Origin of the sequence: Halobacteriovorax sp. JY17 (genome assembly GCF_002753895.1) — a bacterium.
Classification (GTDB): Bacteria; Bdellovibrionota; Bacteriovoracia; order Bacteriovoracales; family Bacteriovoracaceae; genus Halobacteriovorax.
The window spans coordinates 865,070-922,740 of sequence record NZ_NJER01000001.1 but is presented as its reverse complement, the minus strand read 5'-3'; the positions used below and the strand labels follow the sequence as shown (position 1 = coordinate 922,740).

Genomic DNA, 57,671 nt, shown 5'->3' with positions numbered 1-57,671 from the left:
ATAAGTACATTTAAAGTCTTGAATAAGATTTGTTTCTGAATCAATAACTGGCTTGAGTGAGCATGTTAAATCAGGACACTCACACATTTCACCAACAACTTGTTGAGCGAGAAGTTTACTGTTTAAAACAGGGTACGCTTCTAAATCAACGTAGAAGGTAAGTTTGATGACTTGAGTATCAAAAATTTGAAAGGTTGGTTTAAACTCTATAAAAGATGGGCTAGAAACTGTTGCTGTCCAGTCAGTTCCATTTTGAACAATAGCATCATCGACGTTTACAGAAATAGTTCTTGAACCATCAGCGTAGTAAGGAAGAAAGAATTGCTGTGAAGCAGGGAAGTGATCCGAGGACTTTCCTAAATTCTGACCTTGAATATAGTACTTGTCACACTTAGCTAGAGTTGTACCAACCTGTACACAACTACCATCAATCTTATAGGTTACTTTTATTGTATCTAGCGGTTGGGCAGGTGTTACTGCAAAATTTACTTGTTGAGAATCTGTGAGAGTATCATTTCCTGATAAGTCTCCACTAGGTCCTATTGTTATTCCCGGTCTTACATAGACTCCATTCTTAAAGTAATCAAGTCCTGCATAAGTGATCTCATGAATAGAGTGATTTGGAAGTCCTGTTGTTCCGTAGTAATCAGTATTGAAGTTTCTATCATCTTCTCTTGTAAATATAGTTGGTGACTTTGAAGAAATATCTTCAATTGTTGTCGTACAGTAAGAAACTTCACCTTCCTGAGGAGTTGTACACTTGTAGAGCTCGTAGAGTAATTCCAATCTTTCTTGAGCAGTATTGGCCGGATCTGTAATAGGTGGAATATCAGGGTCTGGAGTAATAACAATAGGGCACATATAAAAATATTGTGGATAGCTATTGAAGGCTGCTGGATCTAAATTTACTGCAGCGAGGGCCGCTTGGTAATCTAGATCATTTATATCAACACTTGGGCGAATTGATTTATCGTTTACACATTGTCCTTCTACGCAACAGTCATATCCTTGAACAGTACAAGTCTGAGAACTTGTACAAATGATATTTGGATCACCCGGATTACTAGAAGTATTTGAGAAGGTAAGTCTAAGTGAAAAAGTATCTACATCTGAAACAATATTTCCTGCATCAGCAAGTAGACGTGTGGCGGAACTTTGAAAAAGTCCAGCAGAACACGTAGGACAAACTTGTTTTAAATCGTAGACAATAGTCTTAGCAGCATCAAGACTTGAGAGAGTTGTTTGAACTCCTGGAGTTTGACAGAAAGTTCTATTCTTACTCTCATCACCTGGAGTAATTAAGTAGTAATATTCTTGAGTGTTAGTCGAGAAATTGTAGAAGTACTGCGGTGTCGCAGTTGTAACGAGAAAAGTATTTGTATTATCTGTGTAGGAAAAGACAAGACATTTGCTCGAAGTTTTATTACCGCTTTTAATATAGAAATCTACTTGAGCTCCACGTAGATAAAATCTGTCGTTGAATGAAACAGGAATGGTAATACCTGTTTCTGATTGAGTAGAACCTTCTTGAAAGAAGTTTGCACTACTAGAAAAATCTGGGGTAGTTGGATCAGCAGTTTCACCGCCACTTGAAGTTGAACTTGCGCTTCCCTTTCTCTTATTTCCACTTCCAGAGTCGACGCAACTCGAGGCCATAGCGAGAATACTCACTAAAAAGATCACTTTAAAAATGTTCCAAATTCCGTTTTGTTTCATTTCATCAAATTCCTACAACTTACCCTTCGGAATAAATTAAGCTGATCTAAAGGAATCGAGCGAAAAATCCTTAATAATAGGTAAGTTTAGCCTCTATTTTAAAGCAAAAGAGTCGGATTCTTTAATCCCTCGTAAATTTTCGTGATAGCAATAGGTTAGGGCCCCTAAGGGCCAATAGATATGACAGAATATCTTGTCGAAATTAGTGTTCTCTAATGAGATCGAGTAATTTAAAGAGGCCGCTTCGACAAAATCTCTCTTTTAAAGCTTCGCGGTCACCCTTGTGATGAAGAATTTTTGAAGAATTTTGAGTTTTCGTTGCCCAGCCAATTCCCACTGTTCCGACTGGTTTCGTCGGGCTTCCACCGCCGGGACCAGCAATTCCAGTAAATGAAATGGCGATATCACAACCGGTCGCACTTAAAGTTCCAAGGGCCATTTCTTTAGCACACTCAACGCTTACGGCACCAAAACTTTCTAAAGTCTTTGGGTCAACCTTTAAGAGATTTGTCTTAACTGAATTTGCGTAACAAATAATTGAGCCGTAGAAAATTTTTGAAGCTCCTGAGACGTCCGTAATTTTTGAAGAAGTTAATCCTCCTGTACAAGATTCTGCAAAGCCGATAGTAAGGCTCTTTTCAGTGGCCTCACTTACAATGAGTTCAGGAAGTTCTAAATTTCCATACTGCCAGACATGACTTTTAAGTTCTGTCCTTTCAATAATTGCCTTTGCCTTTCTTATAATTTCATCTCTCTCACTTGGAGAGAAGTAGAGAACAATATCAATTCCAAGTAGGTGTGGAAGAGAGCTTATCTTTGCTATGGACGAGAGATCATCCCATAGTGTCGGGCAGAGTTCTCCAAAAATAGTTTCTTCTGGAACACCTCTTGTTCTAATAGAGAAGAATTCCATTTCTTTAAAATTATCTGAAGTATAAATAGTTTTAAGTTTTGGAAGAAAAGCATTTTCTACCATAGAGGAGAATTCTCTTGGAACTCCTGGAGCACTTAAAATAGTTTTTCCATTTTCGTGAAAGAATAGTCCTGGGGCGTAGCCATTTAAATTATCTAAGAGTTCAAACCCTTCTGGAAAGAAGTGGTAGGCGTTCTTTTCTGTATTCCACTCTCTATCAAATTTTGCGTAGAGCTGATGAATGAGAGCAATAGATTCTTCATTTGAAACAAGATCTTTTTTGAAGTAGCTCGCAATAATATTCTTGGTCACATCATCTTTCGTTGGCCCTAGCCCACCGCTAGTCATCACAATATCGACTTTTTTAAAGAGATCATCGAGAGAGGTCTTAATCGCTTCTTCGGAGTCATTAACAATTTTTATTTGAGTAAGCTTTAGCCCAACAGATGGGAGAAACTTTGAGAGCCAGTAACCGTTTAGGTCTCTCGTTCTTCCTGCCAAGAGCTCGTCGCCAATAATTAAGAGAGCGCAATTCATATAACTTCCTAAAAACGTTGATTTATACTATAAATTATACCCTCAGGCCGACAGTAAGAAAAGTTAATGATAAGAGAAGTTATGTCCAAAAGAATACAATTTGTCCTCGATTTCGAAGAGGACGTGGAAATTTATCTAAAAAAGCGCCATCCCAAGATGGTTGATTATAGAATACTCTCTAAGGCCCTAGATGCCAGAGGTTCTAATCGCGGCAAGAGACCGCGCTACAATTACAATATAGAAATTATCGCAGAAGGGGAGAAATTCTCTGGAAAATCAGAAGAGTTTACTAACCTCGGAGAGTTTAAGCATAAGCCAATCATCATTGGGGCTGGTCCTGGAGGATTATTTTGTGCTTTAAGATTGGCCGAGTATGGAATCCCATCAATTGTTATTGAAAGAGGGGAGCGCGCCCATAAGAGAATGAAGCATATCGCTCGCTTTTGGCGCTACGGTGAATTCAATACAGAGAATAATGTCTGCTACGGCGAAGGTGGTGCAGGCCTCTTTAGTGACGGAAAATTAATTACGAGAGTGAAGTCTCCTTATGTTCAATATGTGATGAATCGCTTAGTGGATTTTGGTGCCCCAAAGGAAACTGCCTATGTTTCAAATCCTCACTTAGGTTCAAATAAAATTCGAATGCTAATCAATAAGATTAGTGACTCTCTAGTAGAGTCAGGCTGCGAGATTTACTATAATACAAAAGTAGATGAGCTCATTTACGAAGGTGATAAAGTCACAGGTGTAAAGCTTAGCGATGGGAAGATTCTTCATTCTGATAAAGTTGTTCTGGCCACTGGTCACTCAGCAAAAGAGATGTATGAGCACCTTGAAGAACACGGTGTTTCTATGGCCCACAAAGACTTCTCTGTAGGAGTTCGAATTGAACATCCAAGAGAGCTTATAGATAAGATTCAGTACGGAGACTTTGCCGGAACTTACTTAGGGGCTGCCAGATATCGCCTTAGCTATGAAAATAAGTCCACGGATAAGGGAACTTATAGCTTCTGTATGTGTCCAGGGGGATACGTTCTCTCTTCTGGTACAGATGCCGACGGTATTGTTGTCAATGGAATGAGTAATTATGCTAGAAATTCTAGATGGTCTAATTCGGCCCTCGTCGTTTCAGTGAAAGGCGGCGTAGATTTTAAAACAGATAAGCCTTTGAGTGGATTAGACTTTCAAAGAGATATTGAAAAGAAGGCCTTTGAAGTTTCTAGTGAGCTAGCTTCTGGGAAAGAGCTTCCTTCTCAAACGCTTAGAGATTTTCTGGATGGAAATATTGGAAAGACTGCTCTTCCAAAGACTTCAACTCCTTCAGGAATTGTGGAAGCTCAGCTCAGTACTGTTCTTCCTGAATTTATTACAAATCATCTAAGAGACGCTCTCTTACAATTTGATCAGAGAATGAGTGGATTTGTTTCTAAGAATGCATTATTACTAGCGCCAGAGACTAGAACCTCAGCTCCTGTAACAATTCTTCGAGATAGAGAGACTTTGGAGTCAACTTCTCATAAAGGACTTTATCCTTGTGGTGAGGGGGCTGGTCATGCTGGAGGAATCACTTCAGCTGCTGTTGATGGTGTTCGAATCGCTATGAGCATGCTTGAGCTCGAAAAAGGTTTTTCTCCAAAATAAATGTGTGAAAAAAATTTAACTTCCTTGTCTTTCAATACTCTTAATTGATAGTTTCAGCTATTCATTTAGGGAGTTTATGTGAAGAGAATTGTCGAGTATTTCGTTGATAATAGTTTTATTGTTAACACTCTTAGTTTGGGAATGATTGTCATTGGACTCATTTCCTTATCTTCTATGCAAAGGGATCTTATTCCCCAGTGGAAAGACAAGAGAATTAGCATCACCGCAGCTCTTCCGGGAGCAACTCCTTATCAAGTGGAGCAATACTTAACAAGTCCTATAGAAGACGCTGTAAAGTCTCTTTCTGGGGTTGATAAGCTTGTTTCAACTTCTAGTCCAAGCTCAATGAGTATTAACCTAAGGCTGAAGGATTCAATCGAAGAGGATGAAATTGACGATCTCTATGAGAAAGTGAATTCAATTGTGATTAACTTAGAGAGAGATTTGCCAACTGAAACAGAAAATCTCTCAGTTGTTAATCATAAGGTTTCCTCTTTCTGGTTTACAACACTCTCTGTTCTAAATTTTAACGAATCAAGTAATATTCACCAAAAATGGTTGAGTGATACGCAGAAGTCTCTCGCTAAAATTAGGGGAGTTGTTGAAGTCTCTAATTGGACATCTAAGCCTCAAATTTATATTAAATTTGATCAAAAGAAGCTCTCTCGCTATCAAGTTCAAATTAATGATTTAATGGCAAACGTAGTGAGACGATTTGCTTTCTTACCTCTAGGGACAATAACAAAGAATGGTAACGAAGTTAGTGTTGAGATTAGTAATGATGTAGATGGAATAAGAGATATTGAAGATACGATTGTTAACGCCAATGCTAGTGGGAAGATTCTAAGAGTTAAGGATATCGCAACCGTTGAATATAAAATTGCAGAAAAAGAGACAATTAGTTTCACTAACGGTAAGTCTGCAGCAGTATTAGTTCTCTTTAAAGACGTTGATTCAGATATTATTACAATGAAGCAAGACTTAGAGAAAATGCTGATTAAATTGAATAAAGATTCCCCAAAGGAGTTAGAAGTTCTTTTAACGGGGGATGGTCCTTCATTTATTGAAAAGCAATTAAGAGTCTTAAACTCTAATGGAATTCTTGGGGGAATTCTTGTTGTTTTCATTCTCTTTATTTTCTTTGGCCTAAAGTCTTCACTAATGACTAGTTTTGGACTTCCTCTTTCATATCTCGCAACATTTACAGTATTAAAACTTCTAGGAATTAATATTGATTTGATCTCTGTGGTAGGGATGCTTTTAATTGTAGGAATTCTAGTTGATGACGCTATCATTGTTTCAGAACTCTATATGCAAAAACTTGAAGGAGGAGCAACACCAAGACAAGCGGCCATTGATTCATCTCTTGAGACGATGCTGCCAATCTTTGGAACAGTTCTAACTACAGTTATTGCTTTTGCTCCAATTCTTTTCACTAAGTCAGGGCTCTCCGATATTCTAATGGCCATTCCTTGGGTTGTTATAGCTGCTCTTACAATGAGTTTACTGGAGTGTTTTTTCATTCTTCCAAATCATTTGGCCCACTTTGTGAAAACTCCTATTAAAGAAAAGAAGTTCTCACTGTTTAATAAGATCTCAAGGCTCTACGGAGTAGCCCTTAGTGGTGCTCTGAAGTGGCGCTATATCGTTCTTGTTGTTCTAGTGGGATCTCTTATTGGAACCTTCCTTGTTACTAAGGAAAAAGTTCCTTTTAAATTCAATTTAAGAATTGGAAGTGAGAGAATTAAATTAGATGTTGTTCTAAAAAAGTCTAACTCATTAAAGCATACAGAAGAAATTTTAAAACCACTTCACGAATTCTTGGAGACAATTGATAAGAGTAAATACGCCTACGTCTCAACTAATATTGGTCGCAACTGGTATAACGGAGTTGAGCAGAGAGGCTACCGCTACGCAGGAATTGATCTTAGATTCTCTGAAGCGGATGAGAATGCCGTAGAAAATAGAGAAGAGATAATGAAGCTTCTTGAGAAGAACCTTGAAACTTTTAAAACAGATGAATTTGAAGTTCTAAGTCTTAAGAAAGCAAAAGATGGATACGACGATAAGAAAGAGAATACATTTAAACTTTCTACCTATATGGAAGGGAAGGTTAGAGATGAAGCCGTTATTGCAGAAGTAAAGAAGACTTTCAGTACAATAAAAGGCATTAAAGATGTCTATATTGATCCTGATTTAATCTCTACTACATGGATTTTTGAGCCTAATAAATCCGCCCTCTATGGATATGGTATTACTCCAATAGACCTAAGTTCTAAGGTTCAGGGGTTTATTAGGAAAACTCATATTAAAGAGTATCGTCATAACGGAGAAGTTGTAAATATCTACGGCTATATTCAAGATGGCAAGAGTCTCACTTTTGAGCAATTAAGTGAACTCTCAGTTAATATTGGTAATGGACAAATTGTTAAATTAAGAGACTTAGGACTTTGGAAGAAAGTTAAGTCTTTAAAGAAAATTCAGCACGAAGGAGCGAAGAGAGCTCTTAATTTTGATTTGACCTACGATGAGAAGGTCTTAAAGAAAGAAAAAATTAGTGAAATTGTTAAAGATAAATTTCCTGAAATTAAGAAGAGACTTGCGGGGATTAGTTTTGCTCTAGAAGATGCTGACCTTCAAGAATCTAAAAACTCTAAGGCCATGATGACGATGATGATCACTTGTGTTTTCTTAATTCTCTTTGTTCTCGCACTTATTTTAAAGTCATTCGTACAACCACTCATTATTGGTATGGCGATACCATTTGGTCTTATTGGAGTTGTTTGGGCATTTTACTTTCATTCACTTCCGATTGATATTATGGGAATGGTTGGAATTATGGGAATGGCCGGAGTTGTTGTTAATGATTCTCTGATTATGGTCACAACGATAAACAATAAGAAGAAATTGTGGTTTCTAACTCGAGACGATATTCACTCAGGAGCCGTTAGCCGTTTTAGGGCCATTATTCTCACTTCAATTACTACTCTTGGTGGAGTGTTTCCGATGGCCTATGGTTTAGGTGGAGACAGCGGATTTACAAAGTCGCTAGCGCTCTCTATGGGGTGGGGACTTCTCTTTGCAACAGGACTTACATTATTTGCACTACCTGCACTTCTTGAAATTCAAAGGGACTCTTGGAGAGTTCTTGCAAAGATTAAGTTCTTAAAAAATTACTTTGCTGAAGATAACTTTGAAGAAGTGCTTCTTAAGAATTCTTCTGCAGAAGTCATTCCTTCTTATCAAGTGGAAGAAAAATCTCTTAGTGAAAATTCACTTCAATAAAAGAGACCCAGTTTTCACTGGGTCTCTTTATTTAGGCAATTTACTTCAAGGGCATTGAAGAGGGGTTAGTATTAATTTGAATCACTGTCTTGAGGAGCTCTTTCGTCTTCCTTTGGTGCCTTGAAAGTTTGACCGCCTTTTACTTGAAAGACATACTCAATTTCTTCTGGGTAGTAGATTTCACCGTCTTTCATTTCGATAAAATCTTTCTTGATTACATCTTCTGCTTTAACAACACGTCTAGCAGAGTTTTCTAAATCACCAGCTCTTAGTATTTTTCCACGGAAAGTTTGAAATCCTGCAGCTTCTGTTGCTGGATTAACCTTCTTTACGGAGATTTTCTCAATTCTTGCATGAGAGATCTCTGTTGCAGCAAAGATAACTACCGTTGTGAATATTAAGGCTTTTAAAATTTCCATAGCGAACTCCTTAGGTTCCCAATCTTTGGGATTTCCTTGCGAACTTCCTTTTTCGCTATTTCTGATCAATTCCTTTGATCTGTTTAATTTATATATTACAAGTGTCATGCCAATTTAGAGACTGTGGGTGATCATCTAACTATCTGTTTTTATATACTCATCTTGGTATCATTATGAACTGGTGCCATTGGGACACTGCGCAATGGGTGGTAATGGCCCCTCTCTGTATTTTATTTAGTATTTAGACTATCCTAAGAAAATGAAGATATTTCTCTACTATGCGATTTCAATGGTGATGTCTTTTAACGGACTCGCCTCTCAGTTTAATTGTGGTATGGCCCTTGGCTATGCTCCTTTCCAGTATGTGGAAAAAGGTGAAAAACAAGGAATTGATGCGGAGATTGTCGCTGCTTTTAATGAAGTAGGTCCTCATAAAATTAATCTGATTGCGGATAAGTGGGATAATTTAGTTTCAGAGCTCTATCATATTAAAGGGATCGACTGCTTAGTTGGAATGGAGAAGTCGGCGAGTAGAGATAAGATTTTCAAATTTTCAACAAATATTTATAAGAGATCATCTTCCCTCGTTCTCTTAGAGAGTAACTTAAATAATACTTTGGAGTCTCTTGCTGGCAAAGTTGTTTGCGGAGATAAGGATTCAACTCTAGAATATGAACTAGTGAATCTTTCAAAAATTCCAATTCGTCTCATGTATATGGAAACTAAAGAGAAGTGTATGAAGGCCCTGGAGAGCGGAGTTGTTGAAGCGGCCATTATGCCTAAGAGAGTCGCAGCTCATCTTTCAAAGAAATTTAAATTAAAAACCAAAGTCATTCTTGAGGCAAAGAAACCTATAGATGTGGCAATTGCCTTTAAGAAGAAAGATCCAGTGCATTTGAAGGAGTTTAACGATCAATTAAGAAAGTTAATCCAGTCGACGAAATTTAAAGATATTTTTAAGAGTTATAATTAAAAAAAAGGCCCCGAATTCTCGGAGCCTTTTTTTTTTATTATTTAATAGCTTCTCTAATTTTAGAAGAGAGGTAATCCATTATCCAAACGATTGCTGCGATAATGATTACTAGAAGTCCTACTTCATTCCACTTGGCGAGACCTTGGTATTGCATAAGCATTGTACCAATACCACCACCACCAACTAGACCAATTACAGTCGCCATTCTAACGTTGATATCCCAACGGTAGATTGTAAACGAAAGATATGGAAGAACGATCTGTGGAACAACTCCAAACCAAATAACTTGGATTGGGTGAGCACCAGTTGCTGTCATTGCTTCAATTGGACCATTTGAAATATTCTCAATTTGTTCTGAGTATAGCTTTGAAAGCGATGATACAGAGTGAAGCCAAAGGGCCAACATACCAGCGAAAGGTCCAATACCAACCCAAACAGAGAAGATAATCGCCCAAACAAGTGGCTCGATTGATCTTGAAACGTTTAGAAAGAATCTTACTAAGCTGTAGATAACCATTGTAAGCTTAGAACCATTCATTAAGTTTCTTGCTGCAAAGAATGCTATGACAAATGCCATTGGAAGAGCAAGTATTGTCGCAATGAATGCCATGTAGATAGTTTCAATGGCCGCAAATAAAGCACCTTCAATAATAGCAAAATTTGGATTAAATAAAGCCGTGAAGATTCTTCTTGCTCCGTGAAGTCCACTTGAAGAAAGAAACTCTGTTATACTAACTTGAGAGATAAATATCCCTGAAATAAAAGTAATCACTAAGAGAACATAACCAAGTATTGTGTAAGGCTCGGAGAGAACTGTTCTCTCTGGTCTACTTTCATAAAGTCCTGAAACAGCTCTACCAATTGATACTCTTGTGAAGAAGAGACCTAGTGCTACTACTGCACCAATTCCTACTGCTAGAAGAGGTTGGCTCCATGTGAAAGTAGCATATCTTGCACCAATGAAAATTTTCTCATAGATAATCTTCCATGAAGCTAGAACCATGTATGACCAAAGAAAGAGATCAATGGCATAGGCCCTTGTTACTTTCTTTGCTTTCTTAAGGCCTGCGCCTTTATTTTCGCCTGGAATTGCATCTTGTATTAACGTTGTCATTTCTTACCCCTACTAATCAATTGTCACTTCTACAGCTTCTTCGCCGTAGATTGTTTTAAACCAATTCTCATCAATATCTAAAGGCTGACCTTCATATATTAACTTTCCACCTTTAAGTGCAATTACTCTTGAAGCATATTGTCTTACAAGTGATAAGAAGTGGAGGTTACAAATTACTGTTACACCTAGTTCTTCATTTACCTTTTTAAGGTATTGCATAACAGAGTGTGAAGTTGCAGGGTCAAGCGAAGCTACTGGCTCATCAGCAAGTAGAACTTTTGGGTTTTGCATCAATGCTCTAGCGATAGCAACACGTTGTTGTTGTCCACCAGAGAGGTTGTCGGCCCTTTGATTTTCTTTACCTTCTAAACCTACGATTTTGATAAAACGCTTAGCTTTTTCTCTATCTTCTTCTGAGAAGAAACCAAAAAGAGAATTAAATATTCCTGTTCTAGATAGAGACCCGGAAAGGACATTTGTCATAACAGTCTTTCTTGGAATTAAGTTGAAATGTTGAAAAATCATTCCAACATTTGATCTAAGAGTTCTTAGAGGTTGTCCCTTTATATGAGTGACATTATTACCTTCAAAAGAAATAGAACCATGGCTAGGCTCATGAAGTCTATTAATACATCTAAGGAGAGTTGATTTTCCTGAACCCGAAAGTCCAATCACAACAAGGAACTCACCTGGAGTTACGTCGAACGATACGCCTTTTAAAGCGTGAGTTCCATTTGGGTATTTCTTGTGTAAATCTTTAACATTAAGCATTTTATTGTCTTCCGTTAATTATTTAAGTTTAGATTCAATATCAATTCCAACAGACTTAATCATTGATCTAAGTCCATCGTAATCCGCATCAGTAGTATCAACTATACCTTCAACACTATAAATGTTTTTGAAGATTTTCTTTCCTGCATCTGTTGCAATAAATTTCTTAACAGCTGCTATAAAGTTCTTTGTAATTGTTGGATCAAGATCCTTTCTAAAAACAAATGGGTCATTTGGAATTTTTTCAGTGATAGTTACGATTTTTACTTTCTCTTCAACGTCTGGAAACTGAGTTCTAACTCTGTCTCTTGCATCTCTAATCTTTCCATCTTCAGAAGGAGCAGAGTAGTAAGTTGCACCAGCATCAACCTGCTTTTGGTAGACCATTGTGATTACGTTATCGTGCTTAATCCCAAAAGTTGTATTTGAAAGCTCGATATCATTGTCTTTAATAATTTTTAGAGGAAACATATATCCAGAAGTTGATGACGGGTCAGTAAAAGCAAACTTCTTACCTTGAAGATCTTTAACTGAGTTAATTCCACTATCAACGTGAGCAACAATTTGCCCTTGGTAGTAGTCGTGTCCGTAACGGAGAACTCTAAGTTTTGCAGTTGCTCCGTACTTTTGGTTTGCTAGGATGTAACCAAAAGAGTTCATCACACCGATGTCAGCTCTGCTTGATCCAAAAGCTTCTACAACAGCAATGTAATTTGTTGGGATACCTGTTTTGAAAACAAGACCAGTTTCTTTTTCTAGGAATTGAATAAATTCCTGAGAATTTGAGGCAATAGTGTCAGCGTCAACTGATGGAGTAAAGTAGAGCTTTACAGGGTTATTGGCAGAACCAAGTTTTTCTTCTTTCACGCAACCAATAAAAAGGGTCGCAAAGAGGGCAAGAAGAAGAGTTGCTTTCTTCATCGTAAACATGTGTTGTCTCCTAGATTGATAAATATAAAACAATTCAATAAGTTATAAATTTTTTCGTTAGGCCTATTTATCATGGAAAGTTTGATAATGTCAGTTAGGTTTTCCTAAAAAAGCTTAGAAATTTAAGAAACTGTAATATTTTCTGTAAATTTAACCTAATAAGACGCTGTGCGTTCAGAGACTTGTGAAAAACTTTGGAAGTTTCTTCCCTTTTTGTGTTTTCTTATCGTTTTACTTACTCGAAATTTCCACTGTTCCGTTACGGAGAATATAGAAATATTTTCAAGGAACTATCGATGTATAAATCAGCTTTGATTCTTTTGGCCATTTTTATGACGGGAGTGAGCTCTGCTAGTTCTGAGATTCAAAAGACAATTCTAGACGATAAGAAAGAAATTCAACTCTCGTGGAAACTTACAGCTTCCAACTTAAGTATAGTTGATTCGAATCTTGAAACTCCTTTCTTATTTAAAGATATAAGCTTAGAGAATTGGCAGCAGTCAAAAACTGTTGGAGCAGCATCTCTTCCTTTTAAGTCCTTTCTCTTTGAAGGAGACCCTCAGGACTTTGAAGTTACTCTAGATGCCAAAGACGTTTCGTTCATAGATGAGCTTGTACCGGCTCCTGCTCAAAAGAAACCGTGTCGCTGTGATATCGTTCCTTGGAAGTTTTCTGCAGATTACAAAGATGAGTATTACAATAGAGAAAACCTTCTCCACATTAAGAAAGAGTTGATTGGTGTTTTTAAAGGAAAGAAAATTACCAAGGTAAGTGTCTATCCTATCGCCTATAACCACACTAAAGGCGCGCGCTTTGTAAGTGAGGGCACAGTTCATATAAAATCTAAAAAGAGTACTCCTCACTTTTTTAAGATGAAGGCGAATGATAAGAATTATAATATCTTTGCCCATAGCCGTTTTGAAAGTACTTTATCTCCTTTAATTAAACTTAGAAAAGAGCAAGGCTTTAATGTCAATTTCTTTGCACTAGAAAACATTGGACACGACTCAATTGGGATAAAGGAATTTATTCATTCTCTATATGAGAAAGAAGCTTTTTCCTACGCTCTTATCATAGGTCATGAAGAAGAATTTCCAACAGAGTATGTAAGAACTCAATTTGATATGAGTACTCCATCAGATATGTTGTATTACACAATGGATGGTGAGGGAGATGTTATTCCTGATGTTCTCTATGGAAGACTATCAGTTGAAACTACCCAAGAACTCGAAAGAGTAATCGAGAAAACAATTGAATTTGAAAATAGAAGTTGGGAGAATTCTACAGGGGCCAGTGAGATGATTGCTATCGCTTCCGATGAAGGAAGTGCTCCCGATGATGTTGAATATGTCCGTGATATGCAAAGCCCGCTGACTGAGAAATTTAATTGGAAGAGTAATGAATTCTTTCAGGCCAATGAAAGTGGTAATGCTGATAATATCGTGGCGCAATTTAATCAAGGAAGTATTTGGCTAAATTACATCGGTCATGGAACAGGTTTTGAATGGCCTTCTGTCTATGGACGAGAATTTAACACGCGAGATATTGCGAGTATTTCTTCTGGAAAAGTAAAACCAGTAGTTATTGATGTAGCCTGCCAGAATGGTCGCTTTAGTAATGAAGGACGAATGGGGGAAACTTTCATTCGTGGTGGAGAGGCGAACTCTGGAGCTGTTGCTTATTACGGCGGGAGTGTGGATATAAGTTGGGACCCTCCTGCTATTATGGCCATTGGGATAAATAGGGCGGTAAGTGAGAATAATCAGAGGCGCCTAGTTGACGTTGTTTTTGAAGGGCAGAGCTATCTACTTGAAAATCTTGATGATAGAGAGGCCGCACTGGAAAATTTTGTGTGGTATCACCTTCAGGGCGATCCGCTACTTAATCTCTCTAATCTAAAGTAAGTACCTAATATCAAAGATATTTAATAATCACTCTCAATTCATTAAGGTTTGGGGGTGTATAATTAAGTATGGCCTTAAATGTGAAGATTCTATTCCCATTAGATCATCCTCCCGTGAGTTTTCCTGACGACGAACCTCTTGAGCTTTCAGCATCTGCTAGTGATCTGAATACAGCGAAGGAGAACCTTCAAAAAGACCATCTTCTAGAAAAAGAGGAGGATCATCTCTATAAAGATGATCTCTCTAAGAATTCAAAGAAGAAATTGAATATTCTCACCTAGGGGGAGATATATGAAATGGTTACTTTTAAAGGGAGTTCTAGTTCTTAGTTTTAGTCTTAATTGCCTGGCAATAAATTGGGTGGATATTCGTGGATGTTATTAAACAATTTCCTATAACGACACTTACCTTGAAAATCGTCAGGATAATTACTCTGTAATAAATTTAAATGAGAACCCACTCTTTTTTATCTCTGCAGAAGAGGAAGAGTTCTTAGTTCATTCGGCGGTTTTATATAAAGGACTAAAGAGCTATCACTATCAAGATATTTACGTTGATGATGGAACGACGACAAGAGTAGACGAGTACCTCCGAAATAATTTTAGAGGCTATGTTCGTTACCGTTTTTCTCCAGATAAGATATTGAAGTTAACCAATCAATTTAGTGTTCGGCACATTGAGGGGAATACCTACGAAGTGATAGCTTTTAAGAATATCGACTTTCAGGGAAAGACCTTCTTAGAGTCGGGGAGATTTGTCTTAGAAAAAATTGATTGTTATGATGATATAGCTACTGAAGAAATATTCTCTAGAGGGATTGAGTTACCTTTTGAGTTGGATTAGGAAGAAACTTTGAAAATAACTACACTTTACCTGCTCCTTTTGTGGACGCACTTGTCTTTTTCGCAAGAATTTGAAGTTAAGGAAAATTCAGGTCTAAATAAGTTAGAAAGAATCACTTCCATCGAGACCTATATGGTGAAAATGGATAGTACTGTAAAAGCATTGCAGGCCGAGCTTAAGAAGTCGGAAGATCCAAAGAAGCTTTTAAAGCTCATAGATGAGTTAACAAAGAGTCAGGAGCAGCTCAAAAAAGAAGTTGAAGGTTTAAGGACGACTGAGCTCGCACAACTTAAGAAAGATATTGAATTTGTAGATCAAGAAAAAGTTGAGAAGCTCATTGATAAATTCGTCAAATACCAAGAAGACACTGATAAGAGAATTAAGCTTCTAGAAGAGTCCCTTAAAGAAATTAACGGTCAACTAAAGAGAGTGGATTCTCCTTTTAAAAATTAATTTAGGAAAGAGGATAAATAACATCTACTAAATCTAACCTAGGGGCCATTAGGAGAGTGATACTTCTATGAAGGAGTAGATTAGGTATCTTACTTTCTAGGGATAGAACTTTCTTTAGGGCCGGATGTTTAATATTACTTTCGCTCACTCTCGTCGTCTTATGGAGAATTCTCTCCAGTCTAGAAATATAGAGCCAAGCATGATCTTGCAGAACAGGCGGAAGCCCAGGGAGAATAACTTGAAATCTATCTAGTAGGGTTGCGCGTACTTTCTTATGTTTTTCTTTCATGAATTGAAAAACGAGGAAGTAGAATTCACTTATCACTTCCCACTTGGTTCCCTCTAGGGCATCGTGGGCCATCTGGATATGATGATAGGCAAGAGTGAAGTCCTTATGATCAAAGGCCACTTGGGCCATCATATAGTCTCTTAAACCAGTTTTAAAATTTACAGGTAAATTCTTTAGCTTCTTTGTCTTAAGCTGAATCGAAGGATTGTTCCAAATATCTAAATGTTCTTCGTAATTTCCTACAAAAATTTTAGGGGCTTCCCCTGCAATAGATAGGGCCTTCCCCTTACTTGGATTTAAAGTGAGAATTTGTACTGAAGAAGGAGTGAGAGTGTCTAAGTTCCAGCGATCATCTGTGAGCGTGGCCTCTTTTAGTGGAGTGGCCATGGAAATAAGGACATCTAAGTCTTTTAGTTCCTTCTTCTTTAGAAGGTTTTTAATTTTCTCTCTTCCTGAGCACGCTCTCATTTCATTATGAGGAGCAATTGCGTAAGGGTGATAGTCGGAAGTTTCTAAAGACTCACTTAAAATATCATTATTGAAGTAAGTGATCTCACCCTTTGAAATCTCTCCTGTCTTATATTCAAGTTTGTCACCCATGAGATCAGCACTAAGCCAACGTCCATCAGGAAAAGTCATATTAAAGCACCAAGTGGTAATACCTTCAGCCTTCTTTAATATTTTGATCGCGTCCTCAAGATTCTTTGTATTAAAAATTAATTCATTTCCAATATCAAAAACAGAGCGGCCACTAATATTTAGAATATCGGTAAACTTCTGGTGCAGAGCAAGTGTCACTCCGTACTCATTCATAGAGCTAATGCTTGGAAATGGAAAGCCAGTACTCGAAAACGAGTAAACCTTTGGAAGGTCTGGAAAGTCATAGAGAATAGTTCTCTCATACTTATCAAAACTACTCACGAGAGGAAAATCTAAAATTCTTCCATGAGTGGGACTATCTTCTTTATCATCCCAGAAGAAAAAGGTGGAGCAGCCGAGTAGATTTCCACTAAGAGAAGGGAGCCACTTGCTTAGGCACGAGCTTAATTCAGGAAGCAGGAGAGTGAAGACCAGCTCTTTTGGGGAAATTCCAAGTCCCTGCGAATAGTTCTCTAACCATAATTTATACTCTGAATTCTTCTCTTGTTGATGATCAAAGAAGTTTGCCGCAATTTCTTGAAGAATCTTGTCAACTTTAGGGATACCTAGGGAGAGTACAGTTTGCATATGCTTTAAAAGAAAAGTATGCCCATCGCGGTCTTTAAGACCTAGCTGGTAAAAGCTTTCTTCAGCACTTCCGATAAGTTTAACAAGCTTAATTGGTTCCATCAGTGACCTAAGGAGGATTAAATGGATATTTTAACTGTTTTTAACGATCCAAGCAATCAATCGGTACAAATTGTTTTTCTAGCACTAGCAGTTTTTAGATTGTACTTAGAGGTTGTTGGCTTCAAATTTGAAAATCTTCCAATCACTGCAAAGATGGGAAATGGGAAAGGCTTTCATAGAACTGGTCTCTATTTCAGTATTGGCTACATTGTCTTTACAGCACCGGGGTTTCTGTTAGCTTAACTGGTGTAGGAATTCCATCGTAGAGCTCAATAGCATCTCTATCTAATTTTAAAACAGGGTTAATGGAAATTTCTTTTTCATTGGCCTTCTTTCTAATATAAATTTTCACTTTGCAATTTTCTTCACGGGCAGAAATCATAGAGCCTAATTGATAGAACTTACTTAATACTTGAGAGTTTTGCTTTTTGTTGAATTGAAAGGCCGGATCTTTTTTTAGAGACTGCCACAATTTCCAAGGTTCAATTTCTTTTTGTAATACTTTAAATAGAGTTAAATAAATTATTGGGTCTGACTCAAAATTATCACCCATGAGAACGAGCTCGTCGGGAATTCCTGTCATCATTAAAATATCAAGTAAGTGATTTAATTTATAAAGTCCTTGGATCTTTAAATCCTTTGGGGTGAGCTCACCTTCTAAAAGAGAAAAAATTCGGCGGTAATCTTTTAGAAAAATTCCGGCAGTGAAAACCTTATTCTGATAGAGCCAATCTCTCATTGAATCTTCATAGAAGTGTGGAGACGCCGATAGAATAAATGGGTGAAAGCCCTCGTCTATGTACTTTGTAAAAAGCTCTAGACTATGTGAGACTGTTGGAAATGCTGAAAGAGGTTTCGTGAGGGAGTTGTAGACTTCTTTGGTACTTGAGTACTTAGTATCCACTAGTGTCTTATCGAAGTCACATATAATGAGCTTCTTTGTACCTTCTATAACTATTGGAATAAAACTTCCAAGATGAATATGAAGGCCCTTAGTCTTCTTTATTTCATAGGCCTGAAAGACTTTTATATTCTTTCTCTCGCCGTAGAGAGGGATTTTAAAGTTGAAGTTTCCAAAGTGATCAGAGTCATAAGTCTTTTTAAAAACTTGTTCTTTATTTTCATCAAGTCCAATAAGACGGATACTAAATTGAGATGATCTTAAGAGACGAAAGTCTTGTATGGGAAACTTGGGGGTAATGGCCGAGAGGTCTACTACTGCAGGCCCATGCCATTCTTTCATCGTGCAAGATGCCTTCACTGAAATATAATCATCAGTTTTGATAGCTAAAAAATGTACAAGGTTTGGTCTTTTCATAATAGATCTTCTCAGTAATAATAATCTCTTGCTACATTCTAAAAGAAAGGTTTAAAGATGCAAATGCCAAACGACATATATATTGAACTAATTGGACCCGTTAATTTCTATCTCGGAATGGGAATACAAATCTTAACGGCGCTTTTACTAGGTGGGCTTGTAGGTCTTGACCGTGAGCGTAAGATGAAGTCGGCAGGTATAAAAACAAATATTCTTATTTGTCTTGGAGCCTGCTTATATACTGCTATTTCGTTGATCTTGGTGACGGAGAGCGCTGGCGGGGGAATGGATATTTCAAGAATTCCCGCTCAGATTGTTAGTGGGATTGGTTTTCTAGGTGCAGGGGCCATTATTCAAAGTAGAGGACACGTTATTGGTCTTACTACTGCTGCAACGATTTGGGTTGTTGCTGCTATTGGTCTAACTATTGGCTCAGGCTACCCTTTTGTGGCAATTCTCTTTACGCTGACAATTTTAATTATTCTTAAACTTTTAAATCCTTTTTATAATTTAATTATGCTCGAAAAAGACAATAAGCCTTATCATGTAGAAATTCTCTCTCACGGTCGTGTTAAGCAACAAGTGAAGCAGATGATTCTTCATGAAGTAAATGACATTAATCAATTAAGTGAAGAAGTTGTAAACGTAGAAACTGATGAGAGAATTCTCAATGCCTTTATTTCTATTCATCCATCTAGAATGAAATATTTAAGTAAAGAACTTAAGGCCATTTTAAAAGTTGAAAAAGTAAATTTCTACATTACTGATTACGATGCGGGTTCTGACGATTAGAGCTTGGCGATATTGAAAGTAAGAACACCTTCGTTATAGCTTTGAGTGATTTCTCTTGAATTGAGAAGATCTTCTGTAGAGATCTTCTTAGTGAAGACTTCGCTTCTATTTGATTGATTCTTTGAACCATCTTCTGAAACAACTGAATCGCTAAATTTTCTAGTTAGGGAAAGTGATAAATCTCTTCCCTGAGCAGTTAGGCGAACGTTCTCTTTTTCGTACTCTGGAACGTGCAGAGATATTTGATAAGACTTCTCTAAGTTTGCCACCTGAGGCTCAAGTGAAGTTATTTTGTAGAACTCGTCATCGTTCTTATTTTCGATATTTGCTTTTGACTTCATTTGTCCGTTTATTAATGTATTTAACTGTTGTCCAAACTTTTCCTTAATTCTATCTAAGACACTTTGATGCTCTTTAGTAATAGCAGCATACTTTTGTTTGAAACTCTTATCTTCTTGAATCAATAAGTCTTTGTGTTGTTCATCTTTAGATTTTATTTCGCTATTATGAATGACTTCTAGATCTTTACGCTGCGATAATTGTTTGAAGTTCTGCTCTTGGAGCATTTTCTCATGCTCCATCATTGATTCGGCAGTCTTTCTCTCATAACTCTTAGTGGCAGTTTTTTGCTGAACTTGGTGAACTTTTTCTTGGTCCGCTAGTTTTCTAGCATTTTCAATATTCTTTTCATCAGACCTTAACTTACTGGTAAAGGTAGAGTGAAGAATTCTTTCATCAGCTTCATTTTCAAGATTTCTTAGAGTGTCATGCGTTTTTGAATCAATTTCCTCTGCAAGAATAGAAGCATCATCGAAAGTTGTTCTATATTTATTGTCATAAACAGAGTTAAGGTCTTCTATTTTTTCTTGATGGCTTGCTGAGAGTATTTCTTTTTCTTGATCAAGTTTCTTTTTAGAATCATCAAAGCTTGTTTTGATATTGCTAAGTCTTTCCTGTTTTTGGACAAGTTGCTCTGCAATTTCGGTTTGATTTCTATCTCTTATATCTAAAAGCTCCGCCTCGCCATTATAGCGCTCGTCCGCTTTCTTTTCCTCATACATATGATCAATTTTTTCAATTTCTCTTTGGCGTGAAGATACAAGTTTTCTTTGAGAATCATTGAGCTTCTCTAGTTGGCTTTTAGAAAATTGTAATTCACTATCTAACTTCATTTCTGTGCTAAAACTCCAGAGTTTTCTTCAGGCCCAGGACATAGGTCTTTTTGATTACCAGTATGTCCTACGCACATCCATGACCTTAAGAGGTCAACTTTTAAAGAAGTGCTTCCTCCATGATAACTCAAATAGCTAACTGGGTCTAACGTGGAAGTTACCAAGTAGCCACTTTGATCAGTTGGCATTCTTAATTTCGATTTTACATAGTATTGAAACACTCTATACTCAGCATTTGCAGTTGCTGGAATAAGAAGAGATATAAATAGTATCTTAATGAAGAGTAGGGTTTTCATCTAATATTCTTCCTTCTACTAAAGTTAAAAATGCTGAGATGAATAGGTTTCTCTCGTTATCATTCATCGAAAAAATTACAGTTTTCTGTCGCTCAAGAGATCTATGCTCTGAAACTCTTTTTAGAATTTTTTGAGCTTTCTTCTTTTCTGCTTCAGTAAGTTTCTTAGCTTGATCTTTGTGGGTTGTAATCCATGAGTTCTCAATAATTGGGTAGTGTCCATGAGTTGCCATTTCAATTAAAGAGTTCATTGATGGGGACTTTCTTTGGGTTAAATTGTTCAAGCTTTTCTCCTGTTTAACAATCACCTCTAAATCTTATAGAAATACTGCCTCCACATTTAGCGGGTAAGTTTTTCTACAAGACTTAAAACATCAGATATCAGTAGTTTAGGGGAAAAATAATTTTTAAAATGTCTTATTTACTCAGTTTTCACACATATAGTTGAAAGGCCCTAGTGTTTGTGTGTAAAATAGTAGTGAAATTAAAATGAGCTCAAGAAGTGCTCATTATATATAGCTCAAGGAAGATGGAAATGATCAAGTATTTAGTAGCTCTACTATCACTTACAATGACTTTAAATTCATATGCGCTTGTGGATTACTCTGATACAGAGTCTTCTTCGGGAACAACTACGCGTAAGGCGGCTCCATCAAGAGCGGCAGCTCCTATTATTCAAAGAAGTGCGCCAACTAAGTCGACTGGAAGTGGCTCATCTATTTTTGGTGGAGACTTTGAATTACAGGCCTTATACGAACATCAATCTCTTGCTGCGACTGAGGCTTCTGGAAGTTTTCAAAAACTAAGTTTAGCGGGACACTTTCAAACTCAGTACAACCTTTATATGGACTTTGCTTATTGGGCAGCAACTTCTGAATTACGAAATAGTGCAGGAGTCGATGAGTCTTTAGAAAATGAAAAGGGAAGATTTAAGTTTATACTAGGGTTTAATTGGTTACGCTTTGGTAAAGCACAGGAAATGGCCACGGTAGATATTTACGGTGGAGGATATTTTAAAGGAAGTGGCGGTGTTGCAAGTACTAGAACGGATAAGGTTGTAGGTATTGAAACTTCAAAGAGATTTTACAACTTTGCTCTCGCACTTGGATACGAATATCATTTAACAGGAACTCCAACGGCCGAAGCAGAGTCTTCTATAGGTAATATTGGAATATTAAAAACATCTCTCGGTTGGATGGTTTCAAATGATATTAGCTTCACTCTTGAAGGTGGAATGGTTTCAATTGCTAAAGATGAAAATACAGATAGAGCAAATAGAATTGAAGAAGAGACTAAGTTCTCATATGTTAAACCTTCAGTGATCCTTGGCCTCTCTCCAAGCGTAGGGCTAGAGATGGGTGGAGTTTTTAGAACAAGACGTGCTCACAACACTGACTCGCTTGTTAGTGCAAGACTATGGAATATTCCAGGGGCCTACGGGAATTCGCTATTTGCTGGATTAAAACTCTCTATCTAAGGAATATATGAGCTTTAAAAAAGATTTCTATTTTTGCAATGAGTGCAAGAAATCAGTAGATAATTTAGAGGACCTACTCTTTGTAGAGGGAGGTTCTTCAAGATCTTTTTGTAGTGAGAAGTGTATTGAGAAATACTTCGCACCTATTACTTCATTCTTTGAAGGTGTCGAGAAGAAGCTTAGAAAGAAGTATGCGGTAGAAACAGAAGAGTGTTTAGAGTTTCTATCAGATGTAACAATAATGGAAAAGTCTATGACTTCTCCCGATGAAATCTGGACTCATGAAAATGGTATCAAAGAAGAAGTTTATTCATTTATAAAAAAAGTTTCTATAAAAGATGAAAGACCCTTCTATGTCATAATTCTCTGTACTATCTTTGATACTTATCCAGGTTATGTTCTACTTTCAACTATAACAGAGAGTAAATTCCTTATGGAAGAATTTCGCATTGGCACTGAAGTAGATCTTTCGGAACACTTTAGCGAAAATGAAAATGTTGAAGGAATCGATATTACTAGTGATGATGTTGAGTCTATTGAACAGAAGAAATCTGAAATTTTAGCTAATCATGTCTCTCTTCATTCGCCGGCCGATATTCCTGTCGAAAATTACGAACTCTATGATGAATACGTAGAATCAACTATGGATTCCCCCGATGAAATCTTTAAACGTGAAGACAAGTCAGGAGATACTATTTACACTTATATAAAGGCATTTGATAAGGAAGGGGTTTCTTTCTACTACTTTGTTCTTTGTATGAGAATTGATTCTGCGTCAGAAGATATTCAAGAATTAATAATTCCTATCCTAAACTTTCCAACTGTAGATGGAGAACTCTATAAGAGCTACCATCATGGAGAGAAAGTTTCAGGTGCTCTTAAGAATTAAAATACTTTGTAAACGTACTGTCCAACACTCTTAAATGCATTACAGTAAGATGAGTCTTTATACTGATCAAGAAACTGTGAGCAGTAGATATACGCATCAGGTGAGAGTACGTATTGATAGAAAGGTGAAGGGTAGAAGTAGGCCTTGTCTTTCATTACCATTGCCCCAGTAATTGAAAAATTCGTATATCCAGACCTATTTGTATAAAGAGTTACCTTATAAATTTTCTTTGAATCAGAAATCATAAGACATCTAGGTTCTCCAATATAAACAGAAGAACTTCCACTATTGTGGGTAGGTATAATACAAACTTGAGAATCTGTAATAGGAGTCTTTACTTGAATCCAAACATCTTTCTTATTTGTACTTTGGCAAACTGTATACTCACCTAAGTGAGTGTGTGACTCAGCAAATCCGCTGACGCCATCAGAAGACCAAGTACAGTGTTGGATCTCAGCAGGTATTGTCGACTCAGTGGTTTCTTCTGAACTATCGTCACTACTACTATCTGATCCACCTGTGGTGGTTGTTCCTGTGGAAGTAGGGTTCTGTATGAATCCATTTGATTGGTTGTAGGAGTTGGAGGAGTAGGCAGTTCTCCTATCTCTTGGAGCATCACAAGAAGCAATTAATAGAGATATAAGTAGTATTAGCGAACTCTTTTTCATATAAATTTCCTAAGATAAAAATAACCTCACTTATCTTATCGAATATTATACAAGAAATTTTAGCATTTTTCTTCAGTTTGGTCATAAGTTGCCGAAAAGTCGTTTATGAAGGCAATAATTCTCTTCTTTCTTATTTTAATAGCTACTGTTAGTGGAGTAGTTCTTAGTGCGCTTGCACCATATCACTTCTATAACCTGGCCCTACATTCGGGTATTAGCTCTAGATTTTATCAAATAGAGAAGACTTCAAATATTCTACATAAAGGTGGATATTATAATATTGATAGGATGAAATCGATTTCATCAGAAGCGAAGGGCTTATGGGAAGTTTTTCATTTTTCTGAATTTGAAATACCACTGCCTGTCAGGCACCCAATGTTTGTGATGCTCCCTCTCGTTGAAAATAGAAAAGATAGACCGATTCTAGGGGCCATGTTTAAAACAAGGAGTGGTCAAGAAGTCTCTAGCTTTAAAGTTTTAGAATCTTTTAAATTTGATCGACGCGTAGAACATCATAAAATTTTTGAGCTTCCCTTCTTTAAGAACTACCTCTTAAATGTTGAAGATAAAGCTCTTTGGAAAGATCTTTTTACAAAAGACTTAAACCTTCCTAAAGGAGACTTTCTTGACTCTAGTTACTGGGAAAGTTTGTGGAGAATATCTTATCAAGAGCTAGTTTATAATCTCTATATTCTTCAACTTAGATCAGAGTTTCTTCCTAAAGATGCTGTCAGTCTTTCCTATTACACAAATAAGAGTTTTGGGATTGTTGAATTAGCAGACAAGGATAAGTTAGAGCTTGGCCTTGAAAGCCTGTTTAGAAATGAGCTGATTTATGTCTATAGAGATGGCTTTATCCATAAGCTTCTACTTAGATCTAGATTTGAGCATCTCATTTCAGACTCTATTAGAAAGCGTATTATGAATGCCTTAGAATATAAGACAAGTGATGAAGCCTCTGCCATTGATATTTACGCACGCTATAAGGCATTAGACTACTATAAGAGAATCTCTCAAGAGGGAATGATCTACTTATATGCGGGTTGGAGCCATGTGACTGATAAGAAGGAATTTCTAAAAGAAATGATTCAATTTCTAGAAAGAGGTAATAATTCTTACGACTATCTTGCTCCTTTATATAAGTATTCTTTTAAGCGGTTTGGAACTAATTTTTCGATTTTAAAAGACAATCTAAAAGAGAGTCCAGCTGAGAGACTTAAGAGATTGGCCATAGAAGAAGAGAAGAAACAAGACGAGAAAATAAAAAATTCAAAGTCCTCTGATATAGAAGGAGAGTTTGAAAGTGAAGATCAAAAAGTTGAATACTATTTAAGAAAAGCAAAGGAATCTGGAGCTACTGAAGAAGATAAGGATATTCTCTTTAAAGATTAGAATTTATAAGATATTCCTGCAAAAATATTAACTCCCGAAAGCCCATCTATTCCAACTTCAAGTCCTCCCGGGGTTTCAATTTCTTCAAGTTCAGTAACTTTTATTTTTCTAAGAGAAATTCCGCCGAATGCTCCAAGCTTTGAATAGGGAAGGATTCTTGCAACGCCACCAATGCTATAACCGTAGAGAACACCATTAGTTTTTTGCTCGCCTCCACCTTGAATGACTTGAAAGTCTCCTGAGAATAGAAGCCCGCCAAAAGCGGAGATGGACATATATCTAAAGTTAAATAATGAGTAGTAGAGATTGGCCTCAATGGCCAGAGATTTAGCTTCGAGATCATCTGCGGATGCTGAAAAATAGGTTAATCCAAAACCCCATGAAGTATCTTTTAAAGGGTTTCTATGTTCCATCTGTAAGGAGATCACACTGAAGGTGCTGCTTTCTTCTCCAAATTCACCAGAGTATTCTTCCCAGCCTGCTCCTGCTCCAGCTTGTCCTATGGAGGCACTGAAGAAGTTATTCTCTGACAATTTATCTTGATCAGTTTGAAAGGTGAGTTCTACATCATGTTCAGTAATTTTAGGGGTGCTTATTCCAAGTTGGTCAGGTCCATTTTGAAGAGCTAGGTCCTTTATTTGAACGTAAGCAACTCTACCTGCGACAATAACAGGGAGAATGGTCCCATCTTTCTTTTCAACTTCTCCAACTTTAATTTTCTTTCCATAAGAGACGTAGCCAATAGGAGTAGAAAGGGTTTGATCAGAGAAGATAACTGCTTTTGGAACACTGACAATAGCAATTTGCGCCGCTAGTATTTGAGAGCTTAAAAAGTATAGAAGTGCCAGGAGAGTTAGTTTTATTTTCATTACTAAAATTATATTCTGAAAGTTACCTGATTTCAAACATTTGTGAGAGGAAACAATTGCTTCATGAAAATATGACTATATGGTCTTGAGGGCTGCGTGTTTTAGGTATAAATTACTAAAAATACGTAATATATGAGGCTCCTATGAGATTTCCAGGTAAGAGAAAAACAAAGCACTATTTTCCTGTCGCTGAGACTGGAAGACTTCCATTTGATACTGATTTTTCGAGAAAGGAAAATATCTATCTCGTAGGAATAGATCAATTATTAGTAGATATTGAAGTTGAGGTGGAGGAGTCTTTTCTAGAGCAATATGGGATCATAAAAGGTGAGTCCTGTGTTCTTGCAAACGAAGTCGTAGAAAATATATATCAATCTCTTTTAAAAGAAGATCGAATTATTGGAGAGTACGCCGGTGGTGCAATTGGAAATACTCTTCATAACTATTCCATCCTCTCTGATGATAAGTCCGTTGCTCTAGGGACAATTTGTAAGAATATTCATGTTGGTGATTATGCTTTTAAATATATTTGTACAACAAGTTCAAAAGTAGATTTTTCTCACTTACAACCTAAGGAAGGAAATATGGCAAGGGCCATGTGCTTTCTTACTCCTGATAGAGAGAGAAGCTTTGCAATTGGAAAAGGAATTATGAATGAGCTAGATAGTGAATTTATTCCTGAGCACATTGTAAGCGGAGCAAGTTCATTGCTAATCTCCACTTATCTACTAAGAGATGAAACTTCTCCTCTGTATGAATCAACAATGAAAGCTTTAAAAATTGCGAAGCAATCAAATGTCCCAGTGATTATTTCTCTTGGAACTTCTAGTCTTGTAGACGAAAAGAGAGAATTCTTCTTAGATATAATAAAGGAATATGTCTCTATTCTTGCAATGAATGAACAAGAGGCCTTTGCCTTGTTTGGGGAAAGTGATCCCTTACTTGCAGGTGAGAAGTCGCTTGATTATGTGGATATGACTCTTCTCACTGTTGGAAAGAGAGGTCTCTACATTTGTGGATATGTCGATGAGAGTGCGGCGCGAGAGACAAAAGATATGATTCATACAAAATCTATTTCAGAATATAATAAGTATGAATACTCTAGAGCGATGAAGAAATCTAAGTGTAATAATCCAATCAAGATTTATACACATATTAATCCATATCTTGGTGGTCCTGGAGAAATTAAGAATACTAATGGAGCAGGAGATGCTGCTCTTGCAGCAGTACTTCATGATGTTTCAGCTAATTGTTATCATAGAGAACTTATCCCAAATTCTCCGAAGCATGAATCGGAGTTTTTGACTTACTCTTCAATTCACCAAGTTTGTAAGTATGCCAATAGGGTGAGTTATGAGGTGTTAAAACAGAATTCTCCCCGGCTCTATCAAGGATTACCAACGAAAGAGCAATCCTTGGAAGAGAGTTATTGGGAGCTTTAATTATTTAAGACTTTATTTAAATCTTCAACTTTAAAGATCTTCTTTTTCTTAGCGACTTTTGGCTTTGAAGCTTGCTTCTTTTTTTCTTCTTTATTTTTCTTTTCTGAAGCGATCTTCTTTGAGTTCTTTAGTCGTGCAAGGGACTCTACGTACTTCTTGCAGATTTCATCTAACTCTTCTGCTTTTTTATTATTTAGCTCTTCATCTGCAAACTTACAGACTAATTCACCATTAATATCTTCCTTCACTTCTAGAGTGAAGGTTTCGTTATTGAAAACAATCTCGACTTGACCATTAGAGTTCGGTTTACTAAGAATTTCATCAAATTGTTCGTTTAAAGTTAGACTCACGCCACTTGGAGAACTATCTATCCTAGAGTTATTTGGCACTGAGTTTGATTGGGCAGAGTAGGATTCATTTTCAATTCTTGATTCCGCTTGGTCCTCACTTGAGTCTTTGCTGAGTTCACTTTTACTCGAAGGAGAAGACTTAAAGTTTGAAAATGAAGGTCTCTGTGTCGTTCTATTATTCGTAGCAGGGACTTGATCGCTAGGAGTGTCCACCTTTGCTATTTCTCTTTGGACAAGTTCAGATTTTTCTTTTAGTTCAGCAAGCTCTTTTTTAAGTTTTTCAAGTTCAGGAGAAAGAATACTGGATTTTTCATTATCCTTACTTATTGTATTCGCCTTATCTTCTCTTTCTTTAATCATGCTCTCTAATTGCTTAATGTAGTCGAGTAGCTCTTGATTAGATTTTCCTTTAAGTTCTTTTTGAAACTCTTTGTCGTTCATCTTTGCAAGCTCTTCTTCTTTAGAGAGATTATTCAATTTAGAATCTTTAAAGAAGTTAAAGTCTGAAAATAAATTACCGCTATTTGGTTGCATTGGAGTAGTCATTGATTTATCACTTGAATCTTCTACAATATTTAATTTTCTTTGATCATCTCCAGAAGCTATAAAGTCTTCTCCTTGTGAATCTATTTGGATGAAATTCTCGCTATCGTCAATTCCTTGAAATGGAGATGATAGAGATCCTCCCGTATATGCTTCATAATAGGTCCTTGCCATACTTGCATCGGATGACGCTTGATTATAAGCAGTTGTATAATCACTCTTTGCCATTTCCTGACAAATATCTGGGTTTGACTTAATTTTCTCTTGCATACTAAGTCTTAGGGTTGTCACTGTGTCTGCAGTCATTAGTGTTTGAGCAGAACATAAATTATGAAATGTATTTTTTGGACTTTTTTGATTAAGTATGTCAACGACTCCCATAGAGCTAACTTTATCAATACAATTTAGGTCAACGCTTTTTTCAAAGTTCTTTTTAATAGAACAATAAATATTTGAGAAGTTGGCTTGGCAACTATTCTCTTTAAGTTCTTTATTTTCTTCTAAATGAAACCCTTCGAGACTATCTGTAAGGTTTCTTGTATATCTTCTATCTTTGAAATTTTGTACAAATCTGTCAGTAAATTGAGTCTCTGATTGATTAGGTTTCATTATGTTATAAACATCTTTACCCATAAGTCTTATATCATTTACTTGTTTATCCATTAAAGCTTTCTTACTGGCCTCAAGACCTTTAAAGAAAGTTATAAAGCTCTGCCTTCTTGCTTGTCCTTGTTGGCCACGTTCATGCATTAGATTATGACTGGACGCCATCATAAAGCCTTTTATGCTATCTAGTCGTCTAATTCTTTCTGTATTTTGTTTGTGAGTATCACTTTCGTAAAAATCGATACCTCTTTCAACAGCACTTGATAAATGTCTAAGGGCCTCTTCTGGCTTTCCTGAAAAAAGATTCCTGGCTATACCATCCCAGTCTCTTCTCTTGTCTTGATCAAGAGGGATTGCACGATTAGTGTTAATTTTGCTCTTATAAACAAGGAGTCTTCCTTCCGCATCAATAGAATGGAGGTCTTTCTTCTCACAGTAGAGATTTTTAAGATTTAGAAGGTTCTTATTTTTGAAGTCTTGGTTATTATCTAAGAATGTTTCGACGAAACTAGGGTCATCATAAGCAATATCTGCTTCAGAGCAAACGGTTTGTGCTAATTCATCAGCAATAGTTATACATGTATTACGGTTAGCAAGAGCTAAGTTTCTTAGCCATTCATTCTTTCTAGGGCCATTCATAAGCTGATTAAGAGTAAGCTCTTTTCCTGATCTATCGTTATCAATTTCTGCAAGAAAGCTTGATAGATTATTCTTGGCCAAAGATCTAATAATAGGGTGTAGGTCAATATTCTTTTCTTTAATATATTTATTAAAGTCTTGGTGAAGTGTTGGAGAGTGAAGATTTCTATTTTTAATGAAATCTCCAAATGATGCTTTTAAATTCACCATTCTATCATCATATTTCATCGCTAGATATTTTCGCTGCATCTCTTTTGAATCTTGAAAACATGAATTAGTGTTTGAGGCTATTCCACTTCCACTTGAAGTCGAGTCTTGAATCCCTTTAATTAAATTTGAAATTGATTCATCTAGACTATTTGGATTTGCTGATACATTGAAGCTTTCTCCAAATATTCCTTGGATTCTCTCAATTGCCTTCTTTGAGTTTCCTCCACAATTGTAGAGCTCGGTGAGCCTTTGAAATCGGTGCTTGAACATTCCTCCGTCGAAGCAGCTTCTCGCACTGTTTCCAGAGAGAAGAATTTCACTATTTCTTATGTAGTCAACTTTCTTCTTTATTCTTTCACCTATATTCTTTTGCATTCTTGCTCTTAGATCATCTTTAAATTCTTTAGTCTTCTTATTGAAATCGTCTTTGTAGTCATTCTTTAGAGATTCCTCTACGCAATCGCAGTTTACATTTTCAAATAGCTCAGGGGAATTATTACGATTACTTCTAAGGCAAGTATTCATCTTTCTTGAAGATGGATTATTGGTAGTAAGAAAGGCTTCAAAGATTGTGTTGTCGGGACAATCTAGATTAGAAATTTTATTGTCTTTTGTTATTGATACTTTCTCTCTACAATTTACTTTGTCACTAATGTTTTGAAGATTATTTCCATCAAAAATTGAGTATTGATCTTTTAAACAGCTCACACCTTTTTGGGCCAGTAGCTCTTCATTAGGATTTGCCAGCGTACTTATACTTGTCAGGCAAAATAAAATTACTAATAATTCTCTCATTTCTATTATCCTTATAATACTCTCTTTGTAGTATCGGTGAATAAGAGGAATTTAGTTAGTCTTTCCACTAAGGTATTGATTTAAAAGGAGAGGTTAAGTATTTCTATGCCCACGAAAGTGGGCATATTTTTGGAAATTTTTTGGAAAAGTTATTTAATACTTTCTAACTCAAGAATTCTCTCTTTTAGATTTTTAGATTTCGTCAGAGACCTTCCCATCACAAGATAAGTGGCACCATTTGAAAAAGCATCAGATGGTGAGAGGACTCTCTTTTGATCACCTGTCGTTTGCTGATCTATCTCATCTTGAAAGCGAATTCCTGGACACATTGATATGAGATTGTGATCTAATTCATTTAAAATATTTAATTCATTGGGAGAACAAACCACGCCATCAGCTCCCGCTAGGTTCGCGAGACTAAAGAGTTTAAAAAAAAGATCCTTCGAGTCTCTTACTCCCCATATACTTTCTATATCGTTTTCATCTAGAGAGGTCAGAATACTCACTCCTAGGACCTTACAATTTGGAAGATATTGATCTCTAGATTCAATGCTGGATTTAATCATATTCAATCCACCACTTAGATGAATCGTTAGAAACTTAATTGGAAGTCCTTCTAAAGACTTAATGGCCTTACTTACGGTGTTTGGAATATCGTGTAATTTTAAATCAAGGAAAATATCTACCCCATACTTACTATTGATTTCTTTTACAAATTCTCTACCATAGAGGTTGAAAATTTCTAGGCCCATTTTGACAGATGAAATACTTCCCGCGCTACTGTCTAGAAAATGAAAAATTTCCTCTCTATTCATATCGTCTAGGGCAACAAAAATATTTTTCATAGAACTCATTGGTGCATTTCCTGTAAGCTAAGTGGTCTTAAATCTTCGAGTTCACTATCTGTAATAGACTCAATCACCGCGATGATATTCTCAGCTCTAGTAAAACAAGGAATAGCGTAAGCAATAGCAGAGTTTCTTATATGCTCACCATCTGATTTAGAGGAGCCTTTATCCATAGGAGTATTGAAGACCATTACAATTTGATCTTCTCGGAGAACATCAATAAGTGTTGTCCCATCTTCTTCGTCAATCTTTGAAACTTGCTCACAAGGTATTCCTTGGTTTTTTATAAAGCGACAAGTTCCACCTGTGGCGCAGAAAGTGTAGCCCTTTTCTTGTAAGGGTTTTAAATAAGGAAGGACAGCTGCCTTATTCTGATCGGCCAGAGACATGAGAATTTTTCCAGGCTTATTAATATTTGGATAATTTCCTAGATATGATTTTAGAATAGCATGATTCTTATTACTATCAATTCCTAGAGTTTCTCCAGTTGATCTCATCTTAGGTCCAAGAATAATATTGTCTTGAATGAAGCGATCAAAAGGAAAAGTTGATTGCTTTACGCAGAAGTGTTTCGATTCTTTTTCAAACCATGGCTCTATCGTTTGTCCAAGCATTGCTCTCGTTGCAATTTGTGGAAGAGAGAAGTTCACTGCTTTACTTAAGAACGGCAGAGTTCTTGACCCTCTTGGATTGGCCTCAATACAGTAGATTAATTCATCTTTAACAGCATATTGGAAATTAATAGGGCCAATAATATTGAGTTCTCTTGCAAGATCTTCTGAAATTTCTCTCATTTGAGTTTTAAGTTTATCAGTTAATTGTATTGGAGGAGAAATCATTCCTGAATCACCTGAGTGAACACCTGCGTACTCAATATGCTCGCATACGGTGAAAACACAATTTCCCTCTGTGTCTCTGATAAGGTCTACGTCATATTCGATGGCCTCTTCTAAGTAAGTTTCTACTTGAAAAATAGTAGAGCTTGTCTTTAACTGATCAAGTAGTGGCTTTGGTAGATTTTCTACATCTTCATGTGAGTGGAAGATATACATACTCTCTCCACCGATCACGTAGCTAGGTCTAATAATTACTGGTAGTCCAATTTCAGTCAGGGCATTAATCAAATTCTTATAACCTTGAACTTCTTTTGACTTTGTATGAGATAGGGCAACTTTCTTGGTGGCCATACTAAATAACTTTCTATCCTCTGTAAGATTTAATGTATTTAAATCCGCACCTAAGAAGTTAAATGTTTTAAACTCATTTCTAAAGCTATCTTCAATATAAGAGCGAATATTGATACCTGTTTGTCCTGAAAATGATGTGATGACTCCATAAGGATTCTCGTTTAGGAGGATATCAAAAAGATCTTCAGAATAGAGCGGACTTAAGTAAAGTCTATTGGAGCTGTCGTAGTCTGTACTTACGGTTTCAGGGTTTGAATTAACCATGATTGATTGAATGCCTTCAATTTCTAATTGTTGGCAGGACTTTACGCAGGAGTAGTCAAATTCAATTCCTTGTCCAATTCGATTTGGTCCAGAGCCTAGAATAAGTACTGATTTTCCTTTTTCACTTAGTGATAAGGCTTCATTCTCTTCCCAGTAGGTAGAGTAGAAGTAAGGGGTTCTTGCATTGAACTCACCAGAGCAAGTATCAACTGCTTTAAAGACAGGGAAGATTTTTTCGTCAAACCTCTTCTTTAGAATATCTTTTTGTCCTTGATCTGTTAGAAGTGCTAAGTACTTGTCTGAAAAACCAAGTCTCTTATAATTGAGTAAGTTCTCTCTAGAATCTAGTAAGTTCTTATCAAGCTTCAATTTTTGTTCAGCAACATAGATTAGGGAGACTTGATCGATAAACCACTTTGTTATTTTAGATTTTTCTTGAACCTCTTCAATTGACATCTCTTGCCTTAGTCCTTCAAGAGCGCTTAAAAGAGAAAGCTGCAAAGGGCTTGCGAGTCTTTCTTCAATATATTCTCTGCTCATTGTTACTGGAGCAGTCTTTAACTGAGAGAGAGAAGGAATCTCTAACCCTAGTTCGAGTGATCTAAGAGCTTTTAAGAAAGCTTCATTGAAAGACGAGCCAAGGGCCAAGACTTCTCCAACTGATCTCATCTGTGGGCCAAGTTCTTGTGAAGAAGATGGAAATTTTGAGAATGGAAAAATAGGAATCTTCACAGCAACATAATCTAAGGTAGGCTCAAAGGCGACTGGTGATGCTTTGGTAATATCGTTAAGAATTTCTCTTAATGTATATCCAATGGCAAGAAGTGCTGAGATTTTTGCTATCGGATAGCCTGTTGCTTTGGAGGCGAGGGCTGAAGATCTAGAAACTCGAGGGTTCATTTCTATTACAACTATATCATCTTCGTTTTCGGGATTGATTGCAAATTGGACGTTGGCACCACCTGCTACAACACCCATATGTTTGGCTATAGTAAGAGACATGGTTCTAAGTTGTTGGTAGCAGCGATCACTTATGGTTTGTGCAGGTGCTACTGTAATGGAATCGCCTGTGTGAATTCCGCAGGGGTCCACGTTTTCAATGGAGCAGATGATAACACCATTTTTGTCTTTATCGACCATCACTTCTAGCTCAATTTCTTTCCAGCCAAGAAGGGACTTTTCCATTGTTATTGGAAATTTTAAATCACTGGTAAAGACTTCATTGAGATCGTTAATATTATGAACAAGAGCAGCGCCTTTTCCTCCAAGAGCAAAGTCTCTTCTAATAATGAGAGGATATTCAACGCTCTTACTTGCTAATTCTATGGCCTCAGTTGTTGAATGTGCTCTAAATCTCTTTCCTGTCTGGTAACCTAGCTTGTTTAATTCTATAGCAAAGAGAGCGCGGTCTTCTGTTCTATTAATAGTGTCTACATTTGCACCAAGTAGGGCGACGCCGTTGTTTTCAAGGTAGTTCTCTTCTGCTAATTCGATACAGATATTTAGCGCCGTCTGCCCCCCCATTGTTGAGAGAACAGCATCAACCTTTTCTTTTTGGATAATTTTCTTAATTGTATCTTTGGTAATAGGTTCAATGTATGTTCTATAGGCCATGTTTGGATCAGTCATAATCGTGGCCGGATTTGAATTTAAGAGGACTACATCAATCCCTTCTTCTTTAAGGGCCTTGCAGGCCTGTGTTCCTGAGTAATCAAATTCACTGGCCTGTCCAATCTTGATTGGACCAGATCCGATGAGGAGAATTTTCTTATATGGTGTATCTTTCTTCTTTAGATTATGAACATCAATCATCGGGTGGAGTTCGTCTAATTTAATTTCACTATGATTAGATTTTTTCAAGTACTCTTCGATTTCTTTAAAGAATATTGCAGCATCACTAGGACCTGGGTTTGATTCTGGATGGAATTGAACACTCTTAACCTTTTGATCAGTTGAAGATATTCCCTCTACAGAGAGATCAAAGAGAGAGATATGTTGAATAAAGAAATTTCTCTTTGAAATATTCTCTGAGGAAATTTTCTGAAAACTCTTTTCATCAACAGAGTAACCATGGTTTTGACTAGTTATTAGGATCTCTCCTGTCACAGTATCAAAGCATGGATGATTGACACCTCTTTGCCCAAAGGGAAGTTTTATTATCTCACTTCCAAGTGCGAGAGAAATAAGCTGGTGGCCAAGGCATATTCCTCTAAGAGGAAGATCAGTTTTTAGAAGTTCTTCTACAACCGCTATTTCATTTTTATAATTTCTCGGGTCTCCCGGACCATTAGATAAGAAGACTAATCTTGGTTTTAGATTTATGACTTCTTTGGCGCTTGCTGTGTGTGGAAGTATCGTTAGTGGGTGATTAAGATCTTTTAGATTATCAATGATGGATTTCTTTATTCCATAATCAATGATAACAATTGGATTATCCCCATCTATTAAGACCTCTCTCTTACTAATTGAGACACGAGATAAATTTTCACAGATAAGTTTGCTATTTCTAAACTCTTCACTAGTTGGAGCACTCTCTCTCGTTGTGACTACTGATTTATGGCTTCCTTCTTTATTGACTAGATACTTAACAAGCTTTCTTGTATCGAGATTACTAATGAGAGGAATTTCTGTTTTTTCTAAGAATTTATTTGGAGAAAAGTTTCTCGCTATTAAACACGTTCCATGAATCTTTGTGGATTGATTAACTCTCTCATCATATTCATAATTTCCAATATGAGCATTAGAGAAAATAATATGCTGTCCTAGAAAAGAGGGGTCGGTCATTGTTTCTTGATAGCCACTCATTCCTGTTGTGAAAGCAGCTTCTCCCCAAATCCCTTCTTGCATTTCAGGGTCATCAATTGGACGATTCACCTTTCCTGTAAAAACTTGTCCGTCATCAAAGTGAATAAAGACTGTGGATTGTTCTAAAGATGTATGAAAATCAAAAATATTAGACATGGGTACGTCTCTCCCTTATTTTAAAGAAAACAATGCTGTATAAGAATTTTATATGAAGACTTGAGTGATAGAAATTAGAATTTGAAAAAAGTATTTTCGCTGAATCCAATATTCTTTGCTCCGTTTTGTAACATAGATTGTATAAGCGCCATTCTCAAGTAGATTGAATTTCTCACTTGTTCATGACCTAAGTAGTACTTTGAGTTAATTAATTCATTGCAAATTTCAACGCCAATATTGGCAGGCCCTGGGTGAAGAACAGGAACTTTTCTATTTATTGACTCAATCATAGAAAGAGTAAAACCAAAGTTCTCTGCATAATTTTCAACTTGGTTTCCTTCTGCTGGACTATGTCTCTCTGCTTGAACTCTTAGAAGATAGAGAATATCTGCTCTCTTTAAAACTTCCTCTCGGTCATAAGTGACTTCAATTTTCTCGTCTAGATCATCTGGTTGAAAAGACTTTGGTCCAAAGAGAAGTATTTTAGCTCCAAAGTGAGGAAGTAATTCAATAAGAGAATGTCCAACTCGTGAGTGAATATTATCACCTGCGATACAGAAGACCTTATCTTTTAATTCAATTCCATTCTCTATAAGAGTGAATATATCTAAGAGGGCCTGAGTAGGGTGCTCGTTTACACCATCACCACCGTTAATAATTCTTATAGGTGGTTTACTTTTAAATTCTGCTAATTGATGAGAGACAGAGGTTCTTATAATACAGAGATCAACACCTTGATCGTGCAAGGTAAGAAGTGTCTGCTCAAGAGATTCCCCTTTCTTTAAAGAAGAAGTCTCCGCATTGAAATCAATATAAGTGCAGCCAAGTTTTGAAATCGCGATCTCAAATGAATGTTTTGTTCTAGTTGAATTTTCGAGAAAGGAAGTGGCAATTATAGGAGTTTTATTTGAAAAATAGAAAGGAGTGTCTGAGCGGTTCTTTAATCGATGGGCCAAACTTAGGACTCCATCAATATGCCGCTTATTCAAGTCTTTAATTGACTCTAAAACAGAGGGGAAGTGCTCCATTTAGCTTCCTTTCCAACTTATGTGGAATTTGATATTTTCGATTCTAAGTCTATTAGACTATAATGAAATTGAAAACTTCTTTTTCCGATAAGTTGAAAAAATATGCGTGAATATCAACCAATTGACACTGTTGCCCAGAAAGAGGCCCTAATTAATGAATTTAAGGGAAATCTCTTTGAATATCTAGTCGCACAGAACCTAGCGAGGCACTTCAAAATAGAAGGTGACTTTATTCGCTCTTTTGGTGGAGATATTAGAACGCAGCTGACGGAATATGACCACTGGTTACGAGTCCATGAGCCATCGTTGATCAAGCATCTTCCAACTCTTGCGGGACTTGTTGTAGAGGAATTGATTCCTAAGTTGCCAACAAATATTAGTCGAGTTCTAGTCATTGGCAAGAGCGCTGGTGGATCTCATAATAAATCTTGGGACGAGGCCGATATTCTCGTTGAAAACGCTGAGGGAATCTTTCCTATTTCTCTAAAACTTTGCAAATCTCATGCATTTGTAAATACAAAGAGTGCGGGGATAAAAAGTTTCATCTCTCAGTACTTTTCAGAATTTTCAAAAAATAAATATTACCAAGATCTGATAAATGATGGAGTGGACAGAAGATTCAAGCAGATGGCATTAGAGCTTCATGATAGGGCATCTCTTGAGTTCTTTGGACGCTTTGATCATCGCTGGACAGAGGCCGGATATAGTGAGCTTCCTGGCCAGCTTCCAAGTGAATTAAATAAAATCGTTGTTCAAACTTACCACGACTGTGTTTTAGATATTTATAATTGTCTCTCAGAGTTTATGAGAGAGGATTCAAAGCTCTTTGCAAAATCTATTCTTCCTCTTATTGGTATAGGCAACCCTGATATTATTCAAGCAACTTGCTTTCACCGAGAAGTTGGCGGCGAAAAGTATCAGGCCAGTGGTGTACATGTTGTAAAATCAAGTGATCTTTCTTTTGAAGGAGGTGTTGAAATCCTCCCGCTTAAAAGCGATATCAGCTCTTTTGAACTACACGTGGATAAACTTCGTCTGCAAATAAGAATTAAGCCAATGAATAAATTTACGAGCGCGGCCTTTAAGGTGAACTGCTCAATTAAGGAATTAACGTGAAAGAGATAAATTTATTTATTAAAAACAAGAATATTGACTCTAAAGAACTTGTGTCGAAACTTTCTAAATTTCTTAAAGTCTCTGAGATTTTTGCACCAGAAGAAAATACTCTTATTATCGAAGAAGATCACCATGTCGATTGGAGTTATATTTCTGAGTTTGGCCTAGGAGAGAATACAGAGTTTGTTTTTCTAAGTGAGTTTTTTGAAAACAACTTTCAACGAGATGAGTATATCGCTACAGGTATTCGTTATATGAAGAACTCGAAAGAAGGCTTTGCAAAGTTTCCTCTGGTTAAATACCAAGAGGAACCATCTTCTCTCACTCCCGTTCTCTTTCTAGATAGGGATGGAATTATAAATGAAGACTCTGGTTATGTTTATGAATATAACGATTCAATTATTTTTAAAGATATGATTGATGTTGTAAAAAATGCTAATAAATTAAAAATTCCCGTTGTTATAGTGACTAATCAAGCTGGTGTGGCCAGAGGAATGTATAGCTTAGAGGATGTAGATACTTTTCATAAGAGTTTAATTAATTACTACGCCTCTTTAGGAGCAGTAATTAATCATATTGAAATCTGTCCTTTTCATAAAGATAAGGGGAGTGAAGCCTGGAAATTTGACTCTCTTCTTCGTAAACCAAATCCTGGAATGCACTTGAAGGCCTTAGCTGTGGTAGGGGGAACATTTTCAGATAGTCTTATGATTGGTGATAAGGAAAGTGATAGAATTAAAGTTCCCGGACTAAAATCTCTACTTCTCTCTGGTAATTATGAAATGAGTTCAGGAGAAGATGTCTGCGTCTCTCGTCAAGAGCTGTGTGAGAAAATTTCAAAATACTTGAATAATTTGCTTGATTTATCATAACTTAGTGCTCAGTATTAATGTAATAATTGTTTATTAACGGAGTAATAAATGAAAATTGCATTTGTCCTTGTCTTCGCGTTCTTTGTTTCTATGGCGGCGCGTTCAAGAGAATTAACATATAAAGAAAGAATGGCCGTTCTGGCGTCTAAGAATCATATAGAATTAAGTACTTTCTTTGCGGATCAAATTGATCCTCAAGGACTTCCTTTGAACGAGTATATTTCTTATAACGTTCTAAAGAAGTCGTGCGTTCCACTGACTCTTCATCTTAAGAAAATTGAGAATGAAGACGAAGAATTAAAAGACCAATCTCTTAAGCTTAGAGTTTTCTACGAAGGTTGTATGGAGGGGACATTGGCCCTCGGTCATCTCTATCAAAAGAATCTTAAATAGACTGTATAAACTTTAGACACTGATTATTCTTTTAACGATGTTGGAAGCTTAGACTTCAAAATATCGGTGACTTCTATTGGTATGTTTCTTGCTTATACTTCATTGAATTAAAAAATGGAGTATGTGTGAAACGCAATCAATTAGCAGTCTTTCTTTTATTTTCTCTTTCCCCGTCTTATATTTTCGGAGCGAGTCCCTTATCAAATAGTATAGGGAATCTATCTAAGATAAAAGTAGACCCATCAATCATTAAACAAATTGATGAGCTAAAAGATAGAAATTTAACTTTAAAGACAAGACCAATTTTCTGTCCTCTTAATTCAACAAGAAGTGATGTCATTTTAAATAGTGTTAAAAATATTGAGGCCATCTTTAAAGATGATTGTCTCGATGGGAGCCAAGGAACATTAGATCAAGTCCTCGCTGGAGCTCAAGATATTCAAGATAATATTAATCAATCAAGAGAAGCTCAAGGTAAAGATCCTGTTGAGGTTCCTGAGACTGATGGAATTGCAAATACGGGTATTAATGGAGAGCAGATGGCCTCTCTAGTTAATGGATTAAATACATTATTTAGTAAGAATAGCTGTTCTCACTTAGATGATTCAAGCTTTCTTGAGAACTCTGCTAATATTATTCAAAATTTTTCTCAATTTGGACTCTATTCACCTTCGCCTGCAGGAGTTTCTGTGGCGTACGGAGGGTTAGTTGTAAGTTCTATTTTAAAATTCATTAATAATCTCTTTGAAGGTAGGTTTGATTTTAAAAATGATGAAGACCGTCTAACATTTATAAAGTTAAATTGCTCTTTCTATGATGTGAGAATTAAAATGCAGGAAGCTGGGATCCTTGATATCTCAACGGATACTCACTATAAAGACTTAAATAAAGTAGAAGAACTTATTAAACTTCTAAACAATCTTCAAGGAAATATTACATCTAACTCAAAAACAATTTCAGACCAGCTTGAGGCCATTAGAATGTCTCATGTTGAAGCGATAGGAAAGGAGAGAGTTAAACTTTTTACTCCAATTATTGAAATATTAAATCCTCTAAGCTCTTCTTCAGATATTCCAGTGTCTGCACAGAGAGATTTAATCCTTGATAAATTAACTCTTAACTACGACCTAATAAATTCATATGTAGAAAAGTTTATTAATCCTACAAATGGAGAGAGAGTCTCAAGACAAAATAGATCTCTTCAAGAATTACTTACATCAATTGATGAAGTTGGAAACCTAGATAAGGTCATTGCACTAGAAGATGGTAGCGATAGCAATTTTAATAATTACTTGAAAAATCTTAGATATCATTTTGAAAGAGTAGTCGCAGAAGTCTCTGAGCTTAAAGAAGATGCCAGTGATGAACTTTCAAAAGTTTCGATCAAAGTAGATGAGAATACAGAAATGACATTTAAGGAAGCCTCTGAGTTGTTAAAAACTGGTAATGGGGCAAAGACAAGTGATGAAATTCAAAGATTAATTGCAGAGTTAAATACATTAAAAATTAAGCTTCAATCAATAACAGGTAAGAAAGAGTTTACAAGTGAGAATGGAGCTGATGGTGCTGATCTTAGAATTCTCGAGGCCCATGACAAGGTCATCAATTATATCTATGGTGATTATGGTAAGAATTTTATTGATCACATGAGAAAGAAGAGTGCTAAAGTTAATAAGCTCTTTATGAAAGACTTTAAGAACTTCGCTAAGAGTAATTTAGAAGTTAAGAATAGCTATTATCATATCAAAGATGAGAAAACTCTATCTTCAGATCAAATTGATAAGGCCTGTGTTTCGGCGAAGAATCTAAGAGCAACTTGGAAGTATGCACAGAAGTGGGCCGAGATGGGATACGATTTCCTCTCTACTAATAAAGATATATTTGGTGAAACTGGTTCATACTTTAGTAATGATAGAGATAAAATCTTTGAAAATTCTCAAAGTGCTATTTTCGCTAGAAGAATTATCTCTGCTATAAAGCTTGATAAGAAAGGCAGACTTGAAGGAACGAAGGAAGATATAACGGTTCCTTGGCAAGGGAAATTACTTTCTATAAAAGAAGCAAAAGAGCTTTTAAAAGACGATTACAACTACACTCTAGGTGAGAGTATGTTAGATATACAAATGACTAGAGATCATAATGGACTCTTGCAAAGCCTCTACGGTCAGTATCGATGTGATCTACGGGCCAATTACGAAAAATAATTTTATTGGTGGTCGCTTCGGCGGCCATTTTTATTGCCTCTCTCTTCTTAGACCTGCCACTAATATTCGTCAATTTCATCGTATAATCAGTTTGTTAGACTCTTTCACACCTCTTTGCTAAACTAGTCTAGAATAGAGATATTTCGGGGTAGCTATGGAAGAATTTGATTTCCTCATTATAGGCAGCGGTTTTGGCGGTTCAGTCAGCGCCTGTAGACTCGCCCAAAAAGGCTATAGTGTCGCTATCTTGGAAAAGGGGCGAGACTATAAAGACGAAGACTTTCCAAAGTCCAATTGGAATGTGAAACGTTTTCTTTGGGCGCCTTTATTAAAGTGCTTCGGCATTCAAAGTATTAGTGTTCTTAAAAATTTAATGGTCCTCCATGGTGTTGGCGTGGGCGGAGGAAGTCTTGTCTACGCAAATACTCTTCTTAGACCTGAAGATGACGTTCTAAGAAATCTTCCATGGCCTAAATCATTTAAAGGTGGTCAAGAACTTGATAGGCATTATCACATGGCCGAGAAAATGCTTGGTGTGACTGAGAATATTTTTCTTGAAGAAAATGACGAAGAGATTAGAAGCCTTTCAAAATCTCTTGGCTGCGAACATACTTTTAAGCCTACTCAAGTTGGTGTCTTAATGAGAGAGAGGTTGGGGGAGAATGTTTCCGATCCATACTTTGATGGAGATGGGCCCGCTCGAACGACTTGTACCAAGTGCGGAGGCTGCATGATTGGTTGCCGTGTCGGCGCCAAGAATACTCTTGTTAAGAATTATCTCTTCTTTGCTAGAAAATGGGGAACAAAAGTATTTGCTGATACACATGCTTATAAAATAAACCCAAGCGCAGAAGGTTTCACTATTTCAACAAAGCGACCGGGAAGAATTCTCTTTAAGAATAAGAGAGAATTTAAAGCTAAGAGAATTATTCTAAGTGCGGGAGTGATGGGAACGATTGATCTGCTCTTTAGAAATAGAGACCACTTTAAAACCCTCCCAAATATTTCAACTAATCTTGGACATAATATTAGAACAAATGGTGAGAGTCTTGTTGGCGCAACGTCTTTTGAAACCCACAGAGAGCTCTCTCGTGGAATTGCTATTGGCGCTCAAATAAAACCAGACAAACAGACAAAAATTGAAGGAGTTCGCTATCCTGTAGGAAGTGACTTTATGAAACTCTTAACTATTCCTCTGACTCCCTCTGCTAATAGACTTAAGAGGCCTTTTCTTATGATAGGAAAGTTTCTTGGCTCATCTCTTCGTTTCATTCCCATTCTCTTCAAAGGTAATTGGGCCAATAGCTCTGTGATTCTTCTTGTGATGCAATCTGTAGATACGAAATTAAAGTTTCACTTTAAGAGAAGTTTCTTTCATGGGTTTTCTAAAGGACTCGTTGGTGACCTTGGAAATGAAACAATGGAGACTTCGATTCCTGTTGCCCAAGAGGCGGCGCAGATTGTTGCTAGAAATATTAAAGGAATGCCTCTTAATTGTAGTGTGGAGGCAGGACTTGGCTCTATTGCTACCGCTCATATTTTAGGTGGCGCCATTATTGGTGATGAGGCCGAGTCGTCAGTTGTTAATGAGAGAAATGAAGTTCATGGATATCCGGGATTATATGTCTGCGACGCAAGTATTATTCCTGGAAACCTTGCTGTGAATCCATCTCTTACAATAACGGCCCTTGCTGAGAAGTTTAGTGCAGGATTTAAAAATAAGAATAATGATATTGAAAATAGAGAAATTAGATTTTCAAACTAGGAATGTCCTATGAAGAAGAAGTATAAAATTACCATTATAATTATCCTACTACTTATTACATTTAGTATGGGGCTCGTCGGAATGAGCGTACCCTTTTCAAAGATAAATATGCTTTCTAAAGGCTATGTCGGAATGAATTATACAGAAGAGAGAGGCATAGAATACAAAATAATCGCAAAGAAACCGAAGGGGTGGAGTTCTTTAAAAAATATTTCTAAGAATGCAACTTCAGCCATTATGTTGAGCGAGGACTGGGACTTCTTTGAACATGAAGGGGTTGATATTTCCCAAGTTCGAGAGGCCGCAATGGATGGACTAAAGGGAGAGAAGCTCCGTGGAGCAAGTACTATCTCACAACAGGTGACGAAGAATTTATTTTTTACAAGTGATCGCACTGTTCAAAGAAAATTAAAAGAGCTTGCGGCGACTCTCTATCTTGAGAAGAAGGTTTCAAAAGATAAGATTTTAGAAGTTTATTTAAATGTGATTCAATATGGTGATGGGATTTATGGAATTAAAGAGGCAGCTAAACACTACTTTAAGAAATCACCTAAGAGCTTAACGGCTAAAGAAGGTGCCTTCCTCGCCATGTTGCTTCCATCTCCTGTTCGCTATTCTCAATCTTTTAAAGATAGAAAGCTTACTAAGTTTGCCAATGAAACTGTAGACAATATTCTAGATAAAATGGCATTGGCAAAAGTCATCTCAAAAGAAAAGGCAGAATTTCTAAAAACTCAAGAACTCAATTTTGAAAAATCCCCAAAGAAGAAGTCCCTTCGTGGGATTGGAAATAGACAGAGAGTGAAGAGGCATACCGATGGAAGAGACTGGGAGAATAGATATAAGTATGACCCTGATTTAAGTGTTGCTGAAGAAGTGAAATACGATCCAGATGCTATAAATGAAGATGATCTTAAGCTTCAAGAAGAGTTTTCAGTAGAGTAGTACTTTGGACCCAGAACTGGTGTCAAAGTAGTGGTCAGTGTCAAAATGTCATACTATTAAACTACGTTAAATCAATGTGTTGCGTTGGCCTAAATCTTGCTTATATACGAGTGTATTTATACATTCGGAGGAAGTGTGGCACTTGGAAAATTCATTCAATTACCTTTAATTCTATCTATCTTACTAATTAGCTCATCTTGTTCAAAAGATGTGACAACAATTGTTGAAAAACAAGAAATTAGTAGCGCTTCAGAAAAGTCAGAAGGGGCCTTAAGTGTTGAAAGAGTACCTCAAAGTACTTCTTCATCAGAGAATCAAGTTCTCCATGGGCTTGGTTTAGAAGATTATGAAAAAGTCGCCAAACAAATATTTCTAGTAAAAGAGTCTATGAGCGAAGAGTTTCCAGTTGGTGATGGACTAACATTTACGATGTATATTCTAAGATACCTTGCTGAGGTTGGAGATTATATTTTAACTAATGAAGATGTTTCAAATCTCCTTGTTGCTTTTGAGAAAATTTCTGGAGAGAAGTTAAACGACACAATCTATGAAACAGTTTCTCAAATTAAGACTCTTAAATTTGGGAAGAAAAATGGAAAGCATTCTGTAACAATTTATGCCATGGATAAGAAGAATGGAATCTTGATTCCAATTAATGAAGTTAGCGACGAAGGAATGGTTCAGGAGATTCAATACGCAAAAATCAAAGATAAAGCTGAAATTACTTTTGATGACGTAGATTCTAAATTAAAGAGAAAGGCGCTTAAGAGATTCTTAACAGAGAAAATAACAATTCCTCTTATCTCTGAGACAATGCTGCCTCCTCTAAATCAATTACATGATGATATAAAATTTGATCTTGAAAATTACTTAGAAGAAACAAAAATTATTCCTCTAGAAATTAAGACTGAAGGGATTTTTATAAAGATTGATACTTCTACAATTTTTGATGAAATGAAGTTCTACCTTCGAACTCTCTACACTCTACCTGGAAGAAAGAAGGGCGATGGAGCGATTCCATCATTCATTATGAGAATTAGAGCAAAGCTCGTAAATGTGAAAATATCTGTAGATCAATAATCAAATTCGCAGCTTTAATCTACTTAAAGCTGCGCTCTGTTTTTCCCGAATAAATTCTTCGAACAAAGTCTAATGCATTCACTCCTGAAGCCTCGATTCTCGCACTCTTTTCTAGTAATAGAAAAGTATGCATCTTTGTATCTGGGGTAAAGGCTGCGCAATTTCTTGTCTTCTTAGAAGTTTCGAAAATACCTCTGTCCGAATAGACATAGTCTCTATGGTCATCTGGACTTATATTACCAAAAACTTTGGACATGACGAGGTCTTGACTTCCTTGTAGAAATCCAATCTTCCAATTGCTTAAGTAGCGGCAGACATTTTCCGTTTTATGAGCAACCATACCGTCCGTAAAGTCTATATTGAGGTTTACTTTTGAAAAGTTATCGTCAAAGTCTGAGAGCATAGGAGCGGTGAACTTTTCCCAAAAAGTTTTTCCAAAGTGAAGACCTGGAGAATCTGAAATGAGAAATTTCTTTGTGTCTTTTGAAAGCTCAGGTTCAAAAGTTTTTGAATGAACAAGAGAGCCAATGGCCCCAGCACTTGAACCAAAGAGAATAAATTCCTCTAGTTGATCAAATTGAATAATTTCTCTTTCTTTTAAGTAACGTATAGTCTTAACCACATTACTATATCCTCTGTGATGAGCAGTGACCGAGAATCTGTAATCAATGGAGTGATCTCCCGAGTGAACATCTCCTGTGCAATAAGGGAAGTAGAGTGAAGAGTGTTCAGTAAATGGAGTAAGCTCTTTATTCTCAGAAGTTAGAACTGAGAAAGTTGGAATTTCTGGAATAGGGTGCATCCACGTTCTTAAGTTAGGTCCAAAGCATGTCGAGAGACTCCAGCAAGCACCTCCTCCCATGAACTCAGTAAAGAGTTTCTTAGAATTTCTTGGGCTATAGAAAACGTAGTAGTTGATACCATCCCCACACTTCGCTCCAGGGATTTTTATTTTTACCCAGTCTCTTGCAAGAATACTGGTTGAAAAAAATAAAAGTAGTAGTGTAATGACTTTCATTATTGTTTCCTTAGCTTTTTTTCTCTATGATCTTTAATGATACTTACACTTCTAATATTGCCCTAGGTGAACCGCGTTAGATGATAGAGAATATTAGAACTGGAGCTTTAAAATGACAAAAATTAGAATACTTTTATCAGATACCTTTGATCCTTGGTTTAATTTAGCGACTGAAGACTGGATTTTTAGAGATATGGACCCAGAGACTCATGTTCTCTTTCTCTGGAGAAATCAAAATACCGTCGTAATTGGAAGATTTCAAAATCCATGGACAGAGTGCAATACAGAGAGAATGGAAGCTGATGGGATTAAGCTCGCTAGACGGCAAAGTGGAGGAGGAGCAGTTTTTCATGACCTTGGAAATACCAACTTTACTTTTCTAAGCTCAAAAGAAAACTACGATAAAGCAGTTAACAATAAAATCATTTCAAATGCTCTGGCCCGCTTTGGTGTTGAGGCCTTTGCGTCTGGGAGAAATGATATTCTTATTAAGAGTGATGATGGAGATAAGAAAATTTCTGGATCTGCTTTTAAAGAAACTAAAGATCGATCATTTCATCACGGAACTCTACTTATTGATGCAGATCTCTCAAAGCTTGGTAATTACCTCAATCCATCAAAGAAGAAACTTGAAAGTAAGGGAATAAAATCTGTAAGAGCTAGAGTGACAAATCTCGTTGAATGTAATTCCGAGATAAATCATGACTCACTTTCTGAAGCCATTATTAGTGAATTCAAATCCCATTACAAAGCGGAATGTGAGGTTGAGCTATTAGATCACGAATATCTTAAATCCGTGTTTCACTTAAATGATTATTACGAAAAATTAAAAGATTGGAATTGGCGCTTTGGAGAAACTCCAAAATTTAATCACTTTCTAGAAGAGAGATTTTCTTGGGGTGGGATTGAGGCACATATTGATTCTCATAAAGGACTCATTGAAAAGTGTACAATCTATTCCGACTCTCTACATCCTGAGATGATTGAGTATTTAACCAAGGCATTAGTTGGTAAACAATATTCTCCTATAGGGGTTTCGAAGGCCATTGAGACCGTGGCATTAGAACTTCCGATGATTAGAGAAGAGTTATCAGAACTTTCAGCGTGGTTATCTAAAGAAATCCATTAAGTATCTTTTCTTATAGGGAAAGTGCATATAGAATTTTTCCATGAATAAGTCGACGAGCACCTCTTCCATCGGAATTTGGACATCATATATTTGGAATAATAAGACCATGTACATCGTAGGTACGTTGATGGTCTTATTGACTAATATTTGCCAAGTTCTCACTACGAGAATTATAGGGTGGATTATCGACTTCTTTAGCGGTGATAAGTTTCCGGCCTTCTTTGTTAAGGCAACAAAAATTGATACTTTTTACTATCTCTTTATCTGTATGTTTCTCTGTCGTGTCTTTATAACCATTGGAAGAATTGGATGGAGAGTCACTCTGGCAAGACAGACCCACATGGCCAGTGCCATGTTAAGAAAGAGAATTTGGGAGAATGCAAGATTCTTTAATAAGAAAGACTTAGTCACAGATTTCTCAAAGGGAAATCTTATGAACGCCTCTAATAGTGATGTGAATTCGTCGAGGTTTATCTTCGGCTTTACTCTGGTAGGTCTTGTTGACGTCATTTTCCTTGGGGTTCTAACTCTTGGAACGATGCTGACGATTAACCTGAGAATGACTATTATTTCAGTTCTAACTCTTTCAATACTTCCAGTCTTTGTAAAAAAGCTCTCAAGTAAAGAGGTTCAAAGATATAAAGACTCACAGGAATCTCTTGGAGAGTTTAACGATCTTTCCACACAAGTGATTAGCACGATTAGATTGCAAAGGCTTACTCAGACGGGTGGTTTTTGGGAAGATAAGTTAATTGATAGCGCGGCGAAGTATAAAGACTCTAGGCTAAAGGCACTCTTTACCTCTTTGAATTATATTCCAATGATGGGGGGAGCTTCCATTATTAGTTATATTGTCTTATTCGCAGTGGGGATTTCTCTTGTGATTAGTGGGCAAATGACTATTGGGGATTTCGTCTCTATGCAAGGTTTAATTTTTCTCTTACAAGATCCACTTATGGAAATGGGGTTTATTATTTCCGATTGGAAGAGAGGAACCACAAGTTTAGATCGCTTGAATAAAATCTATCTCAATAAGAAAGAAGAGTTTCTGTATACTAAAGGCTCTAAAATTTCTGATAGCGAGTATGTGCTCCACGCAAAGAATTTATCGTTTAAGTTCCATGATTCGGATAAAGAAGAACCTTTGATTAAGAACTTTAATCTCTCTCTTCTTCCGGGCGAGAGGCTAGGTATTACTGGGGATATTGGAACAGGTAAATCAACTCTTCTAAGTATACTAAGTGGACTGGAGAGAAATTATGAGGGGAGACTCTTTTTCCACGGAAAAGACTACAATAATTATAATCATCAGCAGCTGCGTGAGTTTATGAGTTTTGTTCAACAGAAGCCATTTCTCTTTGCTGATACGATTAAGAAGAATATCGAAATGGATAGAGATCTCTCTGACGATGATATTTGGTACTATTTAGAACTTGCGGGGCTTGATAAGGATGTGCGCGAATTTCCTAACCAATTGGAAACGCCACTTGGTGAGTGGGGGATTAATCTCTCTGGTGGGCAAAGGCAGAGACTTACTCTGGCCAGAGCACTATCAAGACGGCCAAAGCTTCTCTTCTTAGATGATTGCCTAAGTGCAGTTGATACCGTTACCGAGGATTTAATTTTAAATAATTTAGATAGAGAGTTAAGTGATACAACACTTATCTGGGTTGCACATAGAAGCTCTACTCTCAAGTATTGTAATAAAGTTCTCAATCTTTCTCATGGAATGGAGGTTACTGATGAGTGATCAATTTCTAACACGAGATGAGCAAGATGAAACAAATCTTAAGAAGAACGCTTTAAATGATCTTAAGTCTTTTAAATTTCTCCTAAAACAAGGGCAGGCGAGAAAAGAGAAATTTATTTTTGCTCTTATTCTAATGTTGATTAGCTCTCTTGTGGCCATTTACTCATCAAGAGCTATGGGACACTTGGTTGAAGACGGGCTTTTGAAGAAGGCCTTTGATGAGTCCTATTTTTGGGCAATACTTATTGTGGTCTGTGAAGTTTCCTCTCTCGCTCTTCAGTGGTGTGGAAGAAGAATTCTCATTATTAACTCTTCGGCAACTATTCTAGATATTAGAAAGAAGCTCTTCGCTCATATTCAAAAACTTCCTCTTGGCTTCTACGACAAGCAGCCTCAGGGAAGAATTATCACTCGTATCACTCATGATGTTGAAGGTGTTGAAGAATTTTTTACTTCAACTATTGGTAGATTTGTAAATGCAATTTTTATGGCAATCATCTCTGGAACCGCCATGTGCATAACTGATCTTCGTCTCGGATTGATCCTTGTGGCCTCTATGCTACCTGCTGTTGCTCTTGTCTATTTAACGAAGAATAAAGTAAGGGTTGTTAACAGAAGAATGTCTAAGCTCTCAAGTGAGATCAATTCAAAGTTAAATGAATACCTAAGCGGAATTGATGTGATTAGATCTTATGGTTTAGAGAATTGGTCTCATCAAAATTTTGATGCCACAGTGAATGACCACAGACGTGCACAGTTAAATGCAAATTTTCTCTATTCTTGGACAAGACCTTTAACCGCCTTCTTTTGCACTCTACCTCTTGTAGGGCTTGTGTTCTTCGGTGGGAAAGAAGTTCTCGCAGGAACGATGAGCGTGGGAATATTTGTCGCCTTCATTAGATACTGCGAAAAATTCTTTTCTCCTATTATGATGCTCGCCCGCGAAATTCACGTCATTCAACAGGCCTTCACAAGTAGCGAGAGAGTTCATAGTTTCTTTTCTCACGACGAAGAAGAAGTTGTCTTAGGAGAGGATGGTGAGATTTCTGAATTTGATATTAAAGGAAATATTGAATTTAAAAAGACATGGATGGCCTACGACTCAGATAATTGGGTTTTAAAGGATTTAAATTTCAATATTAAGAGTGGAGAAAAAATTGGTCTTGTAGGCTCTACTGGGTGCGGAAAAACAACAACAGTTAGCCTTTTGGCGAGACTCTATGATTTTCAAAAAGGAAGTATTGAGATCGACGGAGTTTCTATTCGCGACTTCAATCGAAGATTTCTTCGAAGTTCAATTGGCTTTGTTTCACAGGATCCGATTATCTTTAGCGCAAGTCTTAGGGAGAATCTCTGTGCCGGAAAAATTGCCACAGATGAAAATATTATAAATTGTTGTAAGGAGACAGGCTTCTATAAAGTAATGGAAGAGTCGGCCATGACTCTAGACTCTACCATCTTAGAGGGCGGAGAAAACTTAAGTATCGGCGAGAAGCAATTGCTAAGCTTAACTAGAGTGCTACTTGGAAATCCAAAGATACTGGTTCTTGATGAAGCAACCGCTAATATCGACCCCAATTATGAAAAAGTCATCCATCAGGCCATTGTCACCATTATGGAAGGTAAGACCTGTTTGATTATTGCTCACAGACTCGACACGGTAATGAGTTGTGATCGCCTACTCGTCTTTGAAAAAGGGCGACTGGCCGAAAGCGGAACTCCTAGGGAACTTCTTGCAAGTGATGGACTCTTTGCTGGTCTTCAAAAGGCCAGTGAACTTTAACGTGAGACTTCTTTGCACATCGATACATCCAGATATTGATTCTTTAGAAGGAAAATCTATTTTCAAAAGAGAGGCCACTAGAGCAATAGCTCTTAGAGGAAACTCTATTCTCTTACTTTATACAGAAAGATATCATGATTATAGCCTCCCTGGTGGAGGACTTGATAGAGGTGAGGATCTTCTTGCAGGAATGATTCGCGAATTAAAAGAAGAAACTGGTGCTAAGGGGATTTCCAACATCAGCGAGTTTGGAATTTATGAAGAGTATAGGCCCTGGTATAAGTCAGACTTTGATATTCAACATATGATCTCTTATTGCTTTACTTGTTCGGTGGATGAAGAGCTTGGAGAGACTAGTCTTGAGCACTACGAATTAAATAATGGAATGAAGCCTGTGTGGATAAATATTGACGAGGCCATCAAGCATAATGAAGATACGATTAAAAATAGTAAGAAGAAAGGGGTGTCGATTGAGCGTGAGATATTTCTTTTGCGACTTATTAGAGAAGAGATATTAGAAGGGGAGTGATTCTCCCCTTTAAATACTATTCGTTATACTTCATCACATTTATAGGTTGCTTTATGCTTAAGCTTACCAAAACCAAACCCTTTACTTTTAACCGTTACATTTATTTGGTCTGGTCTTTCAAGGTTTACATTTGCGTTAACGTTCCAATTATTTGTAGAAAATATTCCACTAAGTTCAACTTCTCCATTTCCTCTATGAGAGATGTTTCCGTAAGTTGATCTTCCGTTATTATTTACTGTCACATTTAAAAGTGCGATAGGATATTTTGACCCATTCGTTGCGAGAGACACTTTATAGGTTTTTGTTTCAAATTTACTATGTTGATCTTCTCTTACGGATAAACATAGCTGATCATCTAGAAAGTAATCTTTTTCAGAGTGTATTTTTTCACAACTTATTACTTTTAAAATTTTGTCTTCTGGCCAGTTTAAATCTTCACTATGAAGTCTACAGTCAACGGCCTGTACAGAGCTGATTGTGAGCATAATCATTGTTGATAGTATAAACTTCATTTAAATCTCCAAGTATCTTAAGTAATATTCATTATTTCATCTTCTATATTTTTAAGCGATTTAGCACAAGACTCTTGAAGAAAATGCATTGTTTTTTCAGGACTTAGATTTGGAAGTTCTAGTCATTAAGGTAACTTAGAATAAGTTCTAAGGTTTTTTCACTTGCTTCAAGCTGCGCCGTATGACCAACCTGATCTAGTGGAATAAAGGTGAGATATTTTACATCTCTTTGCCAAAGTTTACTTTGCTTGAAAGGAATCCAAGAGTCTTCTCTTCCCCATATTAGTAGAGTGGGTGTCTTAAGTTCCGTGAGGTTTGGTGTGTGATCTTTTAATTTCATAATACTTTCAAAGACACGCATATATTTTTCAAAATTTCCTTCGAGGTTAAAGAGTTCATAGAATCTTTCAAGATCGTATTCTTCCATTCTATCTCTATCGTAGAAGACTCCTCTTGCGATATAATCTGATGAAATTCTAGTTGAGAAGTTCTTTGCGACCCATTTTAGAAATCCATTTTCTGCTATTCTGACTACTAATGGTGGATTGAGTGGATAGCCGGCAGGAGAGAGTAGGACCAACTTATTCACATCTCTTGGGTAATCTAGAGCGTAATTCCATGCAATGAATCCACCGAGGCTATTACCAATGAGAATTGGTTTTCTAATATCTAATCTCTTAAATAATTTCTTTAAAAAACTTGTGTAGCTCTTAGAGTCGTAGGAGATTTCTCTACCATTAGTTAGTCCAAAACCTGGAACGTCTAGCGAAATAAAGCGGTAGCCTTTGGACACAATTGGATCCTTCCACTTTCTCCAAGTGTGGAGGCTATCGCAAATTCCATGAATTAGAACAATTGGAGTTCCACTTCCGAAATCCTTGTAGTGAACTTTTGTTCCTTCAATATCTATGAACTGACTACCATCTTTTTTGGAACTCCACTTCTCTCTAATATCTTTGCTGTTAGCACATGAACAAAGTAGGAGAAGGGAGATGAAGGTAAGGAGTTTTACCATGAAGATTTATCTAGAAATAATCCGTGAGACATATTAACTTTTAGGGCCTCTACTTTTCTTATTCCTAGGGCCTCCATGAAGCCAAGGACAAGTGCAATATTTGTCACATCAGTAGAAGCAAATTTTCCACCAATTTTCTTATCACTTAATTTTGACCTCTTGTTAAGAGCAACTCTAAGTTGGGTTTGATTATAAATATGGCCCTTCTCTAATGCTTGGTTTTTCACTGAATAGTAGTGCACTCCACCTATGCCAAAGACTCTCGCTGTTTTTATATATTCCTGAATTTTCTGGTCTACATTTCCTTTCGCGAAGAATCTCGCAAGAGCTCGGGCCTTTTTCGCTCTATTTCTTCCAAGAGGATTTGGAGAGCCTTTCTTTCCCTTATAGAGGTTTTTTAAAACACTTTCTTTAAAAGAAACGCTGGCAAGGTTTCCCAAATAAGTATGAAACTTTCCATCTTCAACGTAAGTCATCTGCATACTTCCCCCGCCGATATCCCAAACGAGAATTTTCTCATCATCAGCGAATGGATGTTTAACTTTTGCCCCGAGGTAGCCAAATTTAGCTTCTAGTTCTTGATTAATTACTCTTATTTCAATGCCTGTTTGATCGCTAATTTCTTCGAGAGTATTCTTACCATTCTTAGCTTCTCTAAAAGCTTGAGTGGCGAGCGCACTAAATTGAGTAACTCCAAGTTCAACAGCGGTTTCTTTTAGATCTTTTAATTCTTGAATACCTTCTTTAATAATTTCTTTAGAAAAGGAATTGTCATTGTCATAGAGTGATTGCTTATAGGCGACAGCGGCTTGATCTTCAAAGAAAACCTCTACAATTTTCCCTGTGCAAGTATCTACTTTGGCCAGAGTCATTTTAGTGGAACCCGAGCCAATATCAAAAGCAGCTCTCTTAACAAGGCAGCTCTCTTTCTTTGTAAGAGAGCTACAGCTTGAGAGTATTAGAAGGGTGACAACTAATAGAAAATTACTTCTTATAAACAAAGGCTTTCTCTCTGACATATTCAATCTTTTGTTTTGTGTTACTCTTTTTGGTTACTTTTGAATCCCTCTGCTCGAGGTATGACTTGTACATGCTCTTTAGAGATTTTCCGATGGCCTTCGCCATAAGTGGCGGAACAGCATTTCCAATCTGTCTCCACTGAGCAGAAAGAGGCCCCATAAACTCAAAGTCATTTGGAAAACTTTGTAGAGCAGCCGCTTCTCTTTGAGTTAGATATCTATGCTCAACAGGATGATAGTAGCTATGTCTGTGAGTCATAATTGTAGGGCTTGGAAGAGACCTGTCGAGTCTTTGATACTTTGTTTGACGAAAGCGGTTCTCTCTAAGGTTTACCCAGTCCACACCAAGTTTTAAAGAAGGAGTGAAGTATTTCTTCTCATCGGCTTCATAGCGAATTCCCTTTCCTTCGGGAATTCTCTTAAGTCTTTTAAGATCTATCTTTGATTTAATTTTGGCCTGTTCGATATCATGATTAAAGAGCTTTCCTGACTTTGTTTTTAAGTTCTTAAAAGCATCTCCAACAGTCATTGAATTTCTAAGGGTCTTAGCAATGATAGTATCATGTGTATGTTTTGGAAAAGTAATATCAGTATTAACTCGCGTTCCAATGAGAATTGTTCTTCTTCTCTTTTCAGGAACCCCGTAGTTTTGTGAAGACATGACTTGAACTTCCATATCATATCCAAGAGTTTTAAATTTCTTGAAAATATTTTGTAATGTCTTCTCGTTCTTCTTTGCAAGAAGCCCGGTTACATTTTCAATGACGACGAAGTAAGGCATTGTTGTTCTAACAATTCTACAAAACTCTAAGAAGAGCGTATTTCTCATATCGTCTGGATTTCCAAGGCCTACAGTTGAAAAACCTTGGCAAGGAGGTCCACCAACAACAACATGAACGTGATTTCCCTTTAATTTTTCAAGTAGGTCTTTCTTGGCCAGCTTGGTGATATCACCACAGTAAGTTTCTGCGTGCTTGTGGTTGCGTGCAAAAGTATCCATGGCATGCTTATTGGCATCGATTCCTAGGACACATTTCATTCCAGCAAGCTCTAGCCCGCATGATAGGCCACCAGCGCCCGCAAAAACATCTATGAAGTTTAAAACATTATTAGTCATTTCAACTCTTAGGTTGTGAGTTTATCTTTTAATTACAATATATTATCGAATTAGCGCGGTAAATCTGTCAAATAATGAAAGGAGATTATGCGGCTTTTTTGGAATTAAAATCAGTATTGCTGGTCTTGAGCTCAACAACATTTGAAGTATCTGAGTGGCGCACGATGTCACTTAGGACAAAGTGCCCATTTGGAGCCTTGCTTACTATTTTACTTACATATTGTAGCCAAAGATTTCTATGATCACTTGTAATCAAAAGAGTCTGATTAAATTTTTCTTTACTGGCAAATAAAGCGTCAAAGAAAACTTTCTGCTTCTCTTCACAGAGAAATTTCTCAGGCTTTTCTAGAAATAAGTAATCAGAACTATGAAAGAGAATCTTTATTATAGAAATAATTTTCTTATCTTCTGTGGAGGCGTCTGCAGGATAAGTATTTTCATCTTTCACGCAATCCATTAGTTTAGATAGGGCAAGACGTTCTTCTTTCTTTAGTAGTTCACTAATACTTTTATTGGTATTTTCTCTCATTCCAAGGTCTAGAAGAAGGTTTTCTTTAAGAGTGAGATTGGCCATCAACTCGGCACGCTCTTCAATATGCTTAAATCTAATTGGCCCACGTCTTCCACAATACTTTATAAAGTGAATAAAGTCTTTGAGTTGACTTTGATTGTGTTGCTGTTTCTTCACTTCAAAGAGAAGTGTGTCTCCAGCGTTAAATTGTGGTGTTTTCCTATATATCATCGCCTTTTTATCGGTCTTTAAGTCGATTACTTTACCGGTTTTCCCTAGGATATATTTGCAAGGCTTTAAAATAGGCCGTTTTTTGCTATAATTATCATAAGTTATATCTCTTAAATATGTTGATCTTTTTTGTCTGGTTAACGTAAGGAAAAGTGTTGCATGAATAAGCACTCAAGCTCTAATCAAAAAACTGTTCTAGTAGGTATGGATGGTGGAATTGAGTCCACGGTTGCTGCGTACTTACTTAAGAAACAGGGTCTCAATGTCATAGGTCTTGGAGTCGTTTTCCACGAATATCCCTATAAGAGCTTAAGCGTTTGGAATCCAAAATCATTGGAAGATATTAAGAAGATTTGCAATCAACTAGAAATCACTTTCTACGGAACAAATATTAACTCACTCTTCTATTCTAGAGTTATAGAGCCCGTTGTTTCAACAAGGCTTGCGGCCGAACAATTTGAACCAGTGATCGCTTGGAATAAAATCTTAGTAGAGACTCTCTTAGAAAAAGCAAAACTTGTAGGTGCAGATAATATTGCTACGGGGCATAAGGCAAAAGTTTTTAAAAATCAAAAAAATGGAATTTATAGTCTACTTGTTCCAACAGATGTGACCCTTGATGAAACTTATGGCCTTAGTCGTCTCTCCCAGGAAGAATTGGCAAAGCTCATCTTTCCTCTCGCAGAAATTAAACATAGTGAAGTGGTAAAAATATCAAGTCTTCTAGGGATTACATTTGTAAAAGACGATCTTGAAAATAAGAAGAGAAGAAAAGGATTTTTATTCAATAAGTATTTTAATGAAGTGGTTGAAAGATTCACAGCTCCAAGTCTTAGAAAAGAAGGTCGAATTATAAACTTTAGAGATGGAACAACTCTAGTGGAACATACAGGGGTTCATCACTATCACTTAAATCAAGAAGGTCTTGTTGGAAAAAAAGATGCTGTCATTGATAAATCTCTAATTGTTGTAAAAATTAATCCAAGACAACAAGATGTCTACGTGGATTATCCTGGAAAGTACTTCTATACTCATTGTAGGCTTATGCGCTTTTCTAATGATCCTTCAATGGATTTATCAAAGCCTATTAATTGCTTTGTACAAACTGAATCTGCAGGGGCAAAGGTTCCTTGTAAATTATATTTTAAAAATAATAGGGCCGTTGTTGTCGAGTTTGAAACTCCCCAGGAAGGTGTTTGTCCTCGAGGAGGCTACCAAGTCTTCTATAATAAGAGAGGAGTTGGAGCACTAGTTATTGGTTCGGGAGTTGTTAGAAGTTCTGGCTTCTTTCAGGACGGAGAGTACCGTGTCTATCCAAAGTCCCGTGAAGAAGAAGAGGCCTTCGACGAAGATCAACCAGCTAAGAAGAAGGTTCATTTAGAGTTTTAATTATGAAGTATTTTTTAATTTTTATTTTTCAATTTAGTGTTTTCTCTGCGGCCCCTTATGTCTTAAGGGATTACGAGAAAAATATTAAGAATATGGGCTCTATTAAGAATGTCATACGAAAGTATAAGGATGATCTTCTTTTAGATAATTTAAGAGATTTTGTTTCATGTTGCAGACCATCCCGAATGGTTGGAACAAAGGGACATGAGAAGGCCGCGACTTGGCTTGTTGATAGAGTTAAGAAGATTGATCCAAAGGCCTATATTGTAGTAGACGAGTTCTCTCCTGATATTGAATACGCTAAAGGAGTTTACCGAGCAGACTTTCAAAAAGAAATTGCGGGAAATTATCCTAAGACTTCACCGATTTATAAGAAGTGGAATCATTTCACTAATTCTATGATCTCTCAGCTAGATAAATTAAAAACTGTT

49 protein-coding genes (2 of these 49 running past the window's edge) are annotated in these 57,671 nt (G+C 36.7%); 26 read left to right on the top strand and 23 right to left on the bottom strand.

The genetic code is table 11. The annotated features are described in order from the left end of the window. Both CES88_RS04140 and CES88_RS04135 read right to left on the bottom strand, forming a co-directional pair. Positions 1-1,716, bottom strand: partial view of a hypothetical protein gene (locus tag CES88_RS04140; RefSeq protein WP_290731350.1) — the 5' end (the start) only. The gene continues 3,135 nt to the left of window position 1, outside the view; 1,716 of the gene's 4,851 nt are visible here — the first part of the coding sequence; it begins with the start codon at positions 1,714-1,716; its stop codon lies beyond the left edge, outside the window. Positions 1,717-1,918: 202 nt separating this feature from the next. Then, positions 1,919-3,166, bottom strand: coding sequence for a CinA family nicotinamide mononucleotide deamidase-related protein (locus tag CES88_RS04135; protein WP_290731347.1), 1,248 nt, complete (start codon positions 3,164-3,166; stop codon positions 1,919-1,921). Positions 3,167-3,247: 81 nt separating this feature from the next. On the opposite strand from CES88_RS04135, the gene CES88_RS04130 reads away from it, so the two are divergent. Both CES88_RS04130 and CES88_RS04125 read left to right on the top strand, forming a co-directional pair. Further along, complete coding sequence (locus tag CES88_RS04130) at positions 3,248-4,807, top strand: FAD-dependent protein (protein ID WP_290731344.1); 1,560 nt, start codon at positions 3,248-3,250, stop codon at positions 4,805-4,807. Between the two features lie 78 nt (positions 4,808-4,885). Next, positions 4,886-8,092, top strand: coding sequence for an efflux RND transporter permease subunit (locus tag CES88_RS04125; protein ID WP_290731341.1), 3,207 nt, complete (start codon positions 4,886-4,888; stop codon positions 8,090-8,092). Positions 8,093-8,163: 71 nt separating this feature from the next. On the opposite strand, the gene CES88_RS04120 is transcribed toward CES88_RS04125, so the two are convergent. Then, complete coding sequence (locus tag CES88_RS04120) at positions 8,164-8,511, bottom strand: hypothetical protein (protein WP_290731338.1); 348 nt, start codon at positions 8,509-8,511, stop codon at positions 8,164-8,166. 259 nt (positions 8,512-8,770) lie between these two features. Between CES88_RS04120 and CES88_RS04115 the strand changes: the two genes are divergently transcribed. Then, entirely contained in the window at positions 8,771-9,484 is a 714-nt protein-coding gene (locus CES88_RS04115) for a transporter substrate-binding domain-containing protein (protein WP_290731335.1), read from the top strand. Between the two features lie 37 nt (positions 9,485-9,521). Here CES88_RS04115 and phnE read toward each other — a convergent pair whose 3' ends face one another. The 3 genes from phnE to CES88_RS04100 are packed head-to-tail and all read right to left on the bottom strand — an operon-like array spanning position 9,522 to position 12,299. Then, on the bottom strand, positions 9,522-10,598 hold the full coding sequence (gene phnE, locus CES88_RS04110) for a phosphonate ABC transporter, permease protein PhnE (RefSeq protein ID WP_290731333.1): 1,077 nt from the start codon (positions 10,596-10,598) through the stop codon (positions 9,522-9,524). A 12-nt stretch (positions 10,599-10,610) separates the two neighbouring features. Next, positions 10,611-11,369, bottom strand: a complete 759-nt coding sequence (phnC, locus tag CES88_RS04105) for a phosphonate ABC transporter ATP-binding protein (RefSeq protein WP_290731331.1) — start codon at positions 11,367-11,369, stop codon at positions 10,611-10,613. An 18-nt stretch (positions 11,370-11,387) separates the two neighbouring features. Then, the gene (locus CES88_RS04100) at positions 11,388-12,299 is read right to left on the bottom strand and encodes a phosphate/phosphite/phosphonate ABC transporter substrate-binding protein (protein ID WP_290731329.1); all 912 of its coding nucleotides are present in this window, start codon (positions 12,297-12,299) and stop codon (positions 11,388-11,390) included. A gap of 296 nt (positions 12,300-12,595) precedes the next feature. Here CES88_RS04100 and CES88_RS04095 point away from each other — a divergent pair, with 296 nt between their 5' ends. The 4 genes from CES88_RS04095 to CES88_RS04080 all read left to right on the top strand — a co-directional run bounded on the left by CES88_RS04095 (position 12,596) and on the right by CES88_RS04080 (position 15,499). Continuing rightward, on the top strand, positions 12,596-14,203 hold the full coding sequence (locus CES88_RS04095; protein WP_290731326.1) for a C25 family cysteine peptidase: 1,608 nt from the start codon (positions 12,596-12,598) through the stop codon (positions 14,201-14,203). Positions 14,204-14,271: 68 nt separating this feature from the next. Beyond that, positions 14,272-14,484 carry a hypothetical protein gene (locus tag CES88_RS04090; RefSeq protein ID WP_290731323.1) on the top strand — a complete coding sequence of 71 codons (213 nt, stop codon included), beginning with the start codon at positions 14,272-14,274 and terminating at the stop codon, positions 14,482-14,484. A 415-nt stretch (positions 14,485-14,899) separates the two neighbouring features. Next, positions 14,900-15,046, top strand: coding sequence for a hypothetical protein (locus CES88_RS04085; protein ID WP_290731320.1), 147 nt, complete (start codon positions 14,900-14,902; stop codon positions 15,044-15,046). A 51-nt stretch (positions 15,047-15,097) separates the two neighbouring features. Beyond that, complete coding sequence (locus CES88_RS04080) at positions 15,098-15,499, top strand: hypothetical protein (RefSeq protein ID WP_290731317.1); 402 nt, start codon at positions 15,098-15,100, stop codon at positions 15,497-15,499. Position 15,500: 1 nt separating this feature from the next. On the opposite strand, the gene CES88_RS04075 is transcribed toward CES88_RS04080, so the two are convergent. Further along, positions 15,501-17,117, bottom strand: a complete 1,617-nt coding sequence (locus tag CES88_RS04075) for a hypothetical protein (protein ID WP_290731314.1) — start codon at positions 17,115-17,117, stop codon at positions 15,501-15,503. A 21-nt stretch (positions 17,118-17,138) separates the two neighbouring features. Between CES88_RS04075 and CES88_RS04070 the strand changes: the two genes are divergently transcribed. Further along, entirely contained in the window at positions 17,139-17,360 is a 222-nt protein-coding gene (locus tag CES88_RS04070; RefSeq protein ID WP_290731311.1) for a hypothetical protein, read from the top strand. Here the strand turns inward: CES88_RS04070 and CES88_RS04065 are convergent. Continuing rightward, a complete protein-coding gene (locus CES88_RS04065) occupies positions 17,332-18,435 on the bottom strand; it encodes a phosphatase domain-containing protein (protein ID WP_290731308.1) in 1,104 nt (367 codons plus the stop codon). The genes CES88_RS04070 and CES88_RS04065 overlap by 29 nt on opposite strands. A gap of 63 nt (positions 18,436-18,498) precedes the next feature. Between CES88_RS04065 and CES88_RS04060 the strand changes: the two genes are divergently transcribed. Further along, positions 18,499-19,227 carry an MgtC/SapB family protein gene (locus CES88_RS04060; RefSeq protein ID WP_290731306.1) on the top strand — a complete coding sequence of 243 codons (729 nt, stop codon included), beginning with the start codon at positions 18,499-18,501 and terminating at the stop codon, positions 19,225-19,227. On the opposite strand, the gene CES88_RS04055 is transcribed toward CES88_RS04060, so the two are convergent. Genes CES88_RS04055 through CES88_RS04045 form a run of 3 tightly spaced genes read right to left on the bottom strand, consistent with a single transcriptional unit; the run spans position 19,224 to position 20,978 of the window. Next, on the bottom strand, positions 19,224-20,399 hold the full coding sequence (locus tag CES88_RS04055; RefSeq protein WP_290731304.1) for an Hsp20/alpha crystallin family protein: 1,176 nt from the start codon (positions 20,397-20,399) through the stop codon (positions 19,224-19,226). The two genes, CES88_RS04060 and CES88_RS04055, sit on opposite strands and share 4 nt — an antisense overlap. Continuing rightward, positions 20,396-20,695, bottom strand: a complete 300-nt coding sequence (locus CES88_RS04050; RefSeq protein WP_290731302.1) for a hypothetical protein — start codon at positions 20,693-20,695, stop codon at positions 20,396-20,398. Before CES88_RS04050 ends, CES88_RS04055 begins: the two co-directional genes overlap by 4 nt. After that, on the bottom strand, positions 20,673-20,978 hold the full coding sequence (locus CES88_RS04045) for a hypothetical protein (protein ID WP_290731300.1): 306 nt from the start codon (positions 20,976-20,978) through the stop codon (positions 20,673-20,675). The genes CES88_RS04050 and CES88_RS04045 overlap by 23 nt, the downstream gene beginning before the upstream one ends. Positions 20,979-21,229: 251 nt before the next feature. Here CES88_RS04045 and CES88_RS04040 point away from each other — a divergent pair, with 251 nt between their 5' ends. Together CES88_RS04040 and CES88_RS04035 are read left to right on the top strand one after the other, a co-directional pair. After that, the gene (locus CES88_RS04040; RefSeq protein WP_290731297.1) at positions 21,230-22,171 is read left to right on the top strand and encodes a hypothetical protein; all 942 of its coding nucleotides are present in this window, start codon (positions 21,230-21,232) and stop codon (positions 22,169-22,171) included. 7 nt (positions 22,172-22,178) lie between these two features. Continuing rightward, positions 22,179-23,060, top strand: a complete 882-nt coding sequence (locus CES88_RS04035) for a hypothetical protein (RefSeq protein WP_290731296.1) — start codon at positions 22,179-22,181, stop codon at positions 23,058-23,060. On the opposite strand, the gene CES88_RS04030 is transcribed toward CES88_RS04035, so the two are convergent. Further along, a complete protein-coding gene (locus CES88_RS04030) occupies positions 23,057-23,728 on the bottom strand; it encodes a hypothetical protein (RefSeq protein WP_290731293.1) in 672 nt (223 codons plus the stop codon). The two genes, CES88_RS04035 and CES88_RS04030, sit on opposite strands and share 4 nt — an antisense overlap. A gap of 105 nt (positions 23,729-23,833) precedes the next feature. On the opposite strand from CES88_RS04030, the gene CES88_RS04025 reads away from it, so the two are divergent. Then, the gene (locus CES88_RS04025; protein ID WP_290731290.1) at positions 23,834-25,120 is read left to right on the top strand and encodes a hypothetical protein; all 1,287 of its coding nucleotides are present in this window, start codon (positions 23,834-23,836) and stop codon (positions 25,118-25,120) included. On the opposite strand, the gene CES88_RS04020 is transcribed toward CES88_RS04025, so the two are convergent. Next, on the bottom strand, positions 25,117-25,989 hold the full coding sequence (locus CES88_RS04020; RefSeq protein ID WP_290731288.1) for a hypothetical protein: 873 nt from the start codon (positions 25,987-25,989) through the stop codon (positions 25,117-25,119). The genes CES88_RS04025 and CES88_RS04020 overlap by 4 nt on opposite strands. Positions 25,990-26,132: 143 nt before the next feature. Between CES88_RS04020 and CES88_RS04015 the strand changes: the two genes are divergently transcribed. Further along, on the top strand, positions 26,133-27,431 hold the full coding sequence (locus CES88_RS04015; protein WP_290731286.1) for an inosine/guanosine kinase: 1,299 nt from the start codon (positions 26,133-26,135) through the stop codon (positions 27,429-27,431). On the opposite strand, the gene CES88_RS04010 is transcribed toward CES88_RS04015, so the two are convergent. The 4 genes from CES88_RS04010 to CES88_RS03995 all read right to left on the bottom strand — a co-directional run bounded on the left by CES88_RS04010 (position 27,428) and on the right by CES88_RS03995 (position 36,862). Continuing rightward, positions 27,428-30,574 (bottom strand): hypothetical protein, encoded by a 3,147-nt coding sequence (locus tag CES88_RS04010; RefSeq protein ID WP_290731283.1) that lies wholly within the window; start codon positions 30,572-30,574, stop codon positions 27,428-27,430. The two genes, CES88_RS04015 and CES88_RS04010, sit on opposite strands and share 4 nt — an antisense overlap. Positions 30,575-30,723: 149 nt before the next feature. Next, the gene (gene pyrF / locus CES88_RS04005) at positions 30,724-31,428 is read right to left on the bottom strand and encodes an orotidine-5'-phosphate decarboxylase (RefSeq protein ID WP_290731280.1); all 705 of its coding nucleotides are present in this window, start codon (positions 31,426-31,428) and stop codon (positions 30,724-30,726) included. Continuing rightward, positions 31,425-35,834: a carbamoyl-phosphate synthase large subunit gene (carB, locus tag CES88_RS04000; RefSeq protein ID WP_290731278.1), complete on the bottom strand. Its 4,410-nt coding sequence runs from the start codon at positions 35,832-35,834 to the stop codon at positions 31,425-31,427. The genes pyrF and carB overlap by 4 nt, the downstream gene beginning before the upstream one ends. 74 nt (positions 35,835-35,908) lie before the next feature. Beyond that, positions 35,909-36,862 carry an aspartate carbamoyltransferase catalytic subunit gene (locus tag CES88_RS03995; protein ID WP_290731275.1) on the bottom strand — a complete coding sequence of 318 codons (954 nt, stop codon included), beginning with the start codon at positions 36,860-36,862 and terminating at the stop codon, positions 35,909-35,911. Between the two features lie 102 nt (positions 36,863-36,964). On the opposite strand from CES88_RS03995, the gene CES88_RS03990 reads away from it, so the two are divergent. The 7 genes from CES88_RS03990 to CES88_RS03960 all read left to right on the top strand — a co-directional run bounded on the left by CES88_RS03990 (position 36,965) and on the right by CES88_RS03960 (position 45,237). Continuing rightward, positions 36,965-37,978 (top strand): hypothetical protein, encoded by a 1,014-nt coding sequence (locus tag CES88_RS03990; RefSeq protein WP_290731272.1) that lies wholly within the window; start codon positions 36,965-36,967, stop codon positions 37,976-37,978. Next, positions 37,975-38,850, top strand: a complete 876-nt coding sequence (locus CES88_RS03985; protein ID WP_290731269.1) for an HAD-IIIA family hydrolase — start codon at positions 37,975-37,977, stop codon at positions 38,848-38,850. Before CES88_RS03990 ends, CES88_RS03985 begins: the two co-directional genes overlap by 4 nt. A 48-nt stretch (positions 38,851-38,898) precedes the next feature. Beyond that, entirely contained in the window at positions 38,899-39,243 is a 345-nt protein-coding gene (locus tag CES88_RS03980; protein WP_290731267.1) for a hypothetical protein, read from the top strand. A 125-nt stretch (positions 39,244-39,368) separates the two neighbouring features. Beyond that, the gene (locus CES88_RS03975; RefSeq protein WP_290731264.1) at positions 39,369-41,447 is read left to right on the top strand and encodes a hypothetical protein; all 2,079 of its coding nucleotides are present in this window, start codon (positions 39,369-39,371) and stop codon (positions 41,445-41,447) included. 154 nt (positions 41,448-41,601) lie between these two features. Continuing rightward, positions 41,602-43,212, top strand: coding sequence for a GMC family oxidoreductase (locus tag CES88_RS03970; RefSeq protein WP_290731261.1), 1,611 nt, complete (start codon positions 41,602-41,604; stop codon positions 43,210-43,212). A 9-nt stretch (positions 43,213-43,221) separates the two neighbouring features. Beyond that, positions 43,222-44,157, top strand: a complete 936-nt coding sequence (locus CES88_RS03965; RefSeq protein WP_290731258.1) for a biosynthetic peptidoglycan transglycosylase — start codon at positions 43,222-43,224, stop codon at positions 44,155-44,157. A 135-nt stretch (positions 44,158-44,292) separates the two neighbouring features. Next, a complete protein-coding gene (locus CES88_RS03960) occupies positions 44,293-45,237 on the top strand; it encodes a hypothetical protein (protein ID WP_290731255.1) in 945 nt (314 codons plus the stop codon). 19 nt (positions 45,238-45,256) lie between these two features. Here CES88_RS03960 and CES88_RS03955 read toward each other — a convergent pair whose 3' ends face one another. Further along, on the bottom strand, positions 45,257-46,255 hold the full coding sequence (locus tag CES88_RS03955) for a pectin acetylesterase-family hydrolase (RefSeq protein ID WP_290731253.1): 999 nt from the start codon (positions 46,253-46,255) through the stop codon (positions 45,257-45,259). Positions 46,256-46,367: 112 nt separating this feature from the next. Here CES88_RS03955 and CES88_RS03950 point away from each other — a divergent pair, with 112 nt between their 5' ends. Genes CES88_RS03950 through CES88_RS03935 form a run of 4 tightly spaced genes read left to right on the top strand, consistent with a single transcriptional unit; the run spans position 46,368 to position 51,446 of the window. Beyond that, positions 46,368-47,384, top strand: a complete 1,017-nt coding sequence (locus tag CES88_RS03950) for a lipoate--protein ligase (RefSeq protein WP_290731250.1) — start codon at positions 46,368-46,370, stop codon at positions 47,382-47,384. Positions 47,385-47,424: 40 nt separating this feature from the next. Then, positions 47,425-49,134, top strand: coding sequence for an ABC transporter ATP-binding protein (locus CES88_RS03945; RefSeq protein ID WP_290731247.1), 1,710 nt, complete (start codon positions 47,425-47,427; stop codon positions 49,132-49,134). Next, a complete protein-coding gene (locus CES88_RS03940; protein WP_290731243.1) occupies positions 49,127-50,917 on the top strand; it encodes an ABC transporter ATP-binding protein in 1,791 nt (596 codons plus the stop codon). The genes CES88_RS03945 and CES88_RS03940 overlap by 8 nt, the downstream gene beginning before the upstream one ends. 1 nt (position 50,918) lies before the next feature. Further along, entirely contained in the window at positions 50,919-51,446 is a 528-nt protein-coding gene (locus tag CES88_RS03935; protein ID WP_365992775.1) for an NUDIX hydrolase, read from the top strand. Between the two features lie 23 nt (positions 51,447-51,469). Here the strand turns inward: CES88_RS03935 and CES88_RS03930 are convergent, their stop codons facing one another. The 5 genes from CES88_RS03930 to CES88_RS03910 all read right to left on the bottom strand — a co-directional run bounded on the left by CES88_RS03930 (position 51,470) and on the right by CES88_RS03910 (position 55,851). Further along, complete coding sequence (locus CES88_RS03930) at positions 51,470-51,958, bottom strand: hypothetical protein (RefSeq protein WP_290731237.1); 489 nt, start codon at positions 51,956-51,958, stop codon at positions 51,470-51,472. 118 nt (positions 51,959-52,076) lie between these two features. After that, positions 52,077-52,973: an alpha/beta hydrolase gene (locus CES88_RS03925; protein WP_290731234.1), complete on the bottom strand. Its 897-nt coding sequence runs from the start codon at positions 52,971-52,973 to the stop codon at positions 52,077-52,079. Then, positions 52,967-53,992 carry a hypothetical protein gene (locus tag CES88_RS03920; protein WP_290731231.1) on the bottom strand — a complete coding sequence of 342 codons (1,026 nt, stop codon included), beginning with the start codon at positions 53,990-53,992 and terminating at the stop codon, positions 52,967-52,969. The genes CES88_RS03925 and CES88_RS03920 overlap by 7 nt, the downstream gene beginning before the upstream one ends. Then, positions 53,958-55,109 carry a DNA cytosine methyltransferase gene (locus tag CES88_RS03915; protein ID WP_290731228.1) on the bottom strand — a complete coding sequence of 384 codons (1,152 nt, stop codon included), beginning with the start codon at positions 55,107-55,109 and terminating at the stop codon, positions 53,958-53,960. The genes CES88_RS03920 and CES88_RS03915 overlap by 35 nt, the downstream gene beginning before the upstream one ends. An 85-nt stretch (positions 55,110-55,194) precedes the next feature. Continuing rightward, positions 55,195-55,851, bottom strand: a complete 657-nt coding sequence (locus CES88_RS03910; RefSeq protein ID WP_290731225.1) for a hypothetical protein — start codon at positions 55,849-55,851, stop codon at positions 55,195-55,197. Positions 55,852-56,010: 159 nt separating this feature from the next. Here CES88_RS03910 and CES88_RS03905 point away from each other — a divergent pair, with 159 nt between their 5' ends. Next, positions 56,011-57,240: an aminomethyltransferase beta-barrel domain-containing protein gene (locus CES88_RS03905; RefSeq protein WP_290731222.1), complete on the top strand. Its 1,230-nt coding sequence runs from the start codon at positions 56,011-56,013 to the stop codon at positions 57,238-57,240. Positions 57,241-57,242: 2 nt separating this feature from the next. After that, on the top strand, positions 57,243-57,671 hold the 5' portion of the coding sequence (locus CES88_RS03900; RefSeq protein ID WP_290731219.1) for a M28 family peptidase. It continues 705 nt past the right edge of the window; 429 of the gene's 1,134 nt are visible here — the first part of the coding sequence; it begins with the start codon at positions 57,243-57,245; its stop codon lies off the right edge, out of view.

Excerpts from the sequence above, each read along its gene's own strand:
- CES88_RS04135 (WP_290731347.1), bottom strand. The coding sequence starts at position 3,166 with ATGAATTGCGCTCTCTTAATTATTGGCGACGAGCTCTTGGCAGGAAGA.
- CES88_RS04130 (WP_290731344.1), top strand. The coding sequence starts at position 3,248 with ATGTCCAAAAGAATACAATTTGTCCTCGATTTCGAAGAGGACGTGGAA.
- CES88_RS04120 (WP_290731338.1), bottom strand. The coding sequence starts at position 8,511 with ATGGAAATTTTAAAAGCCTTAATATTCACAACGGTAGTTATCTTTGCT.
- CES88_RS04115 (WP_290731335.1), top strand. The coding sequence starts at position 8,771 with ATGAAGATATTTCTCTACTATGCGATTTCAATGGTGATGTCTTTTAAC.
- phnE (WP_290731333.1), bottom strand. The coding sequence starts at position 10,598 with ATGACAACGTTAATACAAGATGCAATTCCAGGCGAAAATAAAGGCGCA.
- phnC (WP_290731331.1), bottom strand. The coding sequence starts at position 11,369 with ATGCTTAATGTTAAAGATTTACACAAGAAATACCCAAATGGAACTCAC.
- CES88_RS04100 (WP_290731329.1), bottom strand. The coding sequence starts at position 12,299 with ATGTTTACGATGAAGAAAGCAACTCTTCTTCTTGCCCTCTTTGCGACC.
- CES88_RS04095 (WP_290731326.1), top strand. The coding sequence starts at position 12,596 with ATGTATAAATCAGCTTTGATTCTTTTGGCCATTTTTATGACGGGAGTG.
- CES88_RS04090 (WP_290731323.1), top strand. The coding sequence starts at position 14,272 with ATGGCCTTAAATGTGAAGATTCTATTCCCATTAGATCATCCTCCCGTG.
- CES88_RS04075 (WP_290731314.1), bottom strand. The coding sequence starts at position 17,117 with ATGGAACCAATTAAGCTTGTTAAACTTATCGGAAGTGCTGAAGAAAGC.
- CES88_RS04070 (WP_290731311.1), top strand. The coding sequence starts at position 17,139 with ATGGATATTTTAACTGTTTTTAACGATCCAAGCAATCAATCGGTACAA.
- CES88_RS04065 (WP_290731308.1), bottom strand. The coding sequence starts at position 18,435 with ATGAAAAGACCAAACCTTGTACATTTTTTAGCTATCAAAACTGATGAT.
- CES88_RS04060 (WP_290731306.1), top strand. The coding sequence starts at position 18,499 with ATGCCAAACGACATATATATTGAACTAATTGGACCCGTTAATTTCTAT.
- CES88_RS04055 (WP_290731304.1), bottom strand. The coding sequence starts at position 20,399 with ATGAAGTTAGATAGTGAATTACAATTTTCTAAAAGCCAACTAGAGAAG.
- CES88_RS04050 (WP_290731302.1), bottom strand. The coding sequence starts at position 20,695 with ATGAAAACCCTACTCTTCATTAAGATACTATTTATATCTCTTCTTATT.
- CES88_RS04040 (WP_290731297.1), top strand. The coding sequence starts at position 21,230 with ATGATCAAGTATTTAGTAGCTCTACTATCACTTACAATGACTTTAAAT.
- CES88_RS04035 (WP_290731296.1), top strand. The coding sequence starts at position 22,179 with ATGAGCTTTAAAAAAGATTTCTATTTTTGCAATGAGTGCAAGAAATCA.
- CES88_RS04030 (WP_290731293.1), bottom strand. The coding sequence starts at position 23,728 with ATGAAAAAGAGTTCGCTAATACTACTTATATCTCTATTAATTGCTTCT.
- CES88_RS04025 (WP_290731290.1), top strand. The coding sequence starts at position 23,834 with ATGAAGGCAATAATTCTCTTCTTTCTTATTTTAATAGCTACTGTTAGT.
- CES88_RS04020 (WP_290731288.1), bottom strand. The coding sequence starts at position 25,989 with ATGAAAATAAAACTAACTCTCCTGGCACTTCTATACTTTTTAAGCTCT.
- CES88_RS04015 (WP_290731286.1), top strand. The coding sequence starts at position 26,133 with ATGAGATTTCCAGGTAAGAGAAAAACAAAGCACTATTTTCCTGTCGCT.
- CES88_RS04010 (WP_290731283.1), bottom strand. The coding sequence starts at position 30,574 with ATGAGAGAATTATTAGTAATTTTATTTTGCCTGACAAGTATAAGTACG.
- pyrF (WP_290731280.1), bottom strand. The coding sequence starts at position 31,428 with ATGAGTTCTATGAAAAATATTTTTGTTGCCCTAGACGATATGAATAGA.
- carB (WP_290731278.1), bottom strand. The coding sequence starts at position 35,834 with ATGTCTAATATTTTTGATTTTCATACATCTTTAGAACAATCCACAGTC.
- CES88_RS03995 (WP_290731275.1), bottom strand. The coding sequence starts at position 36,862 with ATGGAGCACTTCCCCTCTGTTTTAGAGTCAATTAAAGACTTGAATAAG.
- CES88_RS03990 (WP_290731272.1), top strand. The coding sequence starts at position 36,965 with ATGCGTGAATATCAACCAATTGACACTGTTGCCCAGAAAGAGGCCCTA.
- CES88_RS03980 (WP_290731267.1), top strand. The coding sequence starts at position 38,899 with ATGAAAATTGCATTTGTCCTTGTCTTCGCGTTCTTTGTTTCTATGGCG.
- CES88_RS03970 (WP_290731261.1), top strand. The coding sequence starts at position 41,602 with ATGGAAGAATTTGATTTCCTCATTATAGGCAGCGGTTTTGGCGGTTCA.
- CES88_RS03965 (WP_290731258.1), top strand. The coding sequence starts at position 43,222 with ATGAAGAAGAAGTATAAAATTACCATTATAATTATCCTACTACTTATT.
- CES88_RS03955 (WP_290731253.1), bottom strand. The coding sequence starts at position 46,255 with ATGAAAGTCATTACACTACTACTTTTATTTTTTTCAACCAGTATTCTT.
- CES88_RS03950 (WP_290731250.1), top strand. The coding sequence starts at position 46,368 with ATGACAAAAATTAGAATACTTTTATCAGATACCTTTGATCCTTGGTTT.
- CES88_RS03945 (WP_290731247.1), top strand. The coding sequence starts at position 47,425 with ATGAATAAGTCGACGAGCACCTCTTCCATCGGAATTTGGACATCATAT.
- CES88_RS03940 (WP_290731243.1), top strand. The coding sequence starts at position 49,127 with ATGAGTGATCAATTTCTAACACGAGATGAGCAAGATGAAACAAATCTT.
- CES88_RS03930 (WP_290731237.1), bottom strand. The coding sequence starts at position 51,958 with ATGAAGTTTATACTATCAACAATGATTATGCTCACAATCAGCTCTGTA.
- CES88_RS03925 (WP_290731234.1), bottom strand. The coding sequence starts at position 52,973 with ATGGTAAAACTCCTTACCTTCATCTCCCTTCTCCTACTTTGTTCATGT.
- CES88_RS03920 (WP_290731231.1), bottom strand. The coding sequence starts at position 53,992 with ATGTCAGAGAGAAAGCCTTTGTTTATAAGAAGTAATTTTCTATTAGTT.
- CES88_RS03915 (WP_290731228.1), bottom strand. The coding sequence starts at position 55,109 with ATGACTAATAATGTTTTAAACTTCATAGATGTTTTTGCGGGCGCTGGT.
- CES88_RS03910 (WP_290731225.1), bottom strand. The coding sequence starts at position 55,851 with ATGATATATAGGAAAACACCACAATTTAACGCTGGAGACACACTTCTC.
- CES88_RS03905 (WP_290731222.1), top strand. The coding sequence starts at position 56,011 with ATGAATAAGCACTCAAGCTCTAATCAAAAAACTGTTCTAGTAGGTATG.